The organism is uncultured Chloroflexus sp., assembly GCF_937951745.1.
Taxonomy (GTDB): domain Bacteria; phylum Chloroflexota; class Chloroflexia; order Chloroflexales; family Chloroflexaceae; genus Chloroflexus.
The window spans coordinates 1-53,013 of sequence record NZ_CALFBQ010000033.1; the positions used below are offsets into that span (position 1 = coordinate 1).

Below are 53,013 nucleotides of genomic sequence, written 5' to 3' on the forward strand. Positions count from 1 at the left end.
TTTGACGACAACAACGTCGGTGTGCCAATGGTGATCAAAGACGGCGCGATCTACCGGATGTGGTTCGAGGCTAACGGCTACGATACAGGTTACACGACTGGCTACCTCGTCTCAACTGATGGCCGCAACTGGACGCGCGCCGTACCGAACACGCCGGTGTGGAACGGTGCAATGGATACGATTAACGAAGGTTCGCCCGATGAAGTGTGGGCCGTGCGTGCGTTGAAAGAGGGGCCATCGTACCGGCTCTATTACACGACCAGCACGCGGCCTCATTCGCGTCGCTTCGCGCTGGCCGCTATGACTCCCGGCACACCGCTGAGCGTCAGCGTTGCGCAGACCGGTACCAGCTATACGCTGAACTTTACGACGGATGCGATTCCGGTAGGCGGAAGTGTGTTGATCACGCTGCCCCCGAGCGTCCCAACCAATGCCCTGAGCGCCGGCGCAGTGAGTGGCTTTGGCGGTGAGGCTAGCTTTGCGGTTGATCCCGCCGCCGTGACTGATGCACTCTCTGGCGGCGTTGCCCGTGGCGCATTGTTGTTGCGTCTCCCTACAGGAGCGCCAGCGGGGGCGAAGAGCATGACCTTTACCATCACCGGTCTCAGCACCGAGGTCAGTGCGCTGGTACAGGTGTTCAATGCGCGTGAAGTGATGGGATATGCGACTGTCACGTTAGCTGCCTCGACGGAGCCAACCGCAACCGCAACCAACGGCCCGTCGCCGACGCCGACCGCAACCGCAACCAACGGCCCTTCGCCGACGCCGACCGCAACGAATACGCCATCACCAACCGCGACGGCAACCAACACCCCCATGCCGAGCAGTAACTTCGCGCTCAGCTTCGTGAGCAACGACAGCGCACGCGGCACGGCGATCCCCGGCTTCAACGCCAGCCATACTCTCGAATTCTGGTTCCGCCCCAGCGCCACCGGTCAAACCGGCGTCATCGCCGCCAGCGATATTACTGGCAATGCCGGTTGGGCCTTGGAACTGGAGAATAACCGGGTGGTCTGGTGGGTCTTGCGCACCAATGGCCAATGGGTTGCGGTGTCTCACCCCACCACCCTGACAGCCAATAACTGGCATCACATCGCCGTCACCTACGATGCTGCCACCGGCACTGCCCGCGTCTTTGTCAACGGTGCACCCAGCACCACTGTCACCGTGGGGACAATAACCGCCGGCCCGGACTTTGTGCTCGGCGGTGTGCCCGGCTACGGCTTCATCACCGGCCAGTTCGATGAACTGCGCGTCTCGAACACGATTCGCTACCCGGCGGCCTTTACGCCACCCAGCGCCGCCTTCGCGACCGATGCCAATACACTGGCCTTGTTTAGCTTCGACGAAGGGAGCGGCCAAGTCACCACTGACCGTTCCGGCAACAATCGCACCGTGACCCTTGGCACGACCCCTAACGCTGATGCTGACGACCCCCTCTGGGTAACGTCAACTGCGCCAACAGCGCCGTAGAGGAGGGACATAAGGGATGCAGCTTCACTGCGGATACCAGCTCAACCAAGCTACATTCAAACTCACGTTGACGGGGCTGCTATTTATTACGATTTTATTTGACACGCCGAATCTGGTTAACCCCCTGCAAGCACAGGGAGGATCATCACTACGCTTCTATGGAAGTGGCGATACGGATGCTGATCGTGTTAAGATTCCGCTTGGTTTGATCGACAGCAGCGGACGTCTTACTATGTCGTATCCCGTCAATGTAAGCAGTGCGTTCACGATCGAGTTTTGGATGAAAGCCACTGCTGCCCACAACCCCGCCCCGGCCTGTCCCGGTGGTTGGTATACCGGCAACATCCTCATCGACCGAGATGTGTTTGGCGCTGGCGATTATGGCGATTATGGCGTCGCCATCTGCAATCAGCGGTTAGTGGTGGGGGTGAGTATCGGGAGCGATGAAGCCCTCTTGACCGGCGCTACGATTGTGACCGACGGGCAATGGCATCACATCGCGATTACCCGCGCTGAGAGCGGGCAGGTGCGCTTGTTTGTCAATGGCCAGCCTGACGGAGCTATCGCTGGCCCAGTCGGACGAATCGATTACCGGCTCAATCGCGCCACCGCGTACCCCACCAGCGACCCTTTCTTGGTACTGGGAGCCGAAAAGCACGACTACCCCGGCAGTCGGCATTACAACGGCTGGCTCGATGATCTCCGCATCTCGCGCGTCGTGCGCTACACCGACGCCTTTCTCCGTCCAACCGCGCCCCATCCGGTCGATGCGGATACTGTGGCCCTCTACCGATTTGATGAAGGTGCGAGAACGGTCATCACCGATAGCGCAACGGGTGGGATCAGCACTGGTGAACTCAAACCTCGTAATGGCAACCCGACCCAGCACTGGTCAACCGATACACCGTTTAGTGGTGGGATCACTCCTACATCCACCAGCACCCCCGTCCCCACCGCTACCCCGGTGCCCACCGCCACCGCTACCCCGGTGAGCACGCTCACGACAACACCAACCACTACACTAACAACAGTGATTGCGCCACCGGAAAACGATCAAAACATCCGTGTCTATATACCTCTGATCAGCCGTTTGCACCGCGTACAAGCATCGTCGACACAGGAGTAACCAGCGTATGACCAGCCTACCCGTTAGCCGAACAAACCTCGCCAATCTCGTCATCACAAGCTTGCGCGACGTGCTCGAACAGAGCGGACGCCCCTCGCCGGCAACGATTGACGAGAACACGCTCCTTTTCGGCAAGGGAGCACTGCTCGACTCTTTAGCACTCGTGACTATGGTGGTCGATCTTGAACAACGGCTCGAAGAAGAGCATGGGTTGACGTTGACGTTAGCCGATGATCGAGCGATGTCGCAGCGCAATAGCCCATTCCGCAGCGTTGGGGCATTGGTTGATTACCTCGAGCAATTGATCACCGAGGAGTACGGACGTGACTAAGCAGGAAGTGGTGCTGATTACCGGCAGCAGCCGTGGAATCGGGCGCTTTCTGGTTGAGCACTTTCTGCAACGCGGCGCCTTGGTTGAAGGATGTGCGCGTAGTGCAGTCGATTGGGAACTGCCCGGCTACACGCACCATCAAGTCGATGTCAGCAACGAAGGACAGGTCAAAGCGATGTTGAGCGCCATTCAGCGCCGGCATGGCCGGCTTGATATCGCGATCAACAATGCCGGGATTGCGGCAATGAACCACGCCCTGCTGACCCCGGGAGAAACGGCTAGTCGCATATTGAACATTAACGTGCTGGGCAGTTTTCTCGTTTGCCGAGAAGCGGCCAAACTGATGCGCCGGCGCAACTATGGCCGTATCGTCAACTTTAGCACCATCGCTGTGCCACTGCGGCTTGAGGGAGAGGCGCTCTACACCGCAGCGAAGAGCGCGGTCGAAATGCTGACGCGCGTTCTAGCGCGTGAATTTGCCCCCTTTGGGATCACGGTCAACGCGCTTGGGCCAACACCAATCGAGACCGATCTGATCCGGGGTGTGCCGCGCGAGAAGTTGCAGCATATCATTGACACGCTTGCGATCAGGCGCTTTGGCACCTTTGCCGACGTGGCCCATGTGATTGACTTTTTTACCAATCCGGCCAGTGATTATATCACCGGACAGGTGATCTATCTCGGCGGCGGCGGCTAATGCCGATTGTCGCATGGAGGCTGCTATGAGCATCGCATGGCTTCGTGAACGGATGGAACAGTGGGCCGATCACCCGGCCATTGTCTGGAATGACCATCCTTACCCATACCGTGACCTACTGACGCGCATGCAAGCGTGGCACACGGCGCTCGACCAACACGATGTCGGCCCCGGCCACGTCGTGACGATTGAAGGCGATTATTCGCCGAACGCAGTGAGTTTGCTCTTGACCCTGATCGAACGCAACACGATTGTGGTTCCGCTGACCCGTAGCGTTGCTGCGCAGCGCGACGAGTTTCTCGCTATCGCCGAAGTGCAGGTCGTGGTTAGTTTCGATGACAATGATCAGTGGCAGATCGAGCGCCGCACCGTTGCCGTGACCAATCCGCTCACCCGCCAGTTGATCGATCGCGGTCATCCGGGGTTGGTGCTCTTCTCGTCGGGTTCGACCGGCAAGAGCAAGGCAGCCCTGCACGATTTCATCCCGCTGTTAGAGAAGTTCCAAGTGCCGCGCCATCGCCGGGTGACACTGACCTTTTTGCTGCTCGACCACATCGGCGGGATCAATACGCTCTTCTACACGCTGGCCAACGGCGGCACGGTGGTAGCGGTGCAATCACGCGATCCCGATATCGTTTGCCGCGCTATCGAGACACACCGGGTGCAAACCCTACCAACCTCGCCAACCTTTCTCAATTTGTTGTTGATTTCGGAAGCCTACCGGCGCTATGATTTCTCGTCGCTTGAGCTGATCACCTACGGCACCGAGGTGATGCCAGAGAGCACCTTGCACCGGATTCACAACCTCTTCCCTAATGTGCAGCTCTTACAAACGTATGGCCTCTCAGAGCTTGGCATCTTGCGCTCGAAATCGCGCGACTCCAACTCGCTATGGGTCAAAGTCGGCGGCGAGGGCTTCGAGACCAAGATCGTCGATGGGGTGCTGTGGGTGCGGGCCAAATCGGCCATGCTCGGCTACCTTAACGCACCCAGCCCATTTGACGAAGAGGGTTGGATGAATACACAAGATGTGGTCGAAGTTGATGGCGAATACATCCGCATTTTGGGACGGCGGAGCGAAATCATCAACGTCGGCGGGCAGAAGGTCTACCCAGCAGAGGTAGAGAGCGTGCTGTTGCAGATGCCAAATGTGAAAGACGTGGCCGTAGTGGGTGAGAGCAATCCCATCACCGGCCAGATCGTCACTGCTCGCTTCAATCTGTTCGAGCCGGAAGACCCGAACGAGTTTAAGCGGCGGGTGCGTGCCTTCTGCCGCGAGCGGCTCGCGCCGTACAAGATTCCAGTCAAGATCATCATCACCGAGGACAAACAGCACAGCGCCCGGTTTAAGAAGATGCGGAAAGCGTAATCATACAACATCCATGATTCCAATTATCACGCTTGCCATTGACCCTGCGCTGGCGGCGCACCGCGCCGAGATCGGTTATATCTGGCGCACCCTGCTCACTGGAATGGGGTACGGTTGGTGTGAACAACCGTGGGACAGCGAGCGGGTAACGATTGCATACACCGCCGGGCAGGTCCAACCCCCACCGGCCCAGATCGTGATCCATGCGCGGCCCGAGCGGTGGGTCAACCCTGCCCAAGCGCGCCTGCTCGGCGCGAAACAGTGGAATGGGTATGATCTGCCGTTGCTGGCGGGTGATCAGGCTGACGCCCAACCTACGACCAGTGACAGCACGCTGCATATTCCCGATGACCCCATCTTTGCCGCGTTCTGGCTGCTCAGCGGTTACGAAGAGGAACAATACCCGACCGTTAAACACGGCTACCGCGACCTGACCGGCACGCCGATGCTCGAGCGTGGCCTGCTGCGCCGCGCATTGGCATCGGCGGTTGGTTGCTGGCTAGCCGATCTGCTCCGGCACTGCGGCTTGCCACCCGGCCTGCCGCGCTGGCCGAACGGCGCAGAACTAGCTGCTACCTGCGGCCACGATGTCGATTACCCGGAAGTGATACGCTGGCTCGAGCCGCTGCGCATCCTGCTGCGGCAGGGGAACGGCGGCCTCGGCGCGGCGATGGATATTATCAGCGGACGCCGCACGCACTGGCACTTTCGCTCGTGGATGGATCTCGAAGAGCGGATCGGGGCGCGCTCGGCGTTCTACTTCGTCGCCCGCCAAGGCTCGTTGTTGGAATACGCTACCGGCCTACCCGATCCCTTCTACGACGTGCAAGCGCCGCACTTTCGCACGCTGTTTCAAGAAATCAGCGCGGCAGGTTGGGAAATCGGGCTGCACGCGAGTTATCGCGCCTATACCGACCGCACGCTCTTTGCCGCCGAACGCGCCCGCCTTGCCGCAGCTAGCGGGCAACCGATCGACGGCAACCGCCACCACTACTGGCATCTCGACCCGCGCCAACCCGAACAGACCCTGCTGATGCATGAGCACGTCGGCTTTCGCTACGATGCCTCGCTGACCCACAACCGCTATCTTGGTTGGCGGCGCAGCAGCGTATGGCCCTTCTTCCCATGGCACCGTGGGTTACGCCGCGAGATTCGCACCCTGCAACTGCCTACCGGTTGGATGGATGACCATCTGTTTGGGCAGAAACAGTTTAATCCCGGTGATCGCCAGACCTTGCTCGCTGAGCTGCGCGAGACGGTGACCCGGCACGGCGGTTTACTGCTCGTTGACGTACATGATTATGTCTACGATGACCGGCTTTTTCCGGGATGGGCGGCAACCTACCGTGCGTTGTGGGAAGATCTGGCAGCGCGGGGAAGGGTCTGGTTCGCCACACCGGCAGCAATTGCCGAACATTGGCGGCAGCGCGCAGAGCAGATCGCGGCAGCGAGCGAGGGGTTAGGGCCGTGAACGCTCCAATGCAGGCGGAGCGCGAGCGGCGCGCCCGCCACCAGTGCGTACCAGCAACGGTTCCGCTCCAGCGGGAGATTGCTTCGGGAGCTGCACCACCGCGCCATGACAGACCAGCTCGGCATTGCGAGTCGAACGGAGGGGCAGCGCGGTGAAGCAATCCCCCGCGAGCGCGGGAGACAACCGCTCAGGTATACTTACCGCTCCAGCGGGAAATTGCTTCGGTCGGACAACCTCCCGCTGTGCGTGGTACCGCCGCTCCCTTGCAATGACATCTACGGTATCCTTATGAACCTGTATCGCACCATCATCTTCATCTTACTCTTCATCGCACCGCCAGCGACCAAGCCGGCGATCTTGCGCATCTGCTGCGGTGCACAGATCGGACGCGACGTTTCGATCGGCTGGTTCGCCACCGTCATGGGCCGGCATATCAGCATCGGCGACTACAGCGCTATCCGGGCGCTGACGGTGATCAACTGCGGCGGCGACATCAGCATTGGTCGCTATAGCATCATCAGCAGCTTCACGCTCGTGTACGGCGCTGATGGCTTACGCATCGGCGATCACAGCTACATCGGCCCGCAATCGCTGATCAACACCGAAGAAGAAGTCCGGATCGGTCACTGGAGCGCGCTCGGCGCGCGCTGTATGGTCTACACCCATGGTTCGTTCTTGCCGTACACTGAAGGCTACTGGGTACGATTCGCGCCGGTGGCGGTCGGCAACCGAGTCTGGTGCGCCGCCGGGGTCTTCCTCCATCCCGGCGCGACGGTCGGCGATAACAGTTTTGTGAACTCGCGCTCGGTGGTAAGTGGCGAGATTCCGCCCGACTCAATTGTGGAAGGCAACCCAGCGCGGGTGGTCAACGCGATGAGCCGCATGCAACGCGCCATCACTCCGCGCCGGCTCGACGCGATCGCTGAGCAGATGGTGCGCCACTTTGTGGCGCTAGCGGCTGCGCATGGCGATCTACGGGTGCTGGCCAAACAGCCCCACCTGCTCGTGCAGGCCGGACGGCAAACCTACCAGATCGCGATTGCGCCGGCAGCAAGTGACGTACCGGCAGTTGATCCCGCTCCCTCTACCATCTGGTTGATCTGCCGGCGCGACTGGCAGCCGTCGTCGGATCTATGGCTCGATTTGACCAATAACCGGCGCAGTCCACGCCATGCTGCGCCACTCGATGCGCTCTGCACCTTCTTGCAGCGATACTACGGCATTCAACTCGAATACGAAGCGAGGTAAGCTATGGCTCGTGTCCTCACCGTGCTCGGCACCCGACCTGAGATTATCAAACTCTCACCACTCATTCCACTACTGGAAGAGCGGTTCGAGCATATTTTGGTGCATTCTGGCCAGCACTATTCCTACGAAGTTGATGCTATCTTCTTCGAAGAGCTGAGTTTACCAGCGCCGCGTTACACCCTTGGCGTCGGTTCGGCCCAGCATGGTGAACAGACGGCGCGCATTCTGACCCGGCTCGAACCGATTTTGCTGCAAGAACGGCCCGATCTGGTGCTGGTGCAAGGCGACACCAACACGACCATGGCCGGCGCACTCTGCGCAGCGAAACTCGGCTTGCCGGTAGTACATCTGGAAGCGGGAGGACGGTCGTTCAACCGGGCTATGCCCGAAGAACTCAACCGGATCATTGTCGATCATATCGCCGAGGTTCTGCTGGCCGCCGATGAGATTGCCGCCAACAACCTGCGCGCTGAGGGGTTGCCGGAGGAGCGCATTCACGTGATCGGTTCGACCGCGATTGACGCAGCGCTGCTGCATCGTGAGCGGGCCAAACAGAGCGCGATCTTAACCCAATTGGAACTTCAGCCGGGTGAATACCTCGCGCTCACCCTGCACCGGGCCGAGAACACCGAACCGGCAGTGCTGCCCGGCATCGTGCGCGCGCTCAACGAACTCGCCGAAAGCTATCGGATCGTCTTCCCCGTACATCCGCGTACCGCCGCGGCGTTGGAACGGCAAGGGTTGCAGCTCTCGCCACGGATTCTGACCACACGCCCGCTTGGCTACCTCGACACGCTCTGCCTCGTGCAAGCGGCCCAAGCCCTGCTTACCGATTCAGGCGGGTTGCAAGAAGAGGCCGCCGTGCTCGGCACCCCCATCCTGCTGGTGCGCAACGAGACTGAATGGCGCTATCTGGTTGATGCAGGGGTTGCAGTGCTGATCGGCAACCGTTATGAGAGCATTCTTGCAGGAGCTGCGACGTGGCTCAGTCCCGCCGGACTCGCTCGCCTGCGCGCAGCGCGCTCGCCGATTGTCAGCGGAGCCGCCGAGCGGGCCGTGGCGATTATGGCCGCATACGCTCAGTAACTACTACGCTTGGCCGGCCCTTCCGAGCGACGTTGCAATGCAACGTCGCTCGGAGATTCCTTATTACGTTTTTGTCACGCTCACACCTACCGGTAGTTAGTTAAAGTTCAGACCTGCCAGTTATGCTGGCAACACCTAGAAAAAGATGTGTGGGTGGATGAGTACCAACCATGACCGATCGATTGCAGCTCTACCTCAACCGGCAAGCCAATTCTCTGCCACGGTACATTACCGAGCAGCTCATGCAAAGTTTGTTCGGTTGGATACCGAGCGTGATCGGGATTGGCATCCGCGCGATCGCCTACCGCGCCATGATGCACATGGACGGCATTGCTGCCATTGAAGACGGCGTGCGCATCCGCTTTGCCAGTAACGTGCGACTGGGGGCGGGAGTGTACCTCGATCACGGCGTCTACCTCCACGCTTGTCCGGGAGGCATCACCATCGGCGACGAAAGCATGGTGATGAAAAACGCCATTCTCCACGTTTACAACTTTCGCAATCTCCCCCATAGCCACATCACCATTGGCCAGCGATCGCTCATCGGCGAAAGCTGCATTCTGCGCGGTCAAGGCGGTATTACCATCGGCGATGATGTCTATTTGGGGACGCTCGTGCAAATACTGGCGGTCAATCACGTCTTTAGCGACACAACCCGCCCCATTAGCGCCCAAGGCATTACCGCACAGGGGATCAGCATCGGCGACGGCTCTTGGATCGGGAGCGGCGCTATCATTCTCGACGGTGTACGGATTGGGAAGAATGTCGTGATTGGTGCGGGCGCGGTAGTGACGAAAGACATTCCCGATTACTGCATTGCGGTGGGCAATCCCGCCCGTGTAGTGCGCAATCTGAGTACCGATCCGTTACCTATCGAACAATTGGCAATGCCAGTGTACTAAACGGCGAGGCGCACAACGGTGCGTCCGGTAGGGTTGCAACTGTGCAACCAAAGGGAGGGGGAAACATGACCACGCTTTCTGTTGTGATACCGGCCTACAATGAAGAGGACGGGATCGCAGCCATTATCGAACGAGTCTTGGCGATCCGGCCGGCATTGCAAGAGGTTGGCGTTGACGAACTTGAGTGCATTGTGGTTGACGATGGTTCGAAGGATCGCACCGCAGCAATTGTGCAGAGCTTTGGGGATCGGGTGCGGTTGATCCGGCAGCAGAATCGCGGCTATGGCGGCGCATTGAAAACCGGCTTCAGCCAAGCGCGCGGCGAGCTGATTGGCTTCCTCGATGCCGACAGCACCTACCCGCCCGAATACTTCCCGCAGATGTGCAAAATCGTGCTGGAAGGCGCCGACATCGTGATCGGCAGCCGCATGGCGGGTGCGCACAGCGAGATGCCGTTGGTGCGCCGGATCGGCAACACGATCTTCGCTACAATGCTCTCGCTAGTGGCTGGCGTGCGGATCAGCGACAGCGCCAGCGGCCAGCGCGTGTTGCGCCGCTCAATCTTGCCGGTCATCTACCCGCTGCCCAACACCCTCGATTTCACCCCTGCGATGAGCACCCGCGCCCTCCACGAAGGGCTACGGATGGTCGAAGTACCCATCCCGTACAAAGAACGGTCGGGTCGCAGCAAGCTCCACGTGATTCGCGACGGTCTGCGCTTTACTAAATCGATTGTCTGGACAGCATTGACCTATAACCCGGTGCGAATCTTTGGCGGAATCGGGCTAGCCTTGTTGGCATTAGCCTTGCTGATCACAGTGGGACAGAGCATCGGGATCGGACTAGGGCTATTGAGCGGCTGGTCGTTCCCGCAGCTCTTCGGCGCACTGGTACTCGCCGTCGCCGGTGTGACTCTCTACACCACCGGCACCTCGTTCAGCTATCTGGTCGCCCTCTTTCACAAGCGCGCCATCAGGCAAGGCTTGTTTGGCCGACGTGGCAACGGACGCCGGATCGAGCGCCATTACTGGTGGTTGGGATTACTGGCTATCTTTGGCGGAATTGTCACCTACATCGCCGCGGTCGCGTTTGACCTGACCAATCCGGCGCTAGCTAATTCGTGGTTCGCGCCTGTGCTGAGCGCGATGCTGGTATTGATGGGAGTGCAACTCGTCAGCGCATGGGGACTGGCGCGAGTCTTGGCCGAACTGAGCCGGCGCGAGAGCGAGCAAGTGGCCGATCTCAACTGGACATACACGCCGCTGACAACACCGGTCGAGCCGGCAGCGCAAACAGCCTAGCGCAAGGCAAGGATGTGGAGTCGTTTTACGTATGGAGTGAACAGAACCTCGGCCAGACTCACTATGTGATCGGCTATCTGATCATCTTAATCAGCCACAACTGGCCGATTATGGCTGCAATAGCAGCGGCGCTGTTCTTCAGCATCCAGCTCTACCAACAACCATCACGGGCCAATGCCGTCTGGCTATTTAGCGCGCTGCTCTTTGGGATGGGGTACGAATACGAAAAGCACGTGGCCGGCGAACTCCATCACGCGATCGATGTGCTGTTCGGCTTGGAAATCGTCCACTGGAACCGCCCACTGCACCTCATCGTCGGCCCATTGATCAATACGGGTTTCGTGCTGATAACTTTTCTGATCGTGTCTCACGGTCTATACCTTTCGTTCGGATCGTCTGTTATGAACGCATTCCGCCGCTTTTACCCTGCCCACATCGCTACGACAACCAGCGGCGCTACCGCATCACGTGATGCAGAACAACAAGAGGAGAACCATGAGCGAGCAGGAAACGACGCCAACTCAACGCAAACAAGCGCCGGGCGATAAACCGACCGGCATTAAGCTGGTCGCCCCGGCCCGACCCAACGAACGCGCCGGCGAGATCCGCTTTGTTGAAATGCCGCGCGAGAAGACGCCCCGGCTTGATGTGCTGGTGTTAAACCCGCCATCGCCCGACGGTGATCTCTTCTTGCGTGACATCGCCCGTGTTGGCCGGCGCACCCGCGACGGTATTATCTGGCCGCAAACCGCACTAGCCCAGATCGGCGCGGTGGTAAAAGAGGCCGGTTACACGGTCGAGGTGATCGATGCAATCGGCCTTATGATGGATTGGAAATCGTTCGAGAAATATATGTGGGAAAAGAAGCCGCGCTACATGATCATTCACGCGACGGCGCCCACCTTAACGAACGACATGCGGACGACGTTCATCGGTAAAGCGGTGGGTACCATCACGATGGCGATCGGCACCCACGTCACGCCGATGACCCGCGAGACGCTCGAATCGTACCCGACGCTCGACATCGTGGTGCGCGGGGAACCAGAGCTGACCATTGTCGATGTCATCCGCACGATTGACCGAGTGATTCAGCAAGAGCACGCCGACGAGACAGTGCCAGTCGGTAACCCTGATCTTACCGCACCATGGCGCAAATTGCCATTCCCTGACGCTTCGTACCTGACCACCCGCGGACGGTTTCTCGGTGTGCATCCCAAGATTATTGCCAAAGCCTTGCGCGAAACACTCGGCGTCGGCTACCGCGACGAGCACGGCGAGGTACGAATCAATCCTGACCGGCCATTTATTGAAGATCTTGACACCTTGCCTATCCCGTTGCACGACCAGTTGCCGTGGCAGCGCTACAAGGTACCGATTGTCGGCGGCCCCTACACCTTTGTGCTGACCAGCCGCGGCTGCCCAGCCGGATGCCGCTACTGCATCAAGCACGTGACGTATCAATCGAGCGTGCGCCACCGCAGCCCACACCACGTCTTGCAAGAGATGATTATGCTCAAAGAGATGGGCATGCATCACATCCACTTCGAGGCCGACCTGTTTACGGTCAAGAAGGAGTTTGTTTACGACCTCTGCCATACGATTATCAAAGAGGGCATCAAGTTGCGCTGGAGCTGCAACAGCCGGGTTGACTTTGTTGATGAGGATGAGTTGCGGTTAATGCGCAAGGCCGGCTGCTTTATGATCGCATGGGGTCTTGAGAGCGGCAGCGAAGAGGTGCTGAAGCGGGCACGTAAGGGCACCACCGTCAAGCGGATCGAAGAGACAATTACAGCCAGCCACCGGGCCGGGATCATGAACTGGGGCTATTTCATCATCGGCCTGCCGGGTGAGACGGTCGAAACGATTCAGCAGACGATCGCCCTCTCGAAGCGGTTGCCACTTGATATCGCCCTCTTCCATATCGCCACGCCCTACCCCGGCACGCCATTCTATTACGAAGCGGTAGCCAACGGCTGGATCAAAATGAACCAGTGGGAAGACTATGACATGTATTCCCACACGGTGTTGAACTACCCGCACCTCAGCTCGGCTGATCTGGAATACTGGGCCAAGCGGGCGGCACGCGAGTGGTCATTGCGGCCACGCCCAATCATGACCTTCCTTAAGGGCGCAGCCAACCCCGAGACGTGGGGCCAACTCTGGCAGATCGGCGTCAACCATCTGAAGTGGATCGGCGGCAGCGTGCGCAATGAGGGCCTGCGCCGCCTGAGTGGCAGCGGCACGATGTAGCTCTCAACCCCCGCCTCTCTCACGAAGTAAGGGCGGGATGATAACGCAACGGTATGTGCGGCATGCGCCGCAGCCCTCGTCCCTAGCCCCTCTCCCGCCTTGCGGGAGAGGGGAAATAGAGCACCGAAGCGCGCAGCGTTCTACCAACCACTACAGCCGCCAAGCCCAATTGCTGCCGGACACCACTGACGTTAGCAACGGGGAATTATGAATAAACCCATCGCCACCCAACCACGGAGTTCATTAACCACACTTATTCACAATGGCGAGCGCATTGCAGCGTTCATCTTAATCGCTCTCATCGTTATGCTCGCTTTGATTAACCTGCCCTACGCACCCCGCACGTGGTTCGATGAAGGATCGCACCTGCACGTGCCAGAGACGCTGGTGCGCTATGGCGTCTATGCCGACATCAGCAGCGAAGGGTTTCGTTACTTTGGGCCAACGATCGGGGTCGGGCCGACAGTGATGTTGCCGGTGGCGCTGGTCTTTGCGGTGGTGGGAGTCGATCTGCTGCCGGCGCGGCTAGTGATCGTAGCGTACCTCTTTGCCGCACTGCTGATCTTCTATCAATTGGCCCGCCGCTTGCATGGGGGGCGCTTAGCGCTGCTGACGATCTTGTTACTGCTCGCCTCACGCACCCGCGGCTTTGAAGGCATGGTCGAATATGGCCGGCAAGTGTTGGGCGAGGTGCCGGGACTAGCGTGGCTCGGTGCTGGTCTGCTGGCGTATACGGTAGCCATCTTTCAGCCGGCCCAACGCCGGCGCTATGCGCTACTCGCCGGGGTTGGCTTTGGCTTGGCCCTGATCACCAAAAACCAGTTTGCGTTGATCGTAGCGCCGGGTTTAGGATTGCTGGCCCTGCTCGACTGGCGTTACTTCCGGGTGGGTGACTGGTGGTTGCGCTTGGCGCCGCCCATCATTGCTGGCGGTATGTTTGCCGGCTGGTTATTGATCATGCTGGCCTTCCTCGGCCCGGCTGATTTCAGCGCCAATCTCGCCAAGACCCGGCAAGCAGCCGGCGGCGCTATCTTTGTGTTTGATCTGGAAGCGACCCTACGCGCAGGGCGTTATCTGGTGCAAGTGTATGGCGGTTTGCTCGTGCCGGCGCTGTTGTACAGCCTCTGGCGGTGCCGGCGTGGGGGTGCTGCTGCTTTCGCCGAACTAGCGCCAACCCTCTTGGCGGTGCTCTGGCTGGTTTGGTACCTTGTATCGCTCGGCTGGCCGCGCTACGCCTTCCCGGCGGTTGCCCTCGGCGCGCCGGCGGTGGCACGTATGATCGCTGACCTGATCGGTTGGTTCTGGCAACACCGGCAACCACTGCTGGCCGGAGTCGCCGGCGCGTATTTGGCGTTGGTGATCGGTTTCTCGCTGAGCCTGACTGCTCAGGTGGTGTTCACTCCCGATGACTCAGCTCACCGGATGGCAGCGTTCCTCAACCAGACCGTGCCTGCCGATCGCATCATCGAGACATGGGAACCAGAATTAGCTACTCTTACCGACCACACCTACCACTACGTGCCAACCGAACTCCTTGATCGGGCAGTGCGGCAGGCATGGTTGAACGGGCCGCCGGTGGCTTATGATGGCCTCGCTGCCCAGCCGCAATATGTGCTGACCGGGCCATTTAGCGCATATACCAGCATCTATTCCGTCGATGCTTTAGTGCGTGAGTACACCATCATCTATAGTGCCGGGCCGTACACCCTGTGGCAGCGACGGGAACAATAACTCGACGAAAGGATCGCTATGCGTCGTTTTTGGCTGATCGTCTTTCTGCTGTTGTGCAGTTATGCCTACGTCTTGCCGCGCTGGTCGGATTGGAACCAGAACTCGCGGTTAAATTTGGTGTTGGCGTTGGTTGACGATGGCACGCCAAAAATCGATCGCTACGTTGCAAATACCGGCGACTACGCGCTTTACAACGGCCATGCCTACACCGATAAACCGCCGGGTCTCTCATTTCTCGGTATCCCGATCTACGCTGCTATCCGGCCATTGCTTGACGCGCCACCAGTGCAAGCCCAATTCGAGCGGATCGGCAGTCGGTTTGAAGAGACGCTCAAGCCCGATGGCAGCGGCTTACAGGCTGACAAGATTCGGTTTGCGTTGGTGCAGTATCTGCTCACGCTAGTGGTAGTCGCGTGGCCGGCGGCGTTGTTTGGCGGCTTCTTCTTTCGGGTGCTGCAACGGCTCGGCGTAGCGCCAGCGCCGGCCAGTATCGGCGCACTAGGGTATGGTTTAGCTACCAGCGCCGCACCATACGCCGGCAACTTCTACGCTCACCAGTTGGTAGCAGTGCTCCTCTTTACCGCCTTCGCCTTCGCGTGGTCACCACCGGCGCGCTGGTCACCGTGGGCTAGCAGTGCGCTGGTTGGCCTGCTGCTTGGCTGGGCCGTGATCAGCGAATACCCGGCGGCGCCGGCAGCCACCATTATTGGGTTGTACGCGCTCTACCGGCGCGGTTGGCGCTGGCTGCCAGCGATGGCGGTGGGAGGAGTGTTGCCGGGAGCATTGTTGATCAGCTATGACCTTGCCGCCTTTGGCACGCCGTGGCCCATTGGCTACGCCTATTCCGCGCTTTGGCAAGAGCAGCACCACACTGGTTTTATGAGCCTCACGACCCCCCAGTGGGAGGCCATCTGGGGCTTGACATTCAGCGAGTTCCGCGGCCTCTTCTTCCGCGCACCATGGCTGCTGCTCGCATTGCCGGCCTATTGGATCGGCTGGCAACGGCGCGAGCAGCGGGCCGAGTGGTGGGTGCTAGTACTAGTACCACTAGCCTTTCTGCTCTTCTACGGGTCGTCGATTATGTGGTGGGGCGGATTTGCCGCCGGGCCGCGCTATATTGTGCCGCTGATCCCCTTCCTTGCCCTGCCAGCGGCGCTCTTGATCGGGCACTGCTGGGGCCGGATTGGGTGGCGCATTGGCGCCCTCGGCTTGCTCAGCGTCTCATGGATCCTCATTTGGATGGAGGCCACAGCAACCCAACTCTTCCCCAGCGACGCCATCCGGGCCACGTGGCGCGAGTATGTCATTCCAGCATGGCAACAGGGCGATATTGCCCGCAACGCCGGCATGGTCTTACAACTTGAGGGAGCGGCCAGCTTATTGCCGCTGATCGCCGTGTTGGTCGCCGGCATCATCCTCTTATTGCGCCCGCTCGAAGCGGCAGAGCGCGCGAGCGCGCGCCCAGCCGCTACTCCGCCCACCACACCCGTGGCGCCGCCTGCCCAGAGGTGAACTCATGCGTATTTTGATGCTGACACTGATCGCACCTTATCCGCCCGACAGCGGCCCCAAGATCAAGACCTACAACGTGTTGCAGTACCTATGTGAGCGACACGAGGTCACGCTAGTCTCGCTGGTGCGGAACGAGCAAGAGCGCGCGCATGCCGAATCGCTCCGCCGGATCTGCCGTGAAGTGTACACCGTGCCGTTCCAGCGTTCGCGCTGGAAAGATGCGCGCTTTTTGCTCAAGAGCGCCCTCACCGGTGAGTCGTTCATTCTCAGTCGCGACGCCTCGCCGGAACTGCACCAGTTGCTGCGCCAACTAACCGCGCGTGAGCATTTTGACATCATTCATGCCGACCAGCTCAATATGGCGTCGTTTGCGGTTGATTTACCGGGAGGGGCGCGGATCATCGACCAACACAATGCCGTGTGGACGATTGTCGCCCGCATGGCGGCCCGGTCTGATCTGATCCGACGAATCGGATTGCAGATCGAAGCTCGCCGGCTGCGGCGGGCCGAGGCGCGGTTGTGCGCGCGCTTTGATGGCATGCTGGTGGTAAGTGAACCAGATAATGCATTTCTCAAGCTCGCCGCCGCCGACGCTGGGGTCGAATTGCCGCCCACGGCGATCATTCCGATCGCGATTGATGCTCACAGCGAAGCGCCGGTGCAACGGCACAGCGCACCCAATACGATCCTCAGTATGGCGACGATGTTTTGGCCACCCAATGTCGATGGCGTGCTCTGGTTTGCCCGCGAAGTCTGGCCATTGGTACAACAAGCCGTGCCACAGGCGCGGGTCGCGTTGGTTGGTTCGCGCCCACCGGAGACGGTGCGCCAGTTAGCCGCCGATCCCGCGATTGAAGTGCCCGGCTACGTTGCCGATCCACGTCCATACCTCGAACGGACGGCAGCTTTGATCGTGCCGGTGCATGCCGGCGGCGGCATGCGGGTGAAGATCTTGGAAGCTTTAGCCCGTGGCCTGCCAATCGTCTCAACGACCATCGGGTACGAAGGGATTGACCTGACGCCGGGAGAGCACCTGCTAGTGGGTGACACGCCGCAGACGTTTGCCGAAGCGTTAATCCGGCTCCTGCGCGATCCGGAGCTAGGGCGACGATTAGCCGCGCAGGGGCGGCGCGTCGCCGAAGAGCGCTACGACTGGAGAGTAGTCTGCCCAGCTATCGATCACCTGTACGCCACTGCACTGCAACGAGTCAATTCTCTGCCAGCGGGTCAGCGATGATGAACATTTTGTTTGTTGCGCCCTACACCCCATCACCGATTCGCGTGCGTCCGTACCAATTCATCAGGCATTTAGCGCAGCGCGGGCATACGATCACGCTGGTGAGCGCCGCCGACAATGCGGCAGCGCTCACCGAACTGCGAACAATTTGCCGGCGGGTAGTCGCAGTGCCGGTGCGACGCACCGATCACCTGCTGGCCTACGCGCGCGCCGTACCGAGCGAACTGCCCCTGCAAGCGGCCCACTGCCTAACTCCCGCGATGGTCGCAGCGGTCACGCACGAAATCAAGCATGGTGAACATCACGTCATCCACATCGAACACCTCCGCGCGGCTGAGATCGTCCGCGTCGCCTTGCACCAATGCGGCGACGGCCCTCCTGCCGTGCTCGATGCCGTTGACAGTATCACCCTCTTATTCGAGCGCACACTGCGGCGCGGCGCCAACCTAAGCAGCCGGCTGCGCGCGCTGGCCGATCTGGCCCGCACCCGGCGTTACGAAGCCGCCTACCCGCACCGCTTCGCCGCAATCGCGGTGACCTCGCCCGAAGACCGCTGGGCATTGATGACACTCAACCGCGCCCTCGACCGTCCGGGAGGCAGCCCAATCATCGTCGCGCCGAACGGGGTCGATCTGACCTACTTTCAAGCCTATACCGGCCCGCGCCAACCGCACCATCTTGTCTTCACCGGCAAGATGAGCTACCACGCGAACGAGGCAGCCGCGCGCTACTTAATTGAAGAGATTATGCCGCGCGTATGGGCCAAACGGGCCGAAGTGACCGTCACCTTGGCCGGGGCCGAGCCGGGGCCGCGACTGCGCGGCTATGCCCGTGATCCGCGGATCACTGTGACCGGCGCCGTACCCGACCTACGCCCCTACCTCACCGAAGCCACACTGGCGGTCGCCCCCATCCGCTATGGCGTAGGGGTGCAGAATAAAGTGCTTGAAGCGATGGCCACCGCTACGCCCGTTATTACCACCCGACAAGCGACGGTTGCGCTCAGCGCGCAGCCCGGACACGATCTGGTGGTTGCTGAAGATGCCAACAACTTCGCCGATACCATCCTCACCTTGCTCGCCGATGATGAGCGTCGCGCTGCGATTGGGCAAGCGGGACGCATGTACGTCGAGCGCCATCACAACTGGCAGCAGAGTGTTAGCCGGCTGGAAGCCGTCTACGCTTCAGCCGGCACATCACTACCTTACCGCCAGTGATGAAGAAATCTTCATGTTTTCCACGCTAATCTTCAGAGCATCTTTAGCTCATACATCGATAATTTGACTGGCATTGGAGTAGCGCTTTCTATTCAACACCTTGCTCTCGCTCATCACCGGCGCCTGTTTACGAGGAGAAGGTCATGACCGGATACGACATATCGATTGTGATCCCCTGCTACAACGAAGCTGAAGGCATGGATGCAATGCACGAGCGGCTCACGCAGGCGTTGGCCACCCTCCGCGAGCGCGGACGGATTCAACTCGTGCTGGTCAATGATGGCAGCCGTGACGGCACTGGCGAATTGCTTGAGCAGACCTTTGGCGGCTGGCCCGATACAGTGATTGCGCATCACGCCACTAATCGCGGCTTAGGGGCCGCCTTGCGCACCGGCTTCGCACATGCCACGGGTGACGTGATTGTTACCTGCGATAGTGATGGCACCTACCCATTCAGCGAGATCCCGGCGCTGCTCAACCGGTTAACGCCCGATGTCGATCTGGTGACAGCGTCGCCGTATCACGCAGACGGCGGGATCGAGAACGTGCCAGCCTACCGGGTCTTCATCAGCAAATCTGCTTCGCTCTGTTATCGCGTGCTGGTCAATCCGCGCATCCACACCTACACCGCTCTCTTCCGCGCTTGCCGGCGTGAAGTCATCGAACGGGTCACCACGTATGCCGACGGATTTTTGATGGTGACTGAATGGTTGGTTGAAGCGATCCTCAGCGGTTATCGGGTCGCCGAATACCCAACCACGCTGCGGGTGCGGCAGTACGGGCAATCGAAAGCGCGGGTGTGGCAAATCACGAAAACCCACCTACGGTATATGGCCGGCATTCTGCGCCGCCGATTATGGGCGCAACCGCGAACCAAAGCGCTACCACGCAGCCACTAACCAATGGCTGCGAGATGATGGGAGAAACGCATGCAACAGGTGGAAGAACGCACGATTGCAACGACCGCACTAGCAGACGCCACAGAAACCGAGCAACCAACGCCACGAAAGGGCAAACTGGCTATGAGCACGATTATGCTGATTTTGATTGCCACTGCGCTAGGGGTGATCGGTCAGATGATGCTAAAGCAGGGGATGGGATCGATGGGGCCATTGGCGCTGACATTAGACACGACTCCCAGCATTGTTTGGCGAATCGTCACCTCGCCGATGGTGATTGGCGGTCTACTGATCTATGGCATCGGCACCTTCTTCTGGCTGATCACTCTCTCGCGAATCGAACTCAGCGTGGCCTACCCGTTCGTGAGTCTCAACCATATCATCATCTTCCTATTGGCATGGCTTGTGTTGCACGAACAGGTGAACCCGCTGCGCGCCGCCGGCGTGATAGTGATCTGCGCCGGTATGTTGATGGTTGCGCGCTCCTAGCTATCGTTCACATCACCGTATTGGGGGGAGGATCATGAACACACTCACGTCATACTTTGACCAAATTCGCCAGACGCTTGAGCAGTTGCCGCAGGCGTCGCTGCAACAGGTGGCTGATGCGCTGTGGGCAGCGTATAAACGCGATGCCACCATCTTTGTGTGCGGGAATGGCGGTAGCGCCGCGACTGCCTCGCATTTTGTCTGCGATTTGGCGAAGTGGACGATCAAACCATCAGTGCGCCGGGTGCGCGCGATCGCCCTCACCGACAATGTACCGCTCATTACCGCATGGTCGAACGATCAAAGCTATGCCGATGTCTTCGTCGAGCAATTAAAGGCGCTCTATCGCGATGGCGATATCATCGTCGCCATTTCGGGCAGCGGCAATTCGCCGAACGTGGTGCGCGCCATCGAGTGGGGTAATGTAGTTGGCGCTGTCACCATTGGCCTGACCGGCTTCAACGGCGGACGCCTGCACCAGATTGCGCAGATCGGTCTGCACATCAATAACCACGTGATGCCGCAAGTAGAAGATATTCACAGCACTATCTGCCACGCGCTAGCGGTCAACTTGGGCCAGCAGATTGAACTGTCGCTCCAGCCGGCAATCTTGCAGACAGTTGAAGTAGGAGGTTAGCGATGATCCCGGTTGCCCGTCCTCTGATTGGGCGCGAAGAAGAAGAGGCCGTCCTCGCCGTGTTGCGGTCGGGTATGATCGCGCAAGGGCCGGAAGTGGAGCGATTCGAGACCGAATTTGCCGCGTTATGCGGCACGCGCCATGCCGTTGCCGTGATGAACGGCACCGTCGCGCTGTACCTCGCGCTCTTGGCCCACAATATCGGGCCGGGTGATGAAGTGATCACGACACCATTCAGCTTCATCGCCACCGGCAACAGCATCCTGATGGCTGGCGCGACACCAGTGTTCGTTGATATCGATCCGCACACCTACAACATCAATCCCGATCTGATCCCCGCTGCGATCACCTCGCGGACGCGGGCGATTATGCCAGTGCATCTCTACGGGCAACCGGCTGATATGGCGCCGATAATGGAGTTAGCGCAGCGGTACCATCTGGCCGTGATCGAAGATGCCGCGCAAGCCATCGGCGCTACTTACCGCGGCAAACCAGTCGGCAGCTTTGGGGTTGGCTGTTTCTCGCTCTACGCCACGAAAAACGTGACTAGTGGTGAAGGCGGCATGATCACGACTAACGATCCGGCCATTGCCGAGCGGTTACGGTTGCTGCGCAACCATGGCAGCCGGGTGCGCTACTACCACGAACTGCTTGGTTATAACTTCCGGATGACCGACTTGCAGGCTGCGATTGGCCGGGCGCAATTGGCCAAGTGCGATCGCTTCAATTCAAAACGAATCGCGAACGCCGCGTTTCTAAGCGAACAGATTCGCCACTCCGCCGTGATTACGCCCTTTGTCCAGCCTGATGTGCGGCACGTCTTCCACCAGTACACCATCCGGGTATTAGGTGATCGCGACGCAGCGATCAAGCAATTGAATGCAGCCGGCGTCGGCACGGCCATCTTCTACCCGCTGCCGATCCCGCAACAACCGCTGTACCGCAAGTTGGGCATTGAAGCCGAAACCCCAGTAGCTGATCGGGTGGCGCGTGAAATTATCGCTTTGCCGGTGCATCCGGCATTGAGCGACGACGAGCTACACCAGATCGCAGCAGCGGTCAATGCATTGACTGTGAGCGATCCGGTGACTGCCTAGCGACGTTGTAAAACCAATACCTGCGATGACCGGCCTTGCCGCTGCTAGCGGCGGGAAATGGGCAACGGGGGTCAAGAAAGGGAGATGCAATCAATGGTCGATATTATCGGCGGCGGCATTCTCGGGCTAAGCCTTGCGTATGAGCTGCTCAAGCGCGGCACACCGGTACGGGTGTGGGAGCGCGCCAGCACGCTTGGCGGGCTCATGGGCCGCACGCGCTTTCCTGAGCTTGGCGGGATGGAGTGCGATCGCTACTATCACGCGATCCTCAGCAGTGATCGCACCCTGATGAACCTGTTTGATGAGCTTGGACTGCGCAGCCGCTTGCGCTATACCGCGACCAAGATGGGCTTTTACCACAACGGCAACATCTACCCGATGTCAACGCCGTTGGAGTTTCTGCGCTTTCCGCCACTGCGTATGATCGATCGTCTGCGCCTCGCTTACACCATTCTTGCCTGCCGCCAGATCAAAGACTGGCGCCGTCTCGAACAACTCCCGGTCGCCGAGTGGCTCACCCGTCTCAGTGGTGAACGCACGGTGCGTCATGTGTGGGCGCCACTGCTACGAGCCAAGTTCGACGGCGATTTTAGCCAAGTGCCGGCCACCTACATCTGGTCACGGCTAGTGCGCACGACCGATACCCGCACCAAAGGCGGCAGCCAAGAGTTGATGTGCTACCTGCCCAATGGCTATCAAGAATTGATTGATGCGCTGGCGGCGGCTATCCGGCAGCGCGGCGGCCAGATCGAACTGAACGCGACAATCGACACGATCAAAGTTGAGGATGGGCGCGTCAGCGGGCTGGTTGTCAATGGTCACGAAATCTCAGCCGACCATGTGGTGATTACGGCCCAAACCCCAATCGCCCGCCGGTTGTTGCCGCCGGAAGCGGCAGCCGTATCAGCACGGTGGGGCCAACTCGACGGCTTTTTGGGCATTGTTTGCATGCTGGTCGTGCTGCGCCGCCGGCTGACGCCCTACTACACACTCAATATCACCGACGAGCGCATTCCGTTCACCGGCGTCATCGAGACGACCAACTTGATCGATCCGCAGTACGTGGGCGGGTATCATCTCGTCTACCTGCCGAAATACGTCGCCGCCGACAGCCGGTTTGCCCGTATGCCTGATGATGAGTTGCGTCACGTCTTCCTTGGCTATCTGCGGCAGATGTTCCCCGATCTGCGCGACGATGAGATCGCTGCGATCCGGATCGGGCGGGAACGGTATGTGGAGCCAATCCACCCCATTGGCGCAACCGACTTGATCCCGCCGATCACCACTGACATTCACGGTCTTTTCCTTGCCAATACCGGCCAAATCTACCCGCAACTCACCAACGGCGAATCGGTTTGCGCCTTTGCGCGCTCGGTAGCAGGACAGATTCAGCCGATCGTTACCCAGCATCCATCGGCAGCCGCTTTATCACTTGCCTGAGGTGACGTATGAGCCTGACCAGTGTTGAGCTAACCAAAGTAGCTGCTACTCATTCCGACCGCGAGGCGATCTCGTACCGGAAGCTGGCTCTGATCGGCACGCTGATGGTAGGCGACGCAGCGGTGATTACCTTGAGCTTCCTACTCGCGTATGCGGTGCGCTTTTTCACCAACTTGCCCATCTTCGCCGAAGGCGCAATGCAACCAGAGTTTTATAGTCTCTTGATTGCAATGCTGGTGCCCGGCTGGATCGCGCTCTTTGCGATGCATGGACTGTACCAGCACACGGCGCTGTTCAACGGCACCCACGAATACAATCAGGTCTTCAATGCCGCCAGTAAGGGGATGTTGTTGGTCGTCATACTTACCTTCTTCTTGCCGGATATCGTCGTGGCTCGCGGCTGGCTGGTGATGAGCTGGATCCTCTCGTTTAGCTTAACGATCGCGTGGCGGTTCGGCTTTCGCCGCATCGTGTACTGGTTGCGGCGGCGTGGCCATTTGCTTGAGCGCGTATTGTTGGTCGGCGCTACTGAAGAGGGCCGGGCCATTGCCGAGCAGTTGCTGGCCGAACAACGGGCTGGCGCGCAGATTGTGGGCTTTATTGATGACCGGTTGCCGGTGGGAAGCGACGTGATCGCTGGCAAGGCGCGGATATTGGGGACAACACGTGATTTTGTGCAACTGGTCAAAGAACAAAACGTTGAGACGATTATTATTGCCGATACCAACTTGATCCGCGAACACCTGATCAACCTCAACGGCGCCATGGATCTGCTGAACCAACTCGAAGTGCGGCTAGCGCCGGGGCTGTTTGACCTGCTTACGATTGGCGTGCAGGTACGCGAGCAAGGGGCAGTACCGCTGTTAAGCCTCAACAAGACGCGCATTACCGGCTTGCATGCAATTGGCAAGACGATCATCGACCGGGTAGGAGCGCTGGTTGGCCTCATCTTGCTCGCACCGCTGTTTCTGATCGTTGCAATCGCGATTAAGCTTGATAGTCCCGGCCCGATCTTCCACCGCCGGCGCGTGATCGGAGTCGGCTACCGCGAGTTCGATGCGTTCAAGTTCCGCACAATGTACGTTGACGGCGACCAGCGCCTCACGCCGGAACAGCGGGAAGCATTACAAACCCACGGTAAGCTGAAGGACGATCCCCGGATTACGCCGATCGGTCGCTTTTTGCGCCGCACGAGCATCGATGAACTCCCACAACTCTTCAATGTGTTGCTGGGTCAGATGAGCTTGGTTGGGCCACGCATGATCACCACCAGCGAAATGCACCATTTTGGGCGCTGGCAGCATAACTTGTTGACTGTGCGACCGGGCTTAACTGGGTTGTGGCAGATCAGTGGGCGGAGCAATCTCGGTTATGAGCATCGCGTCCGGCTCGATATGCACTATATCCGCAACTATTCGATCTGGTTAGACCTGTTGATTATCTATCGCACTATCCCGGCGCTCTTGAAGGGTGAAGGAGCGTATTGATTATACGTCATAGGACGGGGAGGGGAGCAATGGAACAACGGACATTACGGGCAGCGGTGATCGGAGTCGGCAGTATGGGGCGCAACCATGCGCGCGTCTACGCGAGCCTACCGGGGGTCGAACTGGTAGCGGTCTGCGACACCAATATCGCCGCTGCGAACAGTCTGGCCAGCATCTACCGCTGTCACGTGTACACCGATTACCACGATATGTTGAGTAGCGAAGATCTCGATCTCGTGTCAGTAGTGGTGCCAACCAAATACCACTTTGCGGTGGCGAGCGCAGTGATTAGTCATGGTGTGCATGTGCTGATTGAGAAACCGATTGCTGCGACCGTCGAGCAGGGTTGGATGCTGATCGAGGCAGCGCAGCGGCAAGGCGTGATCCTCACCGTTGGTCACATCGAGCGATTTAACCCGGCGATCATCGCGCTGAAAGAGCAATTGAACAACCACGAGTTAGGCAATCTGTTCCAGATTATGTCACGCCGAGTCGGCCCCTTTCCAGCCCGGATTATGGATGTCGGCGTCGTGGTTGATCTCGCAACGCACGAGATCGATATTCTCAACTACCTGATCGGCTCGCCGATCATGCGGATGCATGTCGAGTTGCACCGCCACTTACATCAGAGCCATGAAGACATGCTCTCGGCGCTGCTGCGGTTTGAAAATGGTATGATCGGTGTGCTCGACATTAACTGGCTGACGCCAACCAAAATCCGCGAACTGAGCGTCATCGGCGAGCGGGGGATGTTCGTCGCCAACTACCTTACCCAAGACCTGACCTTCTACGAGAACGATTCGTGCCAAGGGCGGGCGTGGCCGGAATTGGCGTTGATTGGAGTCAGTGAGGGACGTAGTATCCGGCTGAAGGTGCCGCGACGCGAACCGCTGTATGAAGAGCTGCGCAGCTTCTGCGCAGCAGTGCGAAACGGCACCGAGCCGGCTATCAGCGGTGAGGCAGGTGTGGCGGCGCTGGCAATTGCCAATCAGATCGTCGAGGTTGGCTTGCGCGAACAACCGGCGGCAGGACTGATCGAGCGGGCGTTGGCCGTAGGGATATAGGGCGGGTCTGGTACGGGCGGGTTTCCAACCTGCCCGCACCCTATCTCACCGCGATCGCTTGATCCGGTAGCCAGCGGCTTCGCGATCCCATGCGTTACCAACCCCCTCAGCTTTAAGTTTGTACTTCTCAACCCGCTCGGTAGCCGTTTTGGGTAAGCTGTCGCGGAATTCGATGTAGCGCGGCACAGCAAAATAGGCCAGCCGTTCTTCGCACCAGCGCACCAACTCGAGCGGATCGAGCGTCGCGCCGGGGCGTAGCACCACCACCACCTTAACCTCTTCCTCACCCAATTCGCTCGGCACACCAACTGCGGCGCTCTCAAGCACGGCGGGATGCGTATTGACTGCTCGCTCAACTTCCCACGAGGAAATATTCTCGCCTCTCCGCCGGATTGACTGCTTGATCCGGTCGATGAAGATTGCGTAACCCGCCTCATCGAGCTGGCCAAGATCGCCGGTATGGAACCAGCCGCCGCGCATTGCCGTCGCCGTCTGCTCAGGCTGCCGGTAATACCCCATCATAATGAGGTTCTCGCGCTGCGGGCGAATCGCAATCTCACCGGGGACGCCGGGCGGGAGCGGGGTGTCATCGGGGCCAACGATCGCCAATTCAAATCCCGGCATAGCAACGCCGAAGGTTCCTACCCGCACCGCATCGCGTGGGTTAGCGACGCAAAAGCCGGCAGTCTCGGTCAGACCATAACCTTCGATGATCGTCAAACCAAACCGCTCTTCAAACGCACGCCACAGATCGGGTGGGGTTGCTGCGCAGGCCGCTATGCGCACCCGGTGGGCGAGGTCATCGGGAGAGGGCGGCTGTTTCATCAAGATCGGGATCATCGCGGCTAGCAGATTGCAGATGGTCGCCCCCAAATCGGCCAATTGCCGCCAATAACGTGAGGCGCTGAATTGTTCGAGCAGCGCGATGGTTGTGCCGCGATAGATCGCCGGCAACACGGTATGGGCCTGCGCATTGATATGAAAGAGCGGCAGACTAGTACCGAAAACATCATCCGCCGTCGCCCCAATCATCACATCAGCAAAGAGCGCTGCCGAGTGGAGATAGGCGTGATGGTTGAGCATGACCCCCTTGGGCGGGCCGGTGGTACCAGAGGTGTAGAGAATGCTGTGTAGATCAGTGGCATGGCCGGGGGTGGGATCGGCATGCCGCGCTGCGGCGAGCATTGTGTGCCATGCGAAACAATCCGGTGCGGTGACAGTACCTCGCACTAGCAGATGGCGCAGTTCGGGCAGTTGTTCGTGCAACGCCGTGATACGTTCAAGCAACGACTGCTCGATCACCAACACCTTTACGCCAGCATGTTCGAGAATGTAATGCAACACATCGCCTTTGAGGTGAATGTTGATCGGCACTGTCACCGCCCCAAGGCATGCACAACCAAACCATGCCCAGAGATAATCGGGCGTATTGCCAAGCATTAGCGCCACCCGATCACCGGAGCGTACACCGAGATCGGCCAAGACACCGGCGGCGCGCCGGGCCAGTTCGGCTGCCTCGGCGTAGCACCACTGCTGATCGGCAAAGCGGAGGAAGACGCGATCAGGCTGGCGTTCGGCCTGAGCCACCAGAGTATGCCAGAGTGTGTTCATAGACATATCGGTACAATTAAACGCGGCTTATACGGCTATTGTACCTCATGTGAGGCGAAAGGTGTCCCCCCACCCGGGGAGGGGAGATGGGCGGAATGTATTCCGCCCTACATTCAGGGCGGGTAATACTGGAAAGGTGCTATGGATTCCGCCCCCGTCGAGCCGTTGGACGAGGGAGATGTCCCCTCACCCCCGGCCCCTCCCCCACCCGGGGAGGGGAGATGGGCGGAATGTATTCGCCCGGCGATTCGGGGAACTTTGCCCCTCACCCTAGCCCTCTCCCTGTTGGGGAGAAGGGGAAGGGGATGGTGCTGCCTCCATCAACGCGCGTTCGCCCATAGCGGCCAGCAACTGCTCATCGCGGCAATCGCTACCGACGCTCAGAAACGCCAACCAACCCACACCAGCAACCACCAGCGCCAACGGCAGCCACGATGCGCCGAACGCCGGCCAGAACGCGCTGAGGGTAGCAACCGCACCGCTACCATGCAATTGATACCATTGCACGCCTAGGCCCATCAAGCCAAACGCGCTGACTTGCAACGGGCGTAGACGCGGACCATCGATCCGGCACGAGACAGCCTTCCGTTGGCGCCAATGGGCAATCACGCCGCCGCCGATCAAGCTCACGGCCACACCTATGCCCCCACCACCGGGGCCAAGCGCCAGCTCTAACCCGATCGCGACCAGCAACCCCGCTATGATGGCCATACTCCAACGCACCCACCGATAGACAAACATCGTATGCTACTCCAATTTCACCGGCCCCAACTCAGCCTCAAGCACATTGAGCGCAGTGCGCAACACCTTAATCCGAGCATACTTCTTATCTTCCGCCTCAACGATCGTCCACGGCGCAAACGGCGTGCTGGTGCGCAATAGCATCTCATCGGCTGCTTCGAGATAGAGCGGCCACTTTTCACGGTTGCGCCAGTCTTCATCGGTCAATTTCCATGCCTTATACGGCACATTTTGGCGCTCGGTAAAGCGGCGCAACTGCTCTTCGGGACTAATGTGCAGCCAGAACTTAGCAATAATTGCGCCGAAATCAACCAATTGGCGCTCGAACTGGTTAATCTCGGCATAGGCGCGCCGCCACTCATCGGGCCGGGCAAAGCCTTCGACTCGTTCGACCAGCACCCTCCCATACCACGAACGATCAAAGACGGCGAACTGGCCGCGGGGCGGTAATCGACGCCAAAAACGGTAGAGGTAGTGGCGTGCTTTGTCATCGCCAGCCGGCGCGGCAATTGCATGGACAGTATATGCCCGTGGATCGAGTTCGGCGGTTAGGCGTTGGATAGCACCACCTTTGCCGGCGGCATCCCAGCCTTCGAACACGAACACGACTGGCCGTTTCTGATGGTAGACTTGCAAACCGAGCAGATACAGTTTGGCCTGCAACTGTTTCAACTCGCGGTGATACACATCATCATCAAGGCGCAAACTCAGATCGACCCGCCGCAACGGCCCAGCAGCGCGCAGCAGTGGCGCAGCAGGAGTGGTAACAACTGGCGTTGGAGCCGGTTCGAGCTGGTGATTCGCTGTGGCAACAGGCATAGAAACCACGGCTGCCGGTTTGCCATCAGCCGCGCCTATCGCTGGCATCCGGATCGCCACATTATAGCGTCGCAACCCTACACCACTATCATCAATACTGGCACCGCGATTGGCGGCGGTAATACCCAACCGGCTTTCCAAGGCTCCCACAATAACTTGCAGCACGGTCAAGCGGGCATAGCGTTTATCAGCCGCCGGAACAATGTGCCACGGCGCAAAGGCGGTATCGGTGCGAGCCAGCATCTCTTCAACGGCGCGGTAGACCCGCTGGTAGTGCCGGTTCTGCCAGCGATCCTCTTCCGTCACCCGCCACGCATTGAGCGGATCAGTCAATAGCTTGGCAAACCGGCGTGACTGCTGTTTCTTGGTAATGTGCAGCCAAAATTTAAGAATGAGCGCGCCATCATCAGCCAATTGGCGCTCGAAGATTGCCGCATCTTCGCAGCGGGTGCGCCACTGATCGCGGTCGCCGTTGGTCGTGTAGGCGGCCAGTAACTCGCGATACCACGAACGATCAAAGAAGGTCATCTGGCCGTAGCTTGGCACCTTCAGCCAGAAACGGTACAACCACGGATACTGTTGCTCGTAGGTGCGCGGCGGTGTAATCGAGTGGACACGAAAGCCACGCGGATCGAGACGGCGGGTCAAGGTGGCGATTGTACGCGCTTTAGCGGTACCGGCCCAGCCTTCAAACACGAAGATGGTCGGGATGCGGGCATCAAGCAACATCTGCTCAAGATCAAAGAGTCGCGCCTGCAATTCGGGAGCAGTCTGCTGATATTCCTCTTTGCCGAGCGTCACATCAGTACTACAGCGATCAAGCATCGTTTAATTCCTCGCTGATAAACCCGTCCCACATATAACCATTCTCAGCATAGAGTGCTAAAAACACTTCAACCACTTGCGGATCGAAATGGCGGCCCGCCTGTTCGCGAATATAGGCCAGCGCGCATTCCGGCGGCCATGCCGCCCGATATGGCCGATTACTGGTCAGCGCATCATAAACATCAACGACAGCAAAGATGCGAGCTGCCAACGGTATCTCCTCGCCGCGCAAGCCGCGCGGATAGCCGGTACCGTCCCATTTCTCGTGGTGGCACCATGGAATTGCAAGAGCGGGGGCAAGAAAATTGATTGGGCGCAACAATTCAACAGCTAAGGCGGGATGGGTGCGCATAATCGCCCATTCCTGCTCGTCGAGCGGGCCGGGCTTATTCAAAATGGCATCAGGAATGCCCATCTTGCCAATATCATGCAACAATGCGCCCCACCGGATATGCACGATCTCTTCGTCCGAAAAGCCCATCCGCTCAGCAATACGCACTGTTAATTCGGTGACACGACGCGAATGGCCTTCGGTCTCGTGATCGCGTAAATCAAGGGCGCGCGCCCAGCCCTCGATAGTTGCATCATACGCAGCCCGCAATTTATCATGGGCATGTTGCACCTGTTCAAAGAGATCGATACGGCGCAGTGCATTACCCACCCGTTCGGCAGCGGCAGCCAAGAGATCAACGATGAATGCCGAAATCGAACGAGCGCAGATCAATGTTGCCACCGCATGGCAATGATGATGCGCACAATCAAAGCAACGGAACGAGACAACAACAATTTCACCAGTAGGTGCCAGCCCAGCAGGAGCCGGCTTGCGCCACACTGGACAATCTATCCATTGCTGCTCCCAGTGCGACAACCAATCAGCCAAGCCAGTAAACAGTGAGGGATCGCCAAATACTTGCTCGATCTGCCATGTCTCGTCCGTCTGCCGCCACAAGGCTACCGCATCAGCTTGGGTAATGGTGTGAAGCTGCTGTACCAACACCAAGGCCAACTCGGCCCAGTTTTGGGCCGCACGCATGACCTCGTTTAAAGCGTTTATAATCGTCTGCTTCTGCTCGCGTTGCACCCGCTCGGAAATATCTTGCTTCACGGCAATGAAATGTTCGATTACGCCATCGCGCTTGACCGGCGTAATCGTCATCTCTTCATGGTACAGCGAACCGTCTTTGCGACGATTGATCAACTCGCCACGCCATGACTGACCGCTCAGGATTTGCGCCCACATTGCGGCGTAAAACGCCCGATCCTGCTGCCCTGAACGCAATAAGCGGGTATGCTGGCCAAGCATCTCGGCCACCGAATAGCCGGTCAAGGTTGTAAACGCCGGGTTTGCCCATTCGATGGTGCCATTGGTATCGGTAATCACTATCGCCTGCGCCGACGCATTTAGCGCCGTTCGCAGCAAATCGAGCTCAGCTTGGGCTTTTCTACGTTCGCTTATATCGCGGATCACGCTCAACAACACTCGTTCGTTGCCAATATCGGCGCCGATCGAACTCACCTCAACCGGAAACACGCTGCCATCGCGACGCAGATGCAAAGTCTCAAACAAAATGCCTTGCATATTGGCCTGATTCATCTGATCACGCACGATCTGGCGCGTCTCAGGCGCGCGCAAGTCATAGATCGTCTGGGCGCAAAGTTCAGCCCGGCTATAGCCATATACGCGCTCGGCAGCAGCGTTGGCTTCAAGAATTCGACCATCGCTCGCCCGGATAAACAGCACAATATCGCGGGTATAGGCGCTCAGCAACTCATAACGCGCCAGCCGGGCCGCCGCTTCGACCTGCGCCGTCACATCGCGTGCAATCCCTTCGACGGCGCCATCAACCACCACAAAGCGCACATCAAGCCAAACATACCGCCCGTCGTTCCGGCGGGTGTATAGCTGGATCTGGCCGCGGCCTTGGGCGATCAGATGTTTCGCCTGCTCGATCTGCGATTGATCAATGAATGCACTAACCGCTGGCATCTGCGTGAGCAATTGTTCCGGCTCATACCCAAGAATGTCGCGCACTGCTGGATTAACCAAATCAAGCTGCGACTGCGGCGCGAGCGCATAGCGAAAGATAATATCCGGCGCTTGTTCGGCCAGACGGCGAAAACGAGCTTCGCTCTGCTGAAATGCTGCTTGCGCCGCGTCGCGTTCAGTTGCGCGTTTACGTGACTCGATAATGTGGGCTAGGTTGCCGGCCAATAGCATGCCAATATCGATCACCGTTTCACTGAAAAAGTCCGGCTGTTCAGCGTACAGATTCAGCGTTCCGATCACCCGACCATCAATATACAACGGCAACGCCGCCGACGATCGCAACCCGCGCGGCAAGGCAGCGTCACGCCAAGGTTTCATGCGCGGATCGGTCGCAATATCGGCGGCGACCACTGGCTGGCCGAACCGCAAACTCGTGCCGGTCGGCCCGCAACTCCGCTCGGCGTCATCTAACCGGATCTGCACCACATCCACGTAATCGCTGGCCGGCCCCCAGCGCGCGACCGGCACTACCTGCTGCGTTGCCGGATCAACTAGTCCGATCCATGCAAGGCGTAAGTCAACCTCTTCGACCGCCAACCGGCACACTTCCTGTTCGAAGAGTGGTGATGGCGGCGCATTGATGGACAGTTGATGCAAGCGGGTGGCTAAACGGCTCAGGCCGCGTTGCAAGTCGATTTGATGCCAAAGCTGGGTAATAAGGCTATAACCGAACAAGGCGCTGGCGGCGATAAAGCCAATATCGAGCGGCAATCGCGTCCAAGATAGTAGCGTTTGATCGTGCCGCATCCAGAGATGCATGATCAAGAGCCACATCGTCGCGAGCAGGATATAACCGCCGGTGAAGCGAACAAGGTATTGGGCTGAAAGCGATTTATTCTTCATAGCATCACCAGCGCAAGGTGGGTGCTTGCGTGATGGTATTGTAACAAATTGATGCAGCGAAAAACGTACCAATTAAGCTGTTATGAGCACAATTGTCGCAACTCGCCGTAGCTAAATAGAAATGTTATGGAAAGATTAGTGGCGTATAATACATCAAAGAGTCGCCACATCAGCTCGAGGAGTCGCGCTATGCCATCAATCACTGATCACACCGCCGATGAGATCGAACGGCTCGTCGAAATTGCCGAACACCTGCGCGATGGCGACTTCACGATTGACGTGCCGGCCGTGCAGAGTCACGACCAACGGATCAGCCGGCTAGCAGCCTCGCTCCGCGAACTGGCTGCTAGTCTTGCCCGCCGCCAGCGCGAGATCGAGACCCTACACCGCATTACCACCCGCATCAATGCCGGCCTCATGCTCGATGAAATCCTCGACGGCGTGTATAACGACTTTCGCGAGGTGATTCCTTATGAGCGGATTGGGTTTGCCCTGCTCGAAGACGGCGGTAAGGTGTTGCGCGCGCGTTGGGCTCGCACCAGCTTACCCGCAGTCCATTTGAAACGCGGTTACGCAGCACCGATGGCCGGCAGCAGCCTTGAGAAGATCATACAAACTGGTCAACCACGCATCATCAATGACCTCGTACAGTATTTGCGCCGCAAGCCCGAGTCAGAATCAACCCGCCTGATCGTCAACGAAGGGATTCGCTCTTCGCTGACCTGCCCACTGATCGCCAACGGCGTACCGGTCGGCTTTATCTTCTTTTCAAGCACCAAACCCAATACCTACACCAACGAGCATATCGAACGTTATATGCAGATTGCCGAGCAGTTGTCGGTCATTGTGGAAAAAGGCAACCTCGTCTCGCAACTCGCGGCTCAAAAAGAGCTGCTCGAAAAGCAAAACGCCGAACTCCGCCGCTTATCGGCGCTCAAGAACAACCTGCTCGGCATGGTAGCCCACGACTTGCGCAACCCAGTAGCGATTATCCAGATGATGACCGCTATTCTGCGCAACCAAGAATTGCAGCGCCCGCCGGAAGAGCGCCAGCGGATGCTCGATGACATCTATCGCCAGACCGAGCGCATGCTAGCAATGCTGAACGATCTCCTTGATCTGAGCCAGATCGAGAATGGCACGGTGACGATTTCACCCGAACCGGTGGCGATCAAGCCATTGCTGGAAGAGACGATCAACCGCCACCAGTTATTAGCCAATCCCAAACAAACCCGCATCGAACTGGCGAGGTCGATTGATGGCACGGTGTATGCCGATCCATTGCGTCTTCGCCAAGTGCTCGACAACCTGATCTCAAACGCGGTCAAATTCTCGCCTCCCGGCAGTACCATTACGGTGAGCGCCGAACGCGACGGCGACTGGTGGAAATTTGCGGTATCCGACCAAGGGCCGGGGATTAGCCCCGATGAACGCAGCCGGCTGTTTGAAGCGTTTAGCCGGCTATCCGCCCGGCCCACCGGCGGCGAAAAGAGCACTGGTCTTGGGCTTGCCATTGCTCGTAAAGTGGTGATGGCTCATGGTGGCGTGATCGATGTCTCGTCTACACCCGGAAAGGGCGCAACCTTCTGGTTCACCCTCCCTGCCGCCCTCCGTGAAGAGGCTTAACTATGCCGCGCATCTCACCGATCCAGCGACTAACACACACGTATATCATTGGCCTCATACTAATTGCCCTGCTGGCAGTTGGCGGTTACTCGCTGCTCGCGATCAATTCGCTGCGGCTATCACAATACGATTCAGTGCTTGACCTCACCTATCGCCAGCAGATCCGCGCCCAGCAAACGGCGCTGCTCGCCACCGAGCTAGCCCTCTTTGCCAATGCCTCGCAGGCCACCTCGATCCGGGCTGAACTGCGCACCCTCAGCTCTGAATTACAGCAAACACACCAACGGTTGCTGGCAGAAGCACCGATAGCCTATCTGACCCACATGACACCAGCCCTAGAGCGGTTTTTGTTTTATGTCAAAAACCTAGTTGAAGCGCCACCCGATCAACTGAGCCGGGATAATCCCGATCTGCGCGCCATTCAAACAAACCTGATCACGGTGCAAAGCGATCTCAGTGCAGCCAGCAGTCTCTTGCTGATGCAAAGTCAAGCCTTGCGTGATCAGGTTTCACTCATACAAGCTGGTGTGCTGGCGATGATTCTCTTCCTCTTGACGGCTGGCGGTCTGCTGGTCATCCGCCCTTTTGCCCGCAGCGCTCGCCGCGAAGCCGACCAACTGCGCATGCTATCGCTAGTCGCCCGTTATACCGACAACGCGGTGATTATCACCGACCGCACCGGCATAGTAGAGTGGGTCAACGAAGGCTTTACCCGCATTTCCGGCTATACTTTCGATGAAGTGCGCGGGCGGAAACCGGGCGAATTTTTGCAGGGACCGGCGACCGATCCGGCCACGGTAGCCGCGATCAGCCAAGCTCTACGCAACGGGGAGTCAATCAAAGCCGAGATCGTCAATTACACCAAGCAAGGCCGGCCCTACTGGCTCGCACTCGACATCTCGCCGGTCTACGACGAGCAGCACAAACTCACGCACTTTATCGCGATCGAGTCAGACATTACTCATCAAAAAGAGATGGAGCGCATGCTGCGCGCGGCGTTGAAAGAGAGCCGCGACGTGATGAATGCACTCGAACAATCAGCTATCCTGTCGATTGCCGATCCCGAAGGGCACATCCTCGAAGTGAACGAACGATTCTGCGCGATCACTGGCTACCGGCCCGATGAGCTAATCGGGAGAGATCATCGCATCTTCAAATCGGGCGTGCATCCGCCAGAGTTCTTTGCCGAGTTGTGGAACACGATCAAAGCTGGCCAGATCTGGCGCAACGAGATCTGTAACCGGGCCAAAGATGGTCACCTCTTCTGGGTTGATACAACCATTGTGCCGTTTATCGGCGAAAATGGCCAGCCCGAACGATACCTCGCGGTGCGCTTTGACATCACTGCGCGCAAGAAGAGCGAGGAAGAGCTACGTGCTAGCGAGACCCGCTATCGCTCGGTGATTACTGCGATGAGCGAGGGGATCGTGGTCATGAATAAAACTGGCGTGATCGAGACGTGCAACGCCAGCGCCGAACGGATTCTTGGCCTGACCCACGACCAACTGGTAGGCCGCACCAGCTTCGATCCGCGTTGGCAAGCGATTCACGAAGACGGCAGCCCCTTTCCCGGTGAAGAACACCCAATCATGGTTGCACTCACCACCGGACGTCCGCAGAGCGATGTCATCATGGGGATACGAAAACCAACCGGTGAATTGACATGGATATCGATCAACTCTCAGCCGCTGTGTGATGAGCATGGGCAAGTCTACGCCGCCGTCGCCAGTTTCCACGACATCACGGCTCGCCGCTTAGCCGAACAAGAGCTACGCTTCCAGAAGACGCTGCTCGAGTGCCAAACTGAAGCCTCACCTGATGGTGTGCTAGTCGTGTCACCCGAACGGCGCTGCCTCTACGCTAACCGGCGTTTCTGCGAGCTGTGGAAGCTCGATAACATTCCCGTCGAACAGGCAATCTGCGCGGCCAGTATGGAAGCCATGCTAGACCAAGTGTGCGATCCGGAGCGGATGCGCAACGAGATTGAGGAGCTTTACGCCAACCCGCACCTGACCAGTAAAGCCGAGATCGAGCTGAAAGATGGCCGCACCTTCGAGCGTTACAGCGCGCCGGTGATCAGTGCCGAAGGCGATTACTACGGCAGAGTGTGGTTCTTCCGCGACGTCACCGAACGGCGGGCGGTCGAGCGGATGAAGAACGAGTTTGTCGCGGTCGTCTCGCACGAATTGCGCACGCCACTGACCTCAATCCGCGGTTCGCTTGGCTTGTTGGCTGGCGGAGTGGCTGGCGAATTACCGCCCCGTGCCGCAGCTATGATCGACATTGCGCTGAAAAATAGCGAGCGGCTAGTGCGGCTGATCAACGACATTCTCGACATCGAGAAGATCGAGTCGGGCAAGATGGTGTTTCAGCTACAACCGGTCGTACTTGACGAACTCGTGCGGCAGACGATTGAAGCCAATCGCGGCTTCGGCCAGCAATACGATGTCAAGATTGAGTTGACCGCTACCTTGCCCAATGTGCAGGTGTACGTCGATCCCGACCGGATGACGCAAGTCATCACCAACCTGATCTCGAACGCGGTCAAATTCTCACCGGCGGGGGGCAAGGTGGAAGTAGCGATCGGGCGCGAGCCACAAGGACGGGTGCGGATTACCGTTACCGACCATGGGCCGGGGATTCCGGTAGAGTTTCGTGATCGGATCTTCCAAAAATTCGCGCAGGCCGATTCATCAAACACGCGCCAACAAGGCGGCACCGGCCTTGGCCTGAGCATCAGCCGGGCCATTGTTGAGCGGCACGGCGGCCAGATTGGCTTCGTCACCGCAACCGGCGTGGGCACAACCTTCTACGTCGATTTGATCGAATATCGGGCAAACACCACCTCTTTACCGATGCCGGCAGCGCCTCAGTATGCGCCGCGCATCTTGATCTGCGAAGACGATCCCGACATTGCTGCGCTGCTGTCACTGATGTTGCAGCAAGCCGGCTATGCCACCGACGTTGCCCACACATTGGCCAAAGCGCGCGAACTCTTGCAACAACACGACTACCGGGCAATGACGCTTGATCTGATGTGGCCGAACGAAGACGGCAGCACCTTTATCCGTGAAGTGCGCAACAAAGCGCGCACGCGCAATCTACCGATCGTCGTGGTATCGGCGCGGGCCGACGAAGAACAAACCATTGGCGGGGAAGGCGTTGATGTGATAGACTGGTTGCCAAAGCCGATCGATCAGCAACGGTTGCTCACCGCGCTGCGCCGGGCAGCACGGCGCGCCAGCGCGAGCCGGCCCCAAGTGCTGCATATCGAGGACGACAGTGATGTGGTTGCGGTCGTGCGGTTGTTATTAGCCGATATTGCCGAGGTGCAACAGGCAGCCACCATCGCTGAAGCGCAGCACTTGTTACGTACCCAAACGTTTGATCTGGTTATTCTCGATCAGAACTTGCCTGACGGCAACGGGATTGATCTCTTGCCACTGATCGAGAGCCAGCAACCGCCACTGCAAGTCATCCTCTTCTCTGTGCGCGATCTCGACCCGGAAATTGCCAATCGCGTCGCCGTTACGTTGGTCAAATCACGCACGACGAATGCCGAGCTCCTGACCGCCGTGACGCGCCTGCTCGATCAGGCTGCTCCCGCCTCAACATCGCCCACATCGACTAGGTAAAGGAGAACCGCGTATGGCATCGTTGCAGAAAATCCTCTTCGTCGAAGACGATCCTGATATTCAGATGGTGGCCCAACTGGCCTTAGAAGCGGTTGGCGGCTACACTGTGCAGATGTGCAGTTCAGGAGCTGAAGCATTGGCAGTGGCTGAACAATTTGCGCCTGATCTGATCCTGCTCGATGTGATGATGCCGGGGATGGACGGCCCGACGACGCTGGCCGAGTTGCGGAAGAAGCCGGCGCTGGCACAGACGCCAGTGATCTTTATGACGGCGCGGGTGCAGCGCCACGAAGTCGAGCAATACTTGGCGCTTGGGGCAGCCGATGTGATCTCGAAGCCATTTGATCCAATGACATTATCAGCGCAAGTGGCTGCAATCTGGATGAAAGCCTATGAAACCCGATCCTGCTGAACAGTTTGAAGCATTGCGCCGGCGCTACGCCTCGCAGATTGGCGACCGGGTCGAGGCGATTGTAACGGCTTGGCGCCAGCTCGAGCAGAGCCAGTGGGACAAGACGGTTGGGATGGAGGCCCGCCAACTTGCCCATAAACTGGCCGGCTCGGCAGCAATGTTCGGTTTTGCCGATTTGGGTGCGGTTGCCCGCGAGATTGACATCGGCCTGAAAGAGTGGCTCGAACATGATCAGCCCCTCGATGTCGCCGCTTACCACGCTTTGGCCCAGCAGGTCAGGCTGTTGCAGCGGATGGTAAAGGAAGGGAAAGTTACAACTGTCTTGCCGGAATCGGCATCTAAACCACCGCCAGTGCTAGCGCCAACACCCGCCGATCAACCATCTGAGCCACCGCCGCCATCGACGACCTTACCCCAACCACTAGCCCTCCACTCCTACGCATCATCGTCACGCGAACCGAACGGTCGTCCACATACGATTATCTTGGTAGAAGACGATCAAGATTTTGCCATCAATTTGAGTGAACAACTCCAGCTCTTCAACTACGATGTCCATCTCGTCAATGATCTCGAAGGATTGCCAACACTGGTGCGCGCGCTCAACCCAGCGGCGATTGTGATGGATGTCGTCTTTCCCAGCGGCGATCTCGCCGGCACCGAGTCCATTGCCGCCATCCAGCGCGAGCGCACAGTGCCGGTGCCGGTCATTTACATATCCCAACGGGATGACTTTACCGCCCGATTGGCGGCCGTGCGCAGCGGCGGGCATGCCTATTTTGCCAAGCCGGTCGATGCCGGACGGTTAATCGAAGCGCTTGATCGTCTGACCGGTGTGGAAGAGAACACGCCGTTGCGAGTGTTGATTGTTGATGATGACCCCGATTTTGGTCAGCGTTGCGTCCAGAGTCTGGAAACTGCCGGTATGTACGCGCGCGCCATTGCCGACCCGCGCGAGACGCTCGACCAGTTGCAGACCTTCCAGCCCGACTTGATCATTCTCGACATGTACATGCCGATTTGCAGCGGCAAAGAGCTAGCTAGCGTCATTCGCCAACAAGATCGCTACGTTGGCATGCCGATCGTTTTTCTGTCAGCCGAAACCAACCGCAGCCAACAGCAATCGGCCCTTTCGCTAGGGGCAGATGATTTTCTCGCAAAGCCCATTACGCCAGAGGATCTGGTCGCTGCCATTTCGGCTCGCGCCGGCAGGGCACGCTACATCCAGCGTTTTCTCTTGCGCGACAGTCTGACCGGCCTGCTCAACCATCAGGCTGTCGAGGAAGAATTGGCGCGCGAGTTTGCCCGCGCCGAACGGTTACAACAACCGCTGGCCATCGTGATGATCGATATCGATCATTTCAAGCGCGTGAACGACCGCTATGGCCATATCATCGGCGATCAGGTGTTGCGCAGCTTTGCCCGGCTCTTGCACCAACGGTTACGGAAGAGCGATCTGATCGGACGGCACGGCGGTGAAGAATTTCTGATCGCCCTGCCCAATACCTCGGTGATTGAGGCGCGCACGCTGATTGACGGCATTCGCGAGAGTTTTTCTGCCCTGCGCCACTACGGGCCGGCAGGTGTGTTCGGTGTCACCTTTAGCGCCGGTATTGCCGGCTATCCGCAGCATCGCAGCCAGATTGGGGCCATGCAGGCCGCCGATGCCGCCCTTTACCAAGCCAAACGGGCCGGACGCAACCGGGTGGTGGTTGACATGACCAGCAGTGAAGCTCCTTCGGCAATCACGATGGCCGCAATCGTCCCCTCGCCTGCCGGGCAGCAACTCAATTGGCGCGCGCTGATCATCAGCGCCAATGGCATTCAGCGCCGGTTGCTGCGCCAAGCACTGACCGAACACAACATTATGTACGATGTGGTCGACAATGTTGAACATGCGCTCACGTATGAGTCACCCATTCCTCCCAACTTGATTCTGGTCGATATGACGCAGATCGAGGGTGTACGAACCCCGCACTTGATGTCGCTGCGCGATCATTTTACTGCGGCGCGTATCGTGACGATTGCGCCGGCGGCTGCCGAACCTCGCGCTGCTGCCACCATCGCCTTCGGCACTGATGACTATCTTTTGCTCCCGCTTGCAGCGGGGGCTTTACCAGCCCTGCTCGACCGTCTGTCTGCATCCGAGAGGAACGCGCTATGAAACCGCCCACCCTGCTCATTGTTGATGACGACGATGTTGTCGCCGAGATGCTTGAGGTGATGTTGCGCAATGCCGGTTACGAGGTGCGGCGGGCCGCTAGTGGTGAAGAGGCCTTGCAGCAGATTTACAAAGCTCCGCCTGATGCCCTTATCTGTGATGTGCTGCTACCCGGCATCGATGGCTACACCCTTTGCAAGCGGGTACGCCAGCATCCATTGACCAAAACGCTGCCGATACTCATGTTGACGGCGCAAGGCGATATTAGCGCCAAGATCGCCGGCTTTGAAGCGGGAGCGAACGATTATCTCGCCAAGCCGTTTGAACCGCCAGAGCTGGTTTACCGGGTGAAAAACCTGCTCGCCCGCACTGTGAGCGCAGCACCGAGCGCACCGTTGCGGCGCGGTAACATTATCGCGGTGTTTGGCGCGAAAGGCGGTGTCGGCAAAACCACCATTGCGGTATCGTTGGCACTTGCCATTCGCTTACGCACCCGCCAGCGCGTCATCATCGTCGATGCCGATCTCACCTTCGGCGATATCGCCGTTCACCTCAATATTGCGCCAACCCGCAGCATCGTTGATATTGTGCGCAGCGGTGATGAGATCGAGCGTGAAATGGTCAATCAGGTGCTGCTAGCCCATCCTTCCGGCTTGCAGGCGCTGCTGGCGCCACCCCGCCCTGAAGAAGCGGAATTGGTCAGTCCTGACCATATCACTCGCATTCTTGATTTGCTCGCCGTCAGTGCCGACTATGTCGTGGTTGATTGCCAGACCAGCTATGACGATCGCACGCTGTCGGTATTTGATCGGGCCGATCACGTCTTGTTGGTGATTACGCCCGAAATTGGCCCGCTCAAGAACACCAGCCTGTTCCTCGGCTTAGCGAACCAGTTAGGCATCAATCCCAACGCTATCAGCATTGTCTTAAACCGGGCCAACTCTGGCGTTGGGATCGGTGTCGGCGAGATCGAGCGCGTCTTGCGGCGCAAGATCAACTTCCACATCGCTAGCGGCGGCCAACCGGTGGTGACATCCGTCAATCGAGGAATGCCACTGATCCTTGAGCAGCCGAAACATCCCTTTGTGCAGCAAATGTTGTACCTTGGCGACCAGTTGGTGAAGCAGTTGGGAACCGTACCAGCCCCCCAAGCCACTGCACTGGCGGCAGAGTAGAGGCGCAGGGCATGGCACATTGAGTGCGGAGTGCGGCAGTTGAACTGTCGCACTCCGAATTTATTATTTCTTACGGGGTCGCCGTAGGCGTCGGCACTTCCGTCGGCACTTCCGTCGGTAGCATCGTTGGTATCTCCGCCGGAGGTATATCTGGCGTGGCAGCCGGCAACTCGATCGGTGGTAATTCTGGCGATAGCGTCGGCGTGGCCGTGAAGAACACCGGCGGCGGTGGAATAATAATCGGAATCGTCGGCGTATTCGTCACCGGGATCAATTCGTAAGGCGTCGCTGTTGGTGAAAGGAGCAGCGGTGCGGTTGGCGAAGCAGCCACTGTGGACGACAATGTCGCCGTAGGCGAGGCAAACTCGGTCGCTGTCAGTGAAGGCATCGTCGTGGTCACCGTCGGTGGCAGCGCTAGCGTGGGGCCGGTTGCAGTCGGAGCTGCAGTCGGATTGAGCATTGCGCCAACAAAGGCAAGACCGCCTAGCGCATACCCAAACAAGGCCAACAGTAACACCGCCAGTAACACACTGTAGATCACACGATCGCGCGGCGCAAGATCAGCGAACCATGCGCGCAGACCACTTGCCGGGGAAACTGAGACCGGCGCTAGCGCAGCCGGCGCTGCCCCAGCCGGAGCAGTCGCCGCCAGCGGGGTTGACGTTGTAGGTAATGGCATCCCCATGTATAATGGGCAACGTACATGGGACGCCGACAAGCAATAGCGAACTTGATAGTCAGGTTCAATTTGAGGGATATCTTGCGCCTGCCCGGCCGCATAGCAGCGATGCTCTGGCGTCGGCGACGCAAACCGGATCGCTTGATTCTGTTTTAATCCAAGGTACGGGCAGTGTCCTGACGGTTCAACCATAACGGCGACGCTCCTGATAACCGGGTCGCTGCCAATTATACGATCTGGCTGCGAGCATCGTCAAAACGTAAAGATATGCGGATTCTGATCCTCTCTGATATTCATTCCAACATCGTTGCACTTGAAACAGTGCTAGCCGATGCCGGTTCGTTTGACGGGTTGTGGTGTCTCGGCGACACGATCGGCTACGGGCCGGCACCGAATGAGTGCATTGAATTGATGCAGCAACACGCCTCGGTCATCTTAACTGGCAACCACGATTTGGCCTGTCTGGGTAAGATTAGTCTCAACGACTTTAACCCCGATGCCCGGCGGGCTAATCTCTGGAACGGCGCTCAACTCAAACCGGCAAACCGTGAATGGATGTTGCCGCTCCAACCAGTCCATACAGTTAACAATCGCTATTATCTTGCGCACGGCAGCCCACGTGAACCGATCTGGGAATACCTGCTTATGCCATCACAGGCGCTCGCCAACCTCGAATGGTTTACCGAACCGGTCTGCTTCATTGGGCATTCACACGTCCAGTTTGCCTTTCGCTGCCCCAACGGCGAAGATCGGTGCGAGCGCATCATACCGGAAGGGAATAGCCAAATCACGCTCACCAGCGATGCGCGCTACTTCATCAATCCCGGCAGCGTCGGCCAGCCACGCGATCACGATCCACGCGCTGCATACGCCATCTTCGACACCGACAAGCAGATCCTTACCTTTAAGCGGGTAGCCTACGATGTGCAACGCACCCAAGAACAGATGCGCAGCTACGGCTTGCCGGCAGCACTGATCTATCGCCTCAGCGTAGGGATGTAATGCGTATGTCACTCGAACAACTCTACCGCCAACGATTTGCCGGCTCGGCTGTCTTGGCCGAACGCGCCTTGCAACGCTTTCCCGGCGGCGCGACTCACGATGGCCGCTACGCCGATCCCTTCCCTCTCTTCATGGAACGCGCCAACGGGCCGTATAAGTGGGATGTGGATGACAATCGGATGATCGACTATTGGTGTGGCCACGGTGCGCTCTTGCTCGGTCACGGCCACCCGGCGATTGTCGAGGCCATCGAACGGCAAGCGCCGGTCTCAACCCATCTTGGCGCCAGCCACCGGCTCGAGCTAGAGTGGGCCGATCTGATCGCCGAGCTTATTCCGGGAGTGGAGCGTATCCGATTTACCGCTTCGGGCAGCGAGGCAACAACCCTCGCCCTCCGCATTGCCCGTGCTGCAACCGGCAGGATGACACTCATCCGCTTTACCGGCCATTTTCACGGTTGGCACGACGCGCTCGCACCCGGCGCTGATCCCGATGACCCCAATCGCGGCGTGTTACCTGAAACACTAGCGAGTTTGATCATCTTACCAACCGACCTTGATCAGGTAGAAGCAACCCTTGCTGCACGCGATGATGTCGCTGCGGTGATCCTCGAACCAACCGGCGCATCGTATGGCTCGATCCCGTTGCCTACCGATTTTTTAGTCGGCCTGCGCGAGATAACCCAACGCCATGGCGTCTTGCTGATCGCCGATGAAATTGTGACCGGCTTTCGCGTCGCTCCCGGCGGAGCCTGCGCGCGGGCCGGCGTTGTTCCTGATCTGGTCTGTCTGGCTAAGATTGTGGCCGGCGGCTTGCCCGGCGGCGCATTGGCTGGCAGGACCGAATTGCTCGACCTACTGGCGCACGACGAGCATGGCCCCCGCGGGCGCATCCGCCAACAGGGAACGTTCAATGCCAACCCGCTCTCGGCGGCGGCAGGAATCGCGATGTTGCGCGCTGTCGCAACCGGTGAACCCGGCGCAATCGCAGCTCAACGCGGCGAACTGCTTGTCAAGATGCTCAACGAACTCTTTGCGAGTAAGGGCCTGCGCGGGTGGACGGCCTTCGGTGATGGGTCGATCTTCCACGTATTTGTCGATCCTGCCACTGATCTTGCCCCCGGCGACATCCCGCGCAATCTGCCATTGGCGACGCTCAAACGCGGTGGCGATGCCCAACTCTTGCGCCGGTTACGCATGGCGCTGCACCTCAACGGTGTGGATCTGATGCGCGGACGGAGCGGGTTTGTCTCGGCGGTGCATAGCGAGGCGGATATTCGCGCTACCGTTGCGGCAGTGGCGGAGTCAATTGAGATGGTGTTGAATGAGACATAATATTTGCGTTGAAACGGTTGCGCCGGGCGCAACCATGTGATGGAGTGCGGCAATGCAACTGTCGCACTCCATTGTAGAGCATCCTATCCGGCGGCAGACGCCCTCGCACATATTGAAAGTTACGCCCTGCCCGCACGGGTATCGAGCGGTCTGTCACGTAGCCAACAAGGTTTGAATTCCATCATGCAAACACAATCAATCTCGCTACCCCGTTCCAGCCTCTTTATCGGGTTTGCCGTCTTGCTCGCCTTCGCCTTGCTCATCACTGCACCTGTCAACCCCGATTGGTGGCAGATTGTGGTGTTGGGGATTGTGCAAGGCATCACCGAGTGGCTGCCGATCTCGTCGACTGCCCACCTCTTGCTGACCAGCCAATTGCTCAACTATCAAGGCAGCATCGGCGGCACCTTTGAGATCGCGATCCAGTTTGGCACCGTCTGCTCGGTGTTGCTCTTTTATTGGCGCGATCTGTTTGGTCAAGCCAACGCTCTGATCGGGCGCGGCGATCCGGCAGCGATCGCCACGGCACGCAAGCTTTGGCTCGGTGTGATCATCGCGTTTGTACCGGCGGCGGCGGTAGGCATTGTAGCCCGCGATTTTATCAAAGCGGTGCTGTTCGAGTCGCCACTGGTCATCGCGGCAGCGTTGATCAGCGGCGGGATCATCTTTCTTTGGATCGAACGGGGCAGCACCAAGCGCCGCACTAGCACTGCTGTTGATTTTGCCACTGTCTCGAACCGGCGAGCCTTGACAGTTGGTATTGCCCAAATCTTCGCGCTCGTGCCGGGGGTCTCGCGATCGGGCGCGTCAATCGTTGGCGGGTTGCTGGCCGGCTTCGACCGACCCACCGCGACGGCGTTTTCGTTTTATCTTGCTATCCCAACCCTTGGCGCAGCAACGTTGGTTGATTTAATCGGCAGCCTTGACCAGATTCAGACTGCCGATTGGGGCCGATTGTTGCTGGGCGCAACGGTGGCCATGATTGTCGGATATGGATGCATCGGCTGGTTGCTACGCTACATCGCGACCCATAACTTTACCGTGTTTGGGTATTACCGGATTTTGGCTGGGGTGCTGATTATTGGCGCAGTAGCGCTGGGGGTGTTGTAGGAATAGCCACGAAGAGACACAAAAGACATATATCCTGCTCAAGCCTTTGTGATTCTCGTGTCTTTTTGTGGCTATGCTCACATCGCCCCTCCCCCGCTGAGGAAGGGGCTAGGGTAAGGGCCACATGCCAAGCTACCGTGGAGGAAACGGAACAGCTACGAACACACACCCGCCACTCATATCCCTAAACCTTTGTGACTCTCGTGTTTTGGTGGCAATTCCATCTTGCGGCTATGCTACTTGTACCATTATGACCGATCTGGCTGAACAACCACTCACGCCCGACACGCCGATCGCCATCGCCGGCGCAATCTGGCTGGCGCGGCTATCCAGCGCCGGACTCGCCGAGGGCGATGATGACGACGAACTCGATGAAGATACCCGCGAGCGCCAACGCCACCATGCACGCCAGACCATCGCCAGCTACGAGACGGCGGTGCGCATCTTCACCCGCTGGGCCGAACGCAACGGGAAATACCGGCTGGGTGATTTGCAGATCGGCGATCTGGTGGCATACGCCCGCGCCCTGCGCAAACGCAGCTACGACCTCTCGCAGCGAGCGGCGACAGCGCGGGCCAGTGGCCAAAGCGAACGGCTCTCGGAGCGCACGGTGCATGCCTACGTGCGCCCGCTGTTCGGCTTGCTGGCACTGGCAGACTCGCAAGGGGCGATCCCGTTTCGGATCGCTGCGGCTCGCCCCGAAGTGAGCCGCGTCTTGCCGCGCCTGCCTACCCCGGTCGCGCCAACGCCACCCGACCTGCGCCGGCTGGTACGTTTTTATGACAAGTCTGCCGGCGAAGAGCGTGAGCGGCAGATGCTGACTCGCCTGCGCAACGCTGCGCTACTGCACCTGCTCTTTTCCAGTGGGGCGCGCATCTCCGAGGCGCTCAGTCTCGATGTCGGCGATGTCGCACGCGACCGACGTATCTTGGCGCGAGTAATTGTGCGCGGCAAAGGCCGACGAGAAGGCACCCTCTTCATCCGCAAACATGCCGAACAAGCCCTGCACCGCTACCTTGCCGCACGGAACTGGCCGCCGGCCCGCGAACCGCTGTTTGTCGCCCTCGACCCGCGCACCGGTGGCGGACGACTATCGCGGATCAGCGGCTGGCGGATTGTCACCAGTGCCGCCAATGCACTGGCTGATCGAATGGTGTTGGAGGGCAAAGCTGACGAGGCCGAATTGTTACGTCAAGTTACCCCGCATACCTTCCGCCACTTTGTCGGATATCATTTGTTGAATGAGGGGGTTGCGCTCGCCGAAGTATCGCAAATCTTACGCCATCGCAGCGTCGAAGTAACGCGCAGCTTCTACGCCAGCTACGCTGACGTGCAACTGCAAGAGGTGCATGACCAGTTTAGCGCCGATCCGTGGCCGATGGATGAATAGAACATGGATGTGACAGCTTGGCCATCCGCGCCGATCCATTTCTCATTTCTACGCATACCACTTATGCAAGAAAATTGTTGTATAATACCAACTATTCGCGTCCCTACTTGATCATCCCGGCATGCAGCAGAGCGGCTGCGTCCGGGCAGAGGAGTTGTTATGGCCGAGATCATTCCCCTGACGCCGGCCGGCGCCGAGGCCCCCGCCGAACCGTTTCGCGGCGGCGCGTGTAAGCTCCATCCGCAGACGATGTGCCCTGCCTTTGGCGCGTTGCGCGTGCTTACCCGGATCGAGGGCGCACAGCCGGCAATGGTGACCGATACCGGCTGCCTGTATGGGTTGACGTTTGTCACTCACTTTTACGCGGCGCGCAAGAGTATTGTCGCGCCGGCATTAGGTACGGCTGAGCTGTCGAGCGGTAAAGTGCAAGAGGCGGCCAACGCGGCGATTGCCGAAGCGGCGACGGCGGCCAATACGTCGTTTATCCCGGTAATTTCGCTCTGCGTAGCCGAAACGGCCGGGTTGGCCGAGGAGCTGCTGCCGCAAGAGGTAAACGGCAAACCGGTCATTTTGGTGCGGGTGCCGGCCTACGCCATCCATTCCCACCCCGAAGCAAAGGATGTGGCGCTAGCGGCGGTGATGCGGCGGTTTGTCGATACTAGCGACGAGCATGAGCCGGGGACGCTAGCGCTGATCGGCGAGGTCTTTCCGGCTGATCCGTTGTTGATCGATGGTGTCCTACGCAAAATGGGCGGACGGGTGGTGACAACGCTCCCCGGCCGGCACGTCGATGAGATTAAACAGGCTGGGCGGGCAGCGGTGGTGGCGGCGCTCCACCCCTTTTACCGCGAGACGATTGGCGTCTTGCGCGAGCGGGGGGTCGCCGTAGTCAGCGGCGCGCCGATCGGCGCTGAAGGCAGTGCAGCATGGCTGCGCGCTATCGGTGCGGCGCTCGACCTTGATGAAGACGCGGTTGAGCGCGTTGCCGCCGAAGAGGAAGCTGCCGCGCGTGGCTTTTTGGCCAGCAAACCGCTGCAAGGCGCGACGATTCTCGTTTCCGGCTACGAGGGCAACGAGATGCTCTATGCCCGCTTGCTGATCGAGGGTGGCGCACGCGTACCTTATGTGAGCACTAGCATTGGCCCCAGCGCCCTTACCGCTGCCGATGAAGCGTGGCTGAAGGCCCACGGCACCGAGGCGGTGATCTATCGCAAGACGCTCGAAGACGATCAGGCGGCAATGGCGCGCTGGTCGTTCGATCTCGTGATCGGCACCACCACGCTGGCTGCCTACGCCAAAGAGAAAGGCATTCCGTCGGTCTACTACACCAACATTCTCAGTGTGCGCCCGCTCTTTCTCGCTGGTGGCATGGTCGCTTCACTCAGCTTTGTGCGCGACCTGCTCAACCGCAAACCGATCTACGACCGCATGCTGGCGTTCTTCGAGGGTGATGAGGGCCGGGAGGCGAACCGATGAGTATTACCTTGATCCGCGATATTTCCGATACCAGCAGTTATTGGGGCGCGTCATGGGTGTTCGGCTGCTTCCCCGACGTGCATATTGTCTGTGACGCTCCAATCGGCTGTTACAACCTGCTTGGGATGGCGGTGACCGATTATACTGACGCGCTCCCACATATGGCGAATCTGACACCGACCTCCATCCGCGAAGAGGACGTGATTAACGGCACGGCAAAAGCGCTGATCCGCACGATTGACGATCTGCGCACGATGGGGATGCTGGAAGGCAAACGGCTGCTGGTGGTTTCGACCGCCGAGAGCGAGATGATTAGCGCCGATCACGCCCAACTGGTAGCGCAGATCGACCCTGAAGCGCGGTTCTTCTGGAGCCAGTCGCTCGAACAGGATGAGTGGACGGGGCGCGAGCGGGCGTTGCTGTTTGCGTGGGAACAGTACGGCAAGCCATTTGTGCCGGCGGATGTCAAACCCCGCCCGCGCACGGTCAATATCATCGGCCCTTCGTTAGGATGTTTCAACGCGCCTAGCGACCTCTTCGAACTCAAGCGGTTGATCACTGGCATTGGCGCCGAGATTAATCTCGTTTACCCCTACGAAGGCAGTATCGCCACTACTCCCAAGCTGGCGGAAGCAGCGATCAACGTGGTGATGTACCGCGAGTTTGGCCAAGGCTTAGCCGAAGCGTTGGGCCGTCCCTACCTCTTCGCACCGTTCGGCGTCTTTGGCACTACTGCCTTCTTGCGCGAACTCGGCCAACTGCTCGGCCTCGACCCGACGCAAGTCGAGGCGTTCATCGCGCATGAGAAGCGTACCACCCTGCAACCGGTGTGGGACCTGTGGCGTGGCCCGCAAAGCGACTGGTTTGCAACAGTGGATTGCGCTATTGTAGCTGCGCGCAGCTATGCCGATGGGTTGCGTAGCTTCCTTGGCGATGAGCTAGGGATGAAGATCGCGTGGGTATCGGGCCGACCGCGTCGAGACGACGAGCCGGACAACATCGAAATCCGCAAGCGACTGCATGCCAAAGCGCCGGCGTTCGTGTTCGGCAGCATCAACGAGAAGATTTATCTGGCTGAAGCTAACGCGCGTGGCACGCACTACATTCCGGCCACCTTCCCCGGCCCGGTCGTGCGCCGTACAACCGGTACGCCGTTTATGGGGTATGCTGGGGCGGCCAACCTCATGCAAGAGCTGGTCAACCGCTTCTATGAGACGGTAATCAACTTCTTACCGGTCGAGACAGTGACGCCAACCGCCGGCGGCCCGCCCAAGCCGAGCGGAGCCGAGACGATGCCGTGGACGAAGGAAGCAACCGACCGGCTGAACGCGGCACTTGACGCGGTGCCCTACCTTGCCCGTATCAGCGCCAGTCGTTCGCTGCGCGCCGCCGCCGAGCAAGCGGCCCGCGCACGCGGCCTGAAAGAAGTCACGCTCGACATCATCGAAACGGCAATTGCTCAGGGAGCCGCGTCGTGATATGCTGAAAGCGGAGCGCGGTGGCAGGCCGAATGCATCGGTGCGCGGATGCAGAGCGTTGGTGCGAAGATGTCTAGGCAACCGATGCTTTGCTGCCGCCTTGAGGCGCAGGCCGTTGGCCCGTCGGCAATGGTTCGTAGCTCTAAGCGGCAGTATGGTTGCACGCCGCCTTCCCTTAACAGGGGAGCGAAACGGATTTTCACCGGCACTAATGCTGTCGCGAGCCGACTAGCGCTCCGCTTGACGCCACCAATCACGAGCATTGCGGAGTCTCTGAATGCATATCTTAGTCACTAACGATGACGGTATCGACAGCCCCGGTCTCTGGGCACTAGCTGGGGCTATGCGAGCAGCCGGCGCGCAGGTCAGCGTCGTTGCTCCTGCCGAAGAGCAGAGCGCGATGAGCATGGCGCTGCCGCCGCAAGCGAATCGCGAACTGCGCGCCATTATCCCGCCTGCCGAATTTGATGGCATACTCGCCTTTGCCCACAACGGCTCACCGGTTGCGTGCGTGACGATCGCTATGCTGAGCGGCGTGCTGCCGCCGATCGACGCCGTAGTCTCGGGGATCAATCGCGGCCTCAACAGCGGCACCAACGTCATGCTCAGCGGCACCGTCGGCGCGGCGATGATCGGCGCAATGTGGGGACTACCAGCCATGGCGGTATCGCTACAGTATCGCGGCCCAGAACCGATGCCGTGGCACACGGCAGCTTATGCCGCCCAGCGCCTCTTACCGCTACTCGAACAGATTCGCGGGCATGCGCCGATCGTGCTCAACGTCAATGTTCCCCACGTCGCTTCACCATCCGAACTGCGCGGCTTTCGCCAGACCCGGCTGTCAGAATTCTTCTTTGGCCACTACATTGACATCGCCCTCACCCCACCCGGCCCCGTCGAGCGGGCGCAGATCGCGTTTCACTTTGCCCGCGAGCGCATCCCCGAATTTGCACTTGATACCGACGATGGTGCAGTACTGGCCGGCTATGTCTCGGTGACGCCGTTGCGACCGATGATTGACGGCAGCCCGGTACGGTTGGAATTACCGTAGGGGGGACGGGTTTTAACCCCGCCTCTACCTTTATCGAGGACACTCCCGGCCCCTCCGCTATAGGGGGATGGTCCCCTCTCCCCCCTTGCCCCCCTCTCCCACCCGGGGATGGTCCCCTCTCCCCCCTTGCCCCCCTCTCCCACAAGGGGAGAGGGGGGAATGCTCCCCTCCCCCCTTGTGGGGGAGGGGCCGGGGGTGGGGGCAACAGGGGCGGGGCCGGGGGTGAGGGCGCTCCCCTCCCCCCTTGTGGGGGAGGGGCTGGGGGTGGGGGCAGCAGGAGCAGGGCTGGGGGTGGGGGCAGCAAGAGCAGGGCCGGGGGTGGAGGCAACAGGAGCAGGGCCGGGGGTGGGAGCAACAGGGGCAGGGCCAGCGGTGAGGGGAATGCGCCCCTTGCCCCCCTCTCCCACACGGGGAGAGGGGGGAGGGCCTGATGTTGGGCGGAATATCTGCCGCCCCCGTTCATGCGCTGGCGGGGATAGGCCTATGGAGGGTGGAATGTCTGCCGCCCCTACCAATCTGCTAAGAGGAATGCCCCTATCCAACCCCATTACGGGGAGGGGGTGTTTCTCCTGTCATTGGGAGGGCGCGTAGCGCCTTAAGCTATTTCCTGCTTGCGCGCGGGTCACCTGCAAGTTGCTACCGTGACTCCAGCACGAACATCACACGTTATCTGGTCTGCCAGTATCCTGTATTCAGGATTTTCCAATCTTGTTGTTGATCGGTCTTTGAACCGGGCTGACAGAGCAAATCTCTGCTAGATTGCAGTTGTTTGCTGTAATCCCAACCTGCAATGACCTCATATTGCCCCTTGAAGTTATTGGACGATGCTGGCGGCAGGGCGTGGGCTAGAATGTGATCCGACTTCACTACGGGATCGTTCTGGTTGAGATCAACCTTGCACCCGAAAATATCGTTTGCATTTTGGCAATTTATGCGGAGGATTCTCCCTAGCCCATATTTTGTATCCCCACCGATGAGGAGCAGCTCCGGGGGTGGGGAACCGAGAAGCTGGCAGCATGTTCCTGTAGAACCCGAGCTGGATTGGACAAATACATACCCGACTAGCCCCACCACACTCTGGTTGCTCCGCCAGTATGGGCCGATCACCTCAAACTCGCGCAAGGTGGCTTCTTGAGCGGTGTCTGAATCAGGGGCAATGGCTGTGCCGGGCCGTGTGCTGAGGAGGCGTGTGCGGAAAGTGCGATCCGCTACATCGGCGGTTTGATCTTCGCGCCTCCACACCAACTCTGCTCCTGTCTTGTAATGCGGCAGCCATGCTTTCCACTCATTGCCCTCTTGCTCAGCAGGGAAGAGGTAGCTGAAGCGGATTCCTTCCTTGAGCTGATCACCCACCCTCTGATAGTCAGGAAAAGTGTTAACGCTCGCCATTGACTGTGCCAGTGCTTCGGTGAGGGTGCCCCACAGATTGCGGGCCGGCACGTACAGCCGAGTGCGGTTTAGGTTGCCGGCAGGCGCCATGCCGATATGAAGCGGCGACTCCAACCGCCAGACCCAGCGATAGAGCGACCAAGCCATC

At 59.1% G+C, this 53,013-nt stretch carries 41 protein-coding genes; 35 read left to right on the plus strand and 6 right to left on the minus strand.

The window, feature by feature from the left end; genetic code table 11:
- The 23 genes from Q1A59_RS08950 to Q1A59_RS09060 form a co-directional block, all read left to right on the plus strand.
- On the plus strand, nt 1-1,473 hold a 1,473-nt coding region (locus Q1A59_RS08950), incomplete at its 5' end, for a LamG-like jellyroll fold domain-containing protein (protein WP_299644864.1).
- A gap of 232 nt (nt 1,474-1,705) precedes the next feature.
- Nucleotides 1,706-2,599: a LamG domain-containing protein gene (locus Q1A59_RS08955; RefSeq protein WP_299644866.1), complete on the plus strand. Its 894-nt coding sequence runs from the start codon at nt 1,706-1,708 to the stop codon at nt 2,597-2,599.
- A 7-nt stretch (nt 2,600-2,606) separates the two neighbouring features.
- Nucleotides 2,607-2,930, plus strand: a complete 324-nt coding sequence (locus Q1A59_RS08960) for a hypothetical protein (RefSeq protein WP_298403768.1) — start codon at nt 2,607-2,609, stop codon at nt 2,928-2,930.
- Nucleotides 2,923-3,627: an SDR family NAD(P)-dependent oxidoreductase gene (locus tag Q1A59_RS08965; RefSeq protein ID WP_298403765.1), complete on the plus strand. Its 705-nt coding sequence runs from the start codon at nt 2,923-2,925 to the stop codon at nt 3,625-3,627. Before Q1A59_RS08960 ends, Q1A59_RS08965 begins: the two co-directional genes overlap by 8 nt.
- Before the next feature lie 25 nt (nt 3,628-3,652).
- Nucleotides 3,653-4,996, plus strand: a complete 1,344-nt coding sequence (locus tag Q1A59_RS08970; RefSeq protein WP_298403763.1) for a fatty acid--CoA ligase family protein — start codon at nt 3,653-3,655, stop codon at nt 4,994-4,996.
- A 13-nt stretch (nt 4,997-5,009) separates the two neighbouring features.
- A complete protein-coding gene (locus Q1A59_RS08975; protein ID WP_298403761.1) occupies nt 5,010-6,467 on the plus strand; it encodes a polysaccharide deacetylase family protein in 1,458 nt (485 codons plus the stop codon).
- A 288-nt stretch (nt 6,468-6,755) separates the two neighbouring features.
- Nucleotides 6,756-7,715 carry a transferase gene (locus tag Q1A59_RS08980; RefSeq protein ID WP_298403759.1) on the plus strand — a complete coding sequence of 320 codons (960 nt, stop codon included), beginning with the start codon at nt 6,756-6,758 and terminating at the stop codon, nt 7,713-7,715.
- Nucleotides 7,716-7,718: 3 nt separating this feature from the next.
- Nucleotides 7,719-8,801 (plus strand): non-hydrolyzing UDP-N-acetylglucosamine 2-epimerase, encoded by a 1,083-nt coding sequence (gene wecB, locus Q1A59_RS08985; protein ID WP_298403757.1) that lies wholly within the window; start codon nt 7,719-7,721, stop codon nt 8,799-8,801.
- Nucleotides 8,802-8,971: 170 nt separating this feature from the next.
- Nucleotides 8,972-9,703, plus strand: coding sequence for a DapH/DapD/GlmU-related protein (locus tag Q1A59_RS08990; RefSeq protein WP_298403756.1), 732 nt, complete (start codon nt 8,972-8,974; stop codon nt 9,701-9,703).
- A 65-nt stretch (nt 9,704-9,768) separates the two neighbouring features.
- Nucleotides 9,769-11,004 (plus strand): glycosyltransferase family 2 protein, encoded by a 1,236-nt coding sequence (locus tag Q1A59_RS08995; RefSeq protein ID WP_298403754.1) that lies wholly within the window; start codon nt 9,769-9,771, stop codon nt 11,002-11,004.
- A 14-nt stretch (nt 11,005-11,018) separates the two neighbouring features.
- Nucleotides 11,019-11,552, plus strand: a complete 534-nt coding sequence (locus Q1A59_RS09000; protein WP_298403751.1) for a hypothetical protein — start codon at nt 11,019-11,021, stop codon at nt 11,550-11,552.
- Complete coding sequence (locus Q1A59_RS09005) at nt 11,500-13,254, plus strand: radical SAM protein (protein ID WP_298403748.1); 1,755 nt, start codon at nt 11,500-11,502, stop codon at nt 13,252-13,254. The genes Q1A59_RS09000 and Q1A59_RS09005 overlap by 53 nt, the downstream gene beginning before the upstream one ends.
- Nucleotides 13,255-13,461: 207 nt before the next feature.
- Nucleotides 13,462-14,985: a glycosyltransferase family 39 protein gene (locus Q1A59_RS09010; RefSeq protein WP_298403745.1), complete on the plus strand. Its 1,524-nt coding sequence runs from the start codon at nt 13,462-13,464 to the stop codon at nt 14,983-14,985.
- An 18-nt stretch (nt 14,986-15,003) separates the two neighbouring features.
- Nucleotides 15,004-16,497, plus strand: coding sequence for a hypothetical protein (locus Q1A59_RS09015; RefSeq protein ID WP_299644873.1), 1,494 nt, complete (start codon nt 15,004-15,006; stop codon nt 16,495-16,497).
- Nucleotides 16,498-16,501: 4 nt separating this feature from the next.
- Nucleotides 16,502-17,734 (plus strand): glycosyltransferase family 4 protein, encoded by a 1,233-nt coding sequence (locus Q1A59_RS09020; protein WP_298403739.1) that lies wholly within the window; start codon nt 16,502-16,504, stop codon nt 17,732-17,734.
- Nucleotides 17,731-18,951, plus strand: a complete 1,221-nt coding sequence (locus Q1A59_RS09025; RefSeq protein ID WP_298403734.1) for a glycosyltransferase — start codon at nt 17,731-17,733, stop codon at nt 18,949-18,951. Before Q1A59_RS09020 ends, Q1A59_RS09025 begins: the two co-directional genes overlap by 4 nt.
- A 143-nt stretch (nt 18,952-19,094) precedes the next feature.
- Entirely contained in the window at nt 19,095-19,850 is a 756-nt protein-coding gene (locus Q1A59_RS09030) for a glycosyltransferase family 2 protein (RefSeq protein WP_298403732.1), read from the plus strand.
- Nucleotides 19,851-19,880: 30 nt separating this feature from the next.
- Entirely contained in the window at nt 19,881-20,339 is a 459-nt protein-coding gene (locus tag Q1A59_RS09035) for an EamA family transporter (protein ID WP_298403729.1), read from the plus strand.
- Between the two features lie 34 nt (nt 20,340-20,373).
- Nucleotides 20,374-20,976 carry an SIS domain-containing protein gene (locus tag Q1A59_RS09040; protein ID WP_298403727.1) on the plus strand — a complete coding sequence of 201 codons (603 nt, stop codon included), beginning with the start codon at nt 20,374-20,376 and terminating at the stop codon, nt 20,974-20,976.
- Between the two features lie 2 nt (nt 20,977-20,978).
- A complete protein-coding gene (locus Q1A59_RS09045) occupies nt 20,979-22,073 on the plus strand; it encodes a DegT/DnrJ/EryC1/StrS aminotransferase family protein (RefSeq protein WP_298403724.1) in 1,095 nt (364 codons plus the stop codon).
- A 93-nt stretch (nt 22,074-22,166) separates the two neighbouring features.
- Nucleotides 22,167-23,513, plus strand: coding sequence for an NAD(P)/FAD-dependent oxidoreductase (locus tag Q1A59_RS09050; protein WP_298403721.1), 1,347 nt, complete (start codon nt 22,167-22,169; stop codon nt 23,511-23,513).
- Between the two features lie 8 nt (nt 23,514-23,521).
- Nucleotides 23,522-25,000 carry a sugar transferase gene (locus tag Q1A59_RS09055; RefSeq protein ID WP_298403719.1) on the plus strand — a complete coding sequence of 493 codons (1,479 nt, stop codon included), beginning with the start codon at nt 23,522-23,524 and terminating at the stop codon, nt 24,998-25,000.
- A gap of 29 nt (nt 25,001-25,029) precedes the next feature.
- The gene (locus Q1A59_RS09060; protein ID WP_298403717.1) at nt 25,030-26,064 is read left to right on the plus strand and encodes a Gfo/Idh/MocA family protein; all 1,035 of its coding nucleotides are present in this window, start codon (nt 25,030-25,032) and stop codon (nt 26,062-26,064) included.
- A 45-nt stretch (nt 26,065-26,109) separates the two neighbouring features.
- Here Q1A59_RS09060 and Q1A59_RS09065 read toward each other — a convergent pair whose 3' ends face one another.
- From Q1A59_RS09065 to Q1A59_RS09080, 4 genes are all read right to left on the minus strand, one after another.
- Complete coding sequence (locus Q1A59_RS09065) at nt 26,110-27,675, minus strand: ATP-dependent acyl-CoA ligase (protein WP_298403714.1); 1,566 nt, start codon at nt 27,673-27,675, stop codon at nt 26,110-26,112.
- Between the two features lie 270 nt (nt 27,676-27,945).
- On the minus strand, nt 27,946-28,416 hold the full coding sequence (locus Q1A59_RS09070; RefSeq protein ID WP_298403711.1) for a hypothetical protein: 471 nt from the start codon (nt 28,414-28,416) through the stop codon (nt 27,946-27,948).
- Between the two features lie 6 nt (nt 28,417-28,422).
- On the minus strand, nt 28,423-30,060 hold the full coding sequence (locus tag Q1A59_RS09075) for a hypothetical protein (RefSeq protein ID WP_298483242.1): 1,638 nt from the start codon (nt 30,058-30,060) through the stop codon (nt 28,423-28,425).
- Nucleotides 30,053-32,950 (minus strand): PAS domain S-box protein, encoded by a 2,898-nt coding sequence (locus Q1A59_RS09080; protein ID WP_299644879.1) that lies wholly within the window; start codon nt 32,948-32,950, stop codon nt 30,053-30,055. Before Q1A59_RS09080 ends, Q1A59_RS09075 begins: the two co-directional genes overlap by 8 nt.
- Before the next feature lie 189 nt (nt 32,951-33,139).
- On the opposite strand from Q1A59_RS09080, the gene Q1A59_RS09085 reads away from it, so the two are divergent.
- Genes Q1A59_RS09085 through Q1A59_RS09105 form a run of 5 tightly spaced genes read left to right on the plus strand, consistent with a single transcriptional unit; the run spans nt 33,140 to nt 41,956 of the window.
- Nucleotides 33,140-34,576, plus strand: a complete 1,437-nt coding sequence (locus Q1A59_RS09085) for a GAF domain-containing sensor histidine kinase (protein ID WP_298483238.1) — start codon at nt 33,140-33,142, stop codon at nt 34,574-34,576.
- Nucleotides 34,577-34,578: 2 nt separating this feature from the next.
- Nucleotides 34,579-38,211, plus strand: a complete 3,633-nt coding sequence (locus Q1A59_RS09090; protein WP_298403699.1) for a PAS domain S-box protein — start codon at nt 34,579-34,581, stop codon at nt 38,209-38,211.
- Nucleotides 38,212-38,224: 13 nt separating this feature from the next.
- Complete coding sequence (locus Q1A59_RS09095) at nt 38,225-38,623, plus strand: response regulator (RefSeq protein WP_298403696.1); 399 nt, start codon at nt 38,225-38,227, stop codon at nt 38,621-38,623.
- Nucleotides 38,604-40,784 (plus strand): response regulator, encoded by a 2,181-nt coding sequence (locus Q1A59_RS09100; RefSeq protein WP_298403694.1) that lies wholly within the window; start codon nt 38,604-38,606, stop codon nt 40,782-40,784. Before Q1A59_RS09095 ends, Q1A59_RS09100 begins: the two co-directional genes overlap by 20 nt.
- Nucleotides 40,781-41,956: a response regulator gene (locus Q1A59_RS09105; RefSeq protein WP_298403691.1), complete on the plus strand. Its 1,176-nt coding sequence runs from the start codon at nt 40,781-40,783 to the stop codon at nt 41,954-41,956. The genes Q1A59_RS09100 and Q1A59_RS09105 overlap by 4 nt, the downstream gene beginning before the upstream one ends.
- Nucleotides 41,957-42,026: 70 nt before the next feature.
- Here the strand turns inward: Q1A59_RS09105 and Q1A59_RS09110 are convergent, their stop codons facing one another.
- Nucleotides 42,027-42,635, minus strand: a complete 609-nt coding sequence (locus Q1A59_RS09110; RefSeq protein ID WP_298483234.1) for a hypothetical protein — start codon at nt 42,633-42,635, stop codon at nt 42,027-42,029.
- 267 nt (nt 42,636-42,902) lie between these two features.
- Between Q1A59_RS09110 and Q1A59_RS09115 the strand changes: the two genes are divergently transcribed.
- From Q1A59_RS09115 to surE, 7 genes are all read left to right on the plus strand, one after another.
- The gene (locus Q1A59_RS09115; RefSeq protein ID WP_298407342.1) at nt 42,903-43,637 is read left to right on the plus strand and encodes a metallophosphoesterase; all 735 of its coding nucleotides are present in this window, start codon (nt 42,903-42,905) and stop codon (nt 43,635-43,637) included.
- A 5-nt stretch (nt 43,638-43,642) separates the two neighbouring features.
- Nucleotides 43,643-44,971 (plus strand): aspartate aminotransferase family protein, encoded by a 1,329-nt coding sequence (locus Q1A59_RS09120; protein WP_298407339.1) that lies wholly within the window; start codon nt 43,643-43,645, stop codon nt 44,969-44,971.
- 183 nt (nt 44,972-45,154) lie between these two features.
- The gene (locus Q1A59_RS09125) at nt 45,155-46,081 is read left to right on the plus strand and encodes an undecaprenyl-diphosphate phosphatase (RefSeq protein ID WP_298407336.1); all 927 of its coding nucleotides are present in this window, start codon (nt 45,155-45,157) and stop codon (nt 46,079-46,081) included.
- A 211-nt stretch (nt 46,082-46,292) separates the two neighbouring features.
- Nucleotides 46,293-47,471, plus strand: a complete 1,179-nt coding sequence (locus tag Q1A59_RS09130; RefSeq protein ID WP_298407333.1) for a tyrosine-type recombinase/integrase — start codon at nt 46,293-46,295, stop codon at nt 47,469-47,471.
- 159 nt (nt 47,472-47,630) lie between these two features.
- On the plus strand, nt 47,631-48,947 hold the full coding sequence (bchY, locus tag Q1A59_RS09135) for a chlorophyllide a reductase subunit Y (RefSeq protein WP_298407330.1): 1,317 nt from the start codon (nt 47,631-47,633) through the stop codon (nt 48,945-48,947).
- Nucleotides 48,944-50,425: a chlorophyllide a reductase subunit Z gene (gene bchZ, locus Q1A59_RS09140; protein WP_298407327.1), complete on the plus strand. Its 1,482-nt coding sequence runs from the start codon at nt 48,944-48,946 to the stop codon at nt 50,423-50,425. Before bchY ends, bchZ begins: the two co-directional genes overlap by 4 nt.
- A 277-nt stretch (nt 50,426-50,702) precedes the next feature.
- Nucleotides 50,703-51,476, plus strand: coding sequence for a 5'/3'-nucleotidase SurE (gene surE / locus Q1A59_RS09145; protein WP_298407324.1), 774 nt, complete (start codon nt 50,703-50,705; stop codon nt 51,474-51,476).
- Between the two features lie 666 nt (nt 51,477-52,142).
- Here the strand turns inward: surE and Q1A59_RS09150 are convergent.
- On the minus strand, nt 52,143-53,013 hold an 871-nt coding region (locus Q1A59_RS09150; RefSeq protein WP_299043875.1), incomplete at its 5' end, for a hypothetical protein.

Coding starts and splice junctions, on each gene's coding strand:
- Q1A59_RS09025 (WP_298403734.1), top strand. CDS start 17,731: ATGATGAACATTTTGTTTGTTGCGCCCTACACCCCATCACCGATTCGC.
- Q1A59_RS08970 (WP_298403763.1), top strand. CDS start 3,653: ATGAGCATCGCATGGCTTCGTGAACGGATGGAACAGTGGGCCGATCAC.
- Q1A59_RS09115 (WP_298407342.1), top strand. CDS start 42,903: ATGCGGATTCTGATCCTCTCTGATATTCATTCCAACATCGTTGCACTT.
- Q1A59_RS08995 (WP_298403754.1), top strand. CDS start 9,769: ATGACCACGCTTTCTGTTGTGATACCGGCCTACAATGAAGAGGACGGG.
- Q1A59_RS09040 (WP_298403727.1), top strand. CDS start 20,374: ATGAACACACTCACGTCATACTTTGACCAAATTCGCCAGACGCTTGAG.
- Q1A59_RS09070 (WP_298403711.1), bottom strand. CDS start 28,416: ATGTTTGTCTATCGGTGGGTGCGTTGGAGTATGGCCATCATAGCGGGG.
- surE (WP_298407324.1), top strand. CDS start 50,703: ATGCATATCTTAGTCACTAACGATGACGGTATCGACAGCCCCGGTCTC.
- Q1A59_RS09065 (WP_298403714.1), bottom strand. CDS start 27,675: ATGAACACACTCTGGCATACTCTGGTGGCTCAGGCCGAACGCCAGCCT.
- Q1A59_RS09085 (WP_298483238.1), top strand. CDS start 33,140: ATGCCATCAATCACTGATCACACCGCCGATGAGATCGAACGGCTCGTC.
- wecB (WP_298403757.1), top strand. CDS start 7,719: ATGGCTCGTGTCCTCACCGTGCTCGGCACCCGACCTGAGATTATCAAA.
- Q1A59_RS09010 (WP_298403745.1), top strand. CDS start 13,462: ATGAATAAACCCATCGCCACCCAACCACGGAGTTCATTAACCACACTT.
- Q1A59_RS08980 (WP_298403759.1), top strand. CDS start 6,756: ATGAACCTGTATCGCACCATCATCTTCATCTTACTCTTCATCGCACCG.
- Q1A59_RS09125 (WP_298407336.1), top strand. CDS start 45,155: ATGCAAACACAATCAATCTCGCTACCCCGTTCCAGCCTCTTTATCGGG.
- Q1A59_RS09030 (WP_298403732.1), top strand. CDS start 19,095: ATGACCGGATACGACATATCGATTGTGATCCCCTGCTACAACGAAGCT.
- Q1A59_RS09105 (WP_298403691.1), top strand. CDS start 40,781: ATGAAACCGCCCACCCTGCTCATTGTTGATGACGACGATGTTGTCGCC.
- Q1A59_RS09090 (WP_298403699.1), top strand. CDS start 34,579: ATGCCGCGCATCTCACCGATCCAGCGACTAACACACACGTATATCATT.
- Q1A59_RS09100 (WP_298403694.1), top strand. CDS start 38,604: ATGAAACCCGATCCTGCTGAACAGTTTGAAGCATTGCGCCGGCGCTAC.
- Q1A59_RS09020 (WP_298403739.1), top strand. CDS start 16,502: ATGCGTATTTTGATGCTGACACTGATCGCACCTTATCCGCCCGACAGC.
- Q1A59_RS09050 (WP_298403721.1), top strand. CDS start 22,167: ATGGTCGATATTATCGGCGGCGGCATTCTCGGGCTAAGCCTTGCGTAT.
- Q1A59_RS09015 (WP_299644873.1), top strand. CDS start 15,004: ATGCGTCGTTTTTGGCTGATCGTCTTTCTGCTGTTGTGCAGTTATGCC.
- Q1A59_RS09075 (WP_298483242.1), bottom strand. CDS start 30,060: ATGCTTGATCGCTGTAGTACTGATGTGACGCTCGGCAAAGAGGAATAT.
- Q1A59_RS09120 (WP_298407339.1), top strand. CDS start 43,643: ATGTCACTCGAACAACTCTACCGCCAACGATTTGCCGGCTCGGCTGTC.
- Q1A59_RS08955 (WP_299644866.1), top strand. CDS start 1,706: ATGTCGTATCCCGTCAATGTAAGCAGTGCGTTCACGATCGAGTTTTGG.
- Q1A59_RS08960 (WP_298403768.1), top strand. CDS start 2,607: ATGACCAGCCTACCCGTTAGCCGAACAAACCTCGCCAATCTCGTCATC.
- Q1A59_RS09005 (WP_298403748.1), top strand. CDS start 11,500: ATGAGCGAGCAGGAAACGACGCCAACTCAACGCAAACAAGCGCCGGGC.
- bchY (WP_298407330.1), top strand. CDS start 47,631: ATGGCCGAGATCATTCCCCTGACGCCGGCCGGCGCCGAGGCCCCCGCC.
- Q1A59_RS09080 (WP_299644879.1), bottom strand. CDS start 32,950: ATGAAGAATAAATCGCTTTCAGCCCAATACCTTGTTCGCTTCACCGGC.
- Q1A59_RS09110 (WP_298483234.1), bottom strand. CDS start 42,635: ATGCCATTACCTACAACGTCAACCCCGCTGGCGGCGACTGCTCCGGCT.
- bchZ (WP_298407327.1), top strand. CDS start 48,944: ATGAGTATTACCTTGATCCGCGATATTTCCGATACCAGCAGTTATTGG.
- Q1A59_RS08990 (WP_298403756.1), top strand. CDS start 8,972: ATGACCGATCGATTGCAGCTCTACCTCAACCGGCAAGCCAATTCTCTG.
- Q1A59_RS09055 (WP_298403719.1), top strand. CDS start 23,522: ATGAGCCTGACCAGTGTTGAGCTAACCAAAGTAGCTGCTACTCATTCC.
- Q1A59_RS09045 (WP_298403724.1), top strand. CDS start 20,979: ATGATCCCGGTTGCCCGTCCTCTGATTGGGCGCGAAGAAGAAGAGGCC.
- Q1A59_RS09035 (WP_298403729.1), top strand. CDS start 19,881: ATGCAACAGGTGGAAGAACGCACGATTGCAACGACCGCACTAGCAGAC.
- Q1A59_RS08975 (WP_298403761.1), top strand. CDS start 5,010: ATGATTCCAATTATCACGCTTGCCATTGACCCTGCGCTGGCGGCGCAC.
- Q1A59_RS09060 (WP_298403717.1), top strand. CDS start 25,030: ATGGAACAACGGACATTACGGGCAGCGGTGATCGGAGTCGGCAGTATG.
- Q1A59_RS09095 (WP_298403696.1), top strand. CDS start 38,225: ATGGCATCGTTGCAGAAAATCCTCTTCGTCGAAGACGATCCTGATATT.